The following is a 57,198-nucleotide window of genomic DNA, read 5'->3' as shown; positions in this document are numbered from 1 at the left end:
TCCATGCTCTCGCCCTTCAATGCGAAGAACAGGTCGCCGGGTTGCACGTCGCGGCTGTCGATCTCGACGCCGGACGCGAGGAAATCGGCGCTTGCGGTGCCCTTCACCGCCCGCGCGATGCCTTCGGCATCCCACAGGGCGAGAGGCGTCTCGTCGGTCGCTTCGACGGGCCATTCGAGGATGCGGGCGATGGCAGTCATTTCAATGCTCTCCCAAGGGGATAGAGGTCGCGCCAGACATTTCCCTGGCGACCGTTACGTCGTCGAACGGCAGCACCCGCGCATGCGCGCCACTGCCAACCACCTGCCCCTGTTCATGCCCCTTGCCAGCGACGAGAACCACGTCCCCGCCGCTGGCCTCGACGATCGCCGCGCCGATGGCATCGCGGCGATCTCCGATTTCCATTGCCCCTTCGGCGCACCCGGCGAGCACCATGGCTCGGATCGCGGCGGGATCTTCGCCGCGCGGGTTGTCGTCGGTGACGATCACTGAATCTGCGTTGCGGCAGGCGATCCTGCCCATCTCGGGCCGCTTGCCCTGGTCCCGGTCACCGCCCGCGCCGAACACGACGATCAGCCGGCCGGTGACATGCGGCCGCAGCGCGGCGATGGCGGCCTGCAGCGCGTCCGGCGTATGCGCGTAATCGACGTAGATCGGCGCACCCTTGGCCGAAACCGCCGCCCGCTCCAGCCGACCGCGCACCGTCTGCAGCCGCTTCATGGCATCGAAGGTCTGCGCCGGCGCACCGCCGGTCGCCAGCACGAGGCCGGCGGCGACCATCGCATTGGCGGCCTGGTAGGCGCCGATCAGCGGCAGGTCGATCTTGACCGTCATGCCCAGGTACTCGACCTGCAGCGTCTGGCCGAGCGCGGTGGCGGTGCGCGAGCGCAAACGCAGCTGCTTGCCCTGCTCACCGACAGTGAACAGGTTGAGCCCGCGCCGCTCGGCATGGGCGATCGCCTGGGCGGACCAGGCGTCGTCTGCCCAGACGACAGCCGTGCCATCGTCTGCGACCACCTCGTCGAACAGCCGCATCTTGGCTGCGAAGTAGTCGTCCATCGTCGCATGGTAATCGAGATGGTCGCGGCTGAGGTTGGTAAAGGCGGCAGCGGCCACGCGCGGGCCTTCGCTGCGGAACTGCGACAGTCCGTGGCTGGAAGCCTCGAATGCCACGTGGCTCACGCCTTCGCGCGCCAGACCGGTCATGTTGGACAGGAAGGTGACGATGTCGGGACTGGTGAGGCCGGTCGACACGCTCTCGTCGCTGGTGGTCACGCCCAGCGTGCCGATCGAGGCGGCGCGAAGGCCCGCCATGCGCCACAGCTGGCGGGTGAGCTCGACAGTGGAGGTCTTGCCGTTGGTGCCGGTCACCGCGACCAGCGTCTCGGGCACGGGCACGAAGAAGCCCTGCGCCAGCCTGGCGAACGCCCGGCGCGGCTCGGCATCGGCGAAGTGAACCGAGCCCTCGACCTTGGCCTCGGGTCGCGCGACGATGGCGACGGCACCCGCCTTGATAGCGGCCGCGATGAAGTCCTCGCCATTCACGCGCGCACCGGGAAATGCGCCGAACACCGTGCCCGGCGCGACCTTGCGGTGGTCGATCGCGAAGCCGGTGACGTTCGCCTCTCCCCCTTGGGAGAGCGTCAGTCCGGCTGCCTGGGCGAGGGCAGCAAGCTTCACTCCTTCGCCTCCCCGGGCACCAGCGGCTTCAGGTCGCTGATGTCGATGTCGCGGGTCTCGTCGGGCATGATGCCGAGCAGCGGCCCGATGCGGGGAACGACGCGGCTGATCACCGGCGCCGCGTTCCAGGCAGCGGTGCGCTGGAACGAGGTGGCGGCGGTGCCCTGCGGCTCGTCGATCATCGCGATCACGACATAGCGCGGGTGGTCCATCGGGAAGGCCGAGGCGAACGTGGCGATCAGCGAGTGGCGCTGGTAGCCGCCGGCGCCCGGCTTTTCGGCCGAGCCGGTTTTGCCGCCCACGCGGAAGCCGGGAGCGTCGGCCTTGCGGCCAGTGCCGAACGAAACGATCATGCGCAACAGCTGACGGATGCGCGCGCTTGTCGCCGCAGTGAACACCCGCTCGCCCCGCGGCACCCGGCCGGGCTCGAGCTTGGCGAGCGTCGCGGGGCGATAGATACCGCCGTTCACCAGCGCCGCGTAAGCCGAAGCGAGGTGGAGCGGCGTCACCGCGATACCGTGACCATACGACACGGTCATGGTGCGCAGGCGCGGCCACTGCCCCGACGGCCAGATCGGGAAGCCTCGCGCCGGCAGTTCGATGGTCGGGCGCGCGTTCATGTGCAGCGCTTCCATGGTCTTCTTCATGCGTGCGCCGCCCAGCTCGTCGGCGATCTGCGCAGTGACCACGTTGGACGAGTGCATCAGGGTCTCGGGCACGTTGAGCGAGGCGCCCATCGCGTGGCTGTCGCGGATGGTGAAGCCCGCGACGTGCAGCGGCGCGGCAGGCCAGCGACGGCCGAGATTGGTGATCGTCCCGGCATCGAGCGCGGCCGCCACCGTGATCGGCTTGAAGGTCGAGCCCAGTTCGTAGACCTGGTTGGTCACGCGGTTGAAGATGTTGGGCGTCGAGGCACGGTCGATCTTGTTGGGATCGAACGAGGGCAACGATGCCAGCGCCAGGACTTCGCCGGTGTCGACGTCGAGCACCACGCCCGCCGCGCCCTTCGCGGCCGAAAGCGCCATGCCGCGGCCGAGCTCGTCTTCCAGAGCACCTTGCACGCGCACGTCGATCGAGAGCGACATCGGCGCGGCGCGGCCCTCGTCGGACTTGAGGCGCTTGTCGAAGAACTCCTCCATGCCGACCTTGCCGTTGCCGTAGCTGTCGACGAAGCCGAGCACGTGCGCCGCGGTGGAGCCTTGCGGATAGAAGCGCGTCGTCTCCTGCGGGAACTCCAGCGCGGGCTCGCCCAGAGCGTGCACGCGGTTGGCGTCTTCGGGCAGGATCGACTTGCGCAAGTAGCCGGGCGTTCCGGTCTGCAACATGCGCGTCACCTTGCGCACGTCGAGGTCGGGGAAGATCGCGTGGAGCCGCGCCGCGACATCGGCCGGCTTGCCGATCAGCGGCGAGCCTTCGGTCATGGCCTTGGGATTGAACCAGAGCGAGTAGACGTGGAAGTCGCGCGCGAGCGGCGCGCCGTTGCGGTCGACGATGATCCCGCGCGACGGCATCAGCAGACTGGCGATGTCGAAGCGCTGCACGGTGCCGCCGGTCACGCCCAGGTATGTCAGGCGGATCAGCGCGCACGTCGCCAGCAGCGCGAAGCCGGCCAGCACCCACAGCGCGCGCCACTTGGCGACGACCAGCGCCTTCTGGCGCACGTTGGCGAGCTTGTGCCGCCCGGTCGACAGCGGCACCGCCGGCCGGATCGGATCGGGGTTCACGAACGCCAGGCGTGGCGCGGTCTGCGGCCGCACCACTCCGGGACGGACGGCGGCAAGGCCCTCCGGCGAGATCGCGCGTGTCGCCACTTACTGGACGCCGCCGGCGAGTTCGATACGCGCCAGCCGCTTGCGCAGGCTGCGGGCGTCACGGGCCAGCGCCTTGGCTTCGTCCTGCTCCCGGACGTCCGCTTCGGGCTTCCTGGCAGCCGCGTTCGCCTGCGCGGGGGCGATGCCGGTCACGGGCGAGACCATCGCCAGCAACCCGCCGGCTTGGCCGTCACCATCCTCCGGCGTGTCGGCACTGGCATAGCGGATCGGCTGCGGCGCGCCCGGCGCCGGCGCCTTGCCCAGGGCAGCCAGTTGGCGCTCGCCCTCGATGTACTGCTCGGCACGCGGCGCTTCGTACCCGAATTCGACATCGTTCAGCGTTTTCAACTGCTGCTGGTTGGAGCGCGTCTGGAACTCGGTCTCGAGGAAATCGAGGTCGCGCTGCAGATAGGCGATTCGCTTCTCCGATCCCGCCACCTGGCTCTTCACCGCATTGACCCGCAGCATCAACGCAAGGCTGAGCGCGCCGCAGATCAGCAGCACGGTCATCCAACCGATCGAATGGACGCGATCGCGAGTGAGATTCATGCGGTTTTCCTCCGGCGTGCAGGAGCAGGGGTACGCACGGCGCTGCGCAGGGTGGCGGAACGGGAACGGGGATTGGCGGCGACTTCGGCCTCGCTGGGCCGGATCGCCTTGGACACGTCGGCGAATGTCGGCACTTCGGCCGGCGCGCTCATCGGCAGGTGGCGTGAGGTCGAGGCGGTCGCCCCGCTGGCCTCGCGCAGGAACTGCTTCACGACGCGATCCTCGAGCGAGTGGAACGAGACCACCGCGAGACGCCCCTCGGCCTTGAGCAGCGCCTCGGCCGCGACCAGTCCGGCGTCGAGCTCGTCCAGTTCGCCGTTCACGTGGATGCGGATCGCCTGGAAGCTGCGCGTCGCCGGGTCCTTGGGCGCTGGCCCCTTGTTGACGTGAGGGCGATAGCCCAGCGCCTTCCTCACGACCCGGGCGAAGTCCTCGGTCGTCTCCAGTGGCCGTGCGGCGACGATCGCACGGGCGACACGGCGCGACTGGCGCTCCTCGCCATAGGTATAGAGCACGTCGGCGATGCGGCTCTCTTCGGCGGAGTTGAGGAAATCGGACGCGGACTCGCCCTCCTGGCTCATGCGCATGTCGAGCGGGCCGTTCGTGGAAAAGGCAAAGCCCCGCTCGGGCTGGTCCAACTGCATTGAGGACACGCCGATATCCATCGCAATGCCGTCGACCCGGGCTATCCCCAGCTCAGCAAGACTTTCCACCATTTCGGAAAAGCGGCGCGGGTGCAGGACGAGGCGGGGTGCCTCCTGGTGCAGCTCGGGCCAGCCTGCAGGATTGCCCCGCGCCGCCGCGATCGCATCGGGGTCGCGATCGAAGGCATGCACGGTGGCCCCGGCGTCGAGCAGGCGCCGGGTATAGCCGCCCGCCCCGAACGTGGCGTCGACGATCACCGCGCCCGGGGCGGGGCGCAGCGCGGCGACGACCTCTTCAAGGAGGACGGGGATGTGGGGAGCATCGGGGGCGCTCACTTGCCGGCCGCCTTTTTCAGCTCGGCCTTGGCCAGGCTGGCGCAGGAGACCTGGGCGCCCTTGAACTGGGGCTCGGTCATGGCGGCGAGCGCGTCGGGGGCGAAGACGAAGAAGTACTGGCCCGCGCCCTGGAAGTAGAGCTGGTCTTCCACTTCGGCCAGGATCGCCAGGTCCTCGGGCAGGACGAAGCGACCCGATCCGTCGAACGGAATTTCGTGATAATTGTAGAGGGTCATCGCCTTCATGTCGCGATCGAAGGGGAGGCCCGCCTGCATGGCGAACTGGCGCTCCTGCTCGATGATCTCCTCGAATTCTTGGGTGCGCGACAGGCCGTAGCCGACCAGGCAGTTCCAGCTTTCGTGCTTGGCGAGGCACAGGATCGGCTTGTCGCCGCTCGACGCCTTGACGGTGCCGCGAAACAGGTTGGGCAGCACGAAGCGGTTCTTGTCGCGTCGAAGCGAGAAGCCCTGCCCCCTGTAGATCAACGGCTGCCCCGCCATCAGATTCGACCAATTCCCCGAAAGTGCCCCGTCCCGAAAAACAGCCGCGCTCCGCCTCACCTGCGCATGGGCGCAAGCGGACGTTCCGCGACTTCGCGAGTCACGGAAGAGTTCGGGCTTTCCGATTGATGATTCTTCTATCTCACCCTCTCGGGGGCGAAAAGGGAAAAGTGGGGACGATCGGTACCAAACCTGTCGATTGTGAGTCAGGATGGCGCATGACGCTGGCTGCCGAGGCCAACACGTAGCCTGTCGACGCCGTTAAATCCAAAGCTTGGCAGAAGTTTGCAGGCCCAAGGGTCTGCAACGTGGATGGTCCCGCGCAATCCCCATGTGGTGTGACATCGATCACGCGCCGTCGCTGCTCGCCTTGCGAGAGCCGGTGCTAGAAGCCTTTACAAGCCTCTATTTTCCGCAGCCTTTGCAGCGCGTCAGCTGGCCGCGAGACTGATCAAGGCGCGAAAAGCGCCCACCCGTCCCGCATCTTCCCCATCGAACAGGGCCGCGTCGGCGATCACCACCGCGCGCCCCTTGCCAATGCGACAGTCGGCGAGGAGCTTCGTCGCCTCCGTCCGACACGCCCCAGCGGGCGACACCCGCAGTTGCCCGCGCAAGTTCACGGGAATCGAGGTGCCGCGAACCTGCTGGTAGCGCTCCTCGTTACGCTGCGTGTCGTCGAACTCCAGTGACAGCCCCCAATGATCCAGGATCGGTGAGAGCATCGCGACATCCTGCGGCCGGCGGGGGTCGCCCAGCGCAAAAGCCGAGTGCACCGTCAGCATAGGATCGGCGAACAGAAGCACGTGCCCCCCGGCACGCACCCAGGTATCGAGCGCGACATTCTCGTCGGGCGTCAACGGACGGGGCTGGATCAGCACCAGCAGCGCGTCTTGCGGCAGAGGCAGGCCTCGCCGGCCCGCCAGACTGTCGAGCGGGACCACCCTGCCCTGCTCCTCCACGGTGCGCATGGCCCAGTGCCGCGGCGCATCGTTCGCCAGCTGTCCCCGAAGATCCCCACTTTCGCCCCAGACCAAGGGCAGGCTGCTCGACAAACCGATAGTGCGTTGGGGAGCGGCACTCGGCTTCGGCCCGCAGGCGACCAGCCCGAGGCCAAGCGCAAGCGCCGCAAACCGGCGCTTACTGCGCGGCGGCTCCGGTCTGCTGTGCGGGAGAGGCGAGGACGCCCGGGGTGGGATCTGCCGCAGGAACCACGCCGATATCGGCCAGGGGCTCGCTCGCCGGCTTCTTGGGCTCCGCATCGGCTGCCACCACTTCCTCGACGGGCTCGCGCGTGTCGGTCAGGCGAGCACGGTCCATGATGATGTTCGCCAAGCCCACGATCAGCAGCATCGCGCACAGTCCGAACAGCCCCACTTGCAGGCGATGCATCGACTGCGCCCGCAGCTCACGCGCGGTGGGCGGCGCGAAGTGCTGCGGCGTCGTGATCGGCTCGACAATGCGAGGCGGAGCGTTACCTGCCATCGACGAGATGTTAGCTTATTGCGCCAGCCATGGGAAGACCGGCAGGCCCTTCGCCGCCAGCCACTCGCGGTTGTAAAGCGAGGACAGATAGCGGAACCCCGTATCGCACAGGATCGTCACGACACGCGCGTCCGGGCCGAGCTGCCGGCCCAGCGCCACGGCGCCCGCGACATTGATGCCGGAAGATAGGCCGAGGCACAGGCCTTCCTCTTGCAGCAGCCGGCCGACCCAGACGAGGCCCTCTTGGTCCGAGATGCGGAACTGCGCGTCGATCGGCGCCCCTTCGAGATTCGCGGTTATCCGGCCCTGCCCGATGCCCTCCGCGACCGAGGAGCCCTCGGCTTTCAGCTCGCCGCATGCGTAATAATTGTAGAGCGCGGCGCCGTGCGGGTCGGCCAGCGCGATGGTGATCGATTCGTCGAACGCCTTGAGGCCCATGCCGACGCCGGCGATGGTGCCGCCGGTGCCGGCCGCGCAGGTGAAGCCGCTGATGCGCCCGTCCATCTGCTCCCAGATCTCGGGCGCGGTGCTCTCTATATGAGCCTTGCGATTGGCGATGTTATCGAACTGGTTGGCCCAGATCGCGCCCTCCGTCTCCTCCGCCAGGCGGCGCGAGGTGTGCACGAAGTGGCCGGGATTGCTGAACGGAGCAGCGGGCACCAGCACCAGCTCGGCCCCGAGCGCGCGCAGCGTGTCCATCTTCTCGCGCGACTGGGTCTCGGGCATGACGATGACCGTCTTGTAGCCCAGCGCATTGGCGACCAGCGCGCAGCCGATGCCGGTGTTGCCCGCCGTGCCTTCGACAATCGTGCCGCCGGGCCGGAGCAGCCCCTTCTCCTCGGCGTCGCGCACGATCCACAGCGCGGCCCGGTCCTTCACCGAGGCGCCGGGATTGGCGAACTCGCACTTGCCCCAGATCTCGCACCCGGCCGCCTCGCTTGGCCCTTTAAGTAGGACCAGCGGTGTGTTGCCGATGAGGTCGAGGGTGGAGAGGCGAGGCTTGGGAGCGGTGCGAGCGGGCGCGGTCATGGGCGGTGAAGTAGGTACAAGCAGGACCCGGCGCAATCACCAACTCGAGATCCTCCCCTGCTAGGGGAGGGAGAGCGCCTGCGTTGCAGGTGACGGAGGGGTGTAACCGCCAGCGGGACACCCCTCCGTCAATCGCTTCGCGCCTGCCACCTCCCCTTGCAGGGAGTATCGGGCTGGATCAGTCTTCCTGCGCGATGGTGACCTTGCAGCCTTCGAGCACGCCGGTGATCGGCACCTGGCACGACAGGCGCGAGTATTCGTTGCGGTGCTCGGAGCTGTCGAGCAGGTCGTTTTCGTCCTCGCTCATCGGCGAGAGCTTGCCGAAGTATTCCGGATCGATGTGGACGTGGCAGGTGGCGCACGAGCAGCAACCGCCGCACAGCGCCAATAGCTCGTCAAAGCCGTTGTCGCGGATGACTTCCATCAGTGTGCGGCCTTCGCTCGCCTCGACGTTCGATTCTTCACCCGACTGATTCACGACGATAATCTGCGGCATGGTGCTGTTCCGTCCCTTCCGGATAGTGCGTTGTGATATACGTTGTATCACACCGGTGGCCTTTGCAAGCCTTCACCGGTGGCTGCTAGTGGGTGGCTCCGACTTTGACAAGGCAGGCGAATCGAATGGGCATATCTGCAGACGCCTTGCGCACCGGACTGGACGCGATTGCCGCCCGTGAGCCCGGCATGGCACGCGCGCTGGCGATCGCCGGTTACCCCGAGCCGCGCATCCGGGCCACGGGCTATGCGACGCTGCTGCGCACCATCGTCGGCCAGCAGGTAAGCGTCGCCTCCGCGGCCGCCGTGTGGGGCAAGCTGGAGGCGCTGCTGGGTGAGACGATGGCGCCCGAAGTGCTGCTCGCCGCTGAGTTCGATGCCTTGCGGGGGTGCGGCCTCTCGCGCCAGAAGCAGGGCTATGCCCGGTCCTTGTGCGAGCTGGTGGTGGCGGGCACGCTCGACCTCGACAACCTGCCCGGCGACGACGAGGACGCGATCGCGCAACTGGTGCAGATCAAGGGCATCGGGCGCTGGTCTGCGGAGATCTACCTCCTGTTCGCCGAAGGACGGCCCGACATCTGGCCCGCAGGCGACCTGGCCGTCCAGGCCGGCCTGCACAAGATCCTCGGCCTGGAGGCGCGGCCGAGCGAAAAGGAAGCGCGCGCACTGGCCGAACCCTGGCGGCCGCATCGCGGCGCCGTGGCGATCTTTACCTGGCACTGCTACAACAACGCGGCGCTGTAGGCGCTCGCGTCGCCCCGGGCTCGACCCGGGTCCGGTTTCGGCAGCGATGAACCTCGCCTTGAGACGCTGAGCGCACGAGCGGCATGCTGACAGCGTGCGACTTTGCGAAGCCGGTCCCCGGTCAAGCCGGGGACGACGATGAGGCTGGCGGTGCCTGAGAGGGACATGGCGCGAAACCCATGTCAAACCCTGAGCGTAACGACCAACCCAGCTCCGTCACCCGTCTCATCTCGCCCGATCCGCACACGGATCGCATCCGCCCGAGCACGATCGAGCACCGCCTCCGGCACCCCCGGCTCATGCGCGATCACGTCGGCAGCCCCGAGCCAGCGCATCTCCCGCAGAGTCAGGTCATCGGGATCGCCGCTGCGCAGGACGATCTCGACCGTTGCAGCACCGGGCCCCTCACCCTCGCCGCTCAGCCAGCCAGCGACCCGCTCCGCACTGCGCTCATCGAGCGGATCGAGCGCACCGCCCTGTCCCAGCGCCGCATCGAGCGCCCGCCGGCGATCACCCGCGTCCGGCCACCGTGCTCGCAAGGCGCCGCGCCCGGCAAACAGCATATCCGCCAAGGCGCCCAGCGATCGCGGCAGCAGCGCCTCCAGGCGCAGCCGAAGCTGCTTGGCGAGCCCGGCAGATGCGCCGCCGGTCCCGATCGCGATCAGCACCGGCGCGCGGTCGAGCACCGACGGCACTGTGAAGTCGCACAGCTGCGGCTTGTCCGTGACGTTGACCAGCAAGCCGGCGCACCGCGCCCGGATCGCATCGGCTTGCCCGCTCTGCTCGTCGTCGTGAGCGATGAACGCCAGGCGCGCGCCTTTGTCGATGCCGTCCTGCAAGTCGTCGACCACCTGCCCGCCTGCCCGCTCGACTAGGCGGCGCTTGGCCCCGGCCGCCTCGCCCGCTCCCAGCACGATCACCGGCTGACCGGCTATACGGTGGAACAGGGGAAGCGAGGCGATCATGGCGTTAGAGCCATTCGGGCACGCGTTCGGCGGCGAGGATCGTCGCCGGCTCGATCCGCTCGGCGACCACCGCCCACTTGTCGCCATCGACCATGACTTCGGGCACCAGAGCGCGGCTGTTGTAGGTGTTGGCCATCGTCGCGCCGTAAGCACCCGCGGTACGAAACACCGCCAGGTCGCCGGCACCCACCGCATCGGTGTCGCGGGCCATCGCAAAGGTGTCGGAGCTTTCGCAGATCGGGCCGACGATGTTGGCGGTCATCCGCTGCCCCGTGGGCCGGACCGCCGCGAAGTCGTGCCAGGCATCGTACATCGCCGGGCGCACCAGATCGTTCATCGCCGCATCGACGATCACGAAGGGATGCACCGCGCCGGCCTTGACCCGGATCACTTCGGTGACCAGCACGCCGCCGTTGCCGGTGATCACCCGGCCCGGCTCGAACATCAGCGTCGCGTCCCAATCGCGCGTGAGTTCGGCCACCATCGCCGCGTACTCGGCAGGCCCGGGCAGCGTCTCGCCGGCGCGGTATGGCACGCCCAGACCTCCGCCCAGGTCCATGTGGGTGACGGTCAGGCCCTGTCCTCGCAAAGCCCCCATCAACTCGCCCATCTTGGTGAAGGCCGCGCGGGAGGGTTCGAGGTCGGTGATCTGGCTGCCGATGTGACAGTCGAGCCCGCGCATCGCCAGGCCCGGCAAAGCCGAGAGCCGCGCGTAGATGCCGGCAGCCTGGTCATACGGAACGCCGAACTTGTTCTCGGACTTGCCGGTCGATATCTTGGCATGGGTGCGCGCATCGACATCGGGGTTCACCCGCAGCGTTGCCGCCGCCCGCTTGCCCCGCGCCGCGGCGATGGCGGAGAGCTCGACACCTTCCTCCTCGCTCTCCAGGTTGAACTGGCCGAGCCCTGCCTCCAGTGCCTCGTGCATCTCGCGCTGCGTCTTGCCGACGCCCGAGAACACGATGTGCTCGCCCGGCATCCCGGCGGCGAGCGCGCGGTGCATCTCGCCGGCCGAGACGACGTCGGCGCCGTAGCCCTCGCTCGCCAGCAGCTTGAGCACGGCCAGGTTCGGGTTGGACTTGACCGCGAAGGCGAGGTGCACGCGCGGCAGCACGCTCAGCGCCTCGCGGAAGACGCGGGCATGGCGCGTCAGCGTGGCCCGCGAATAGACGTAGACGGGGGTGCCGACCGCCGCCGCGATCGCGGCCAGCGGCACCTGCTCGGCGTGAAGCTCGCCGTTCGTGAGTTCGAAATGGTCCAAGGGTCTTCTACTTGTCTTCGGGAGGCGGAAGGTCGAACGGATCGTCCTCGCGTTTCTCCGAGCGGGTGCGCAGCTCGACGCTGCGCTCCGGGATCGCCAGCGTCGGCGTCTGCAGCAGCTCGGTGGGCAGCGGCTTCACCTCGCGGCCGTAGGGGGCGGGGGGCAGCTGCTGGCCTTCCTTGAGCGCAAGTCCCTGGCGTGAACCGCAGGCACAGAGCGCGATCAGGAGCCCGCAGGCCAAGGCGATACGCATCGTCGTCACTCCAGGCCCAGCGCTTCGCGCGCCAAGGCCACTTGCTTGCGGACCTGGTCCGGAGCCGTGCCGCCGTGCGACTTGCGCGCGGCGACCGAAGCCTCGACCGAGAGGGCGGAGAATACGCGCGCGTCGATGCGGCTGTCGATGGCCTTCAGGTCCTCCAGCGGCAATTGGTCGAGCGGCACTCCGCGCTGCTCGGCCAGCTTCACCGCGGCGCCGGTGATGTGGTGCGCCTCGCGGAACGGAATGTCGGCCTGGCGGACCAGCCAGTCGGCCAGGTCGGTGGCGGTCGCGAAGCCCAGCTCGGCAGCGGCGCGCATGCGATCGGTGCGGAACCGCGTCTCCGCGACCATGCCGGTCATCGCCGCGATCGACAGCGCCAGCAGGCTCGCCGCCTCGAACACCGGCGGCTTGTCGTCCTGCATGTCCTTGGAATAGGCGAGCGGCAGGCCCTTCATGGTCATCATCAACGAGACCAGGCAGCCGGTGATCCGCCCCGAGTGACCGCGCACCAATTCGGCGGCGTCGGGGTTCTTCTTCTGCGGCATGATCGAGCTGCCGGTCGACAGCGAATCGGGCAGCGCAACGAAGCCGAACGGCTGGCTCGCCCAGATGATGAACTCCTCGGCCAAGCGCGAGAGGTGCAGCGCGCACTGGCTGGCCGCCATCAGGTAATCGAGCGCGAAGTCGCGGTCCGACACCGAATCGAGGCTGTTCGCCGTCGGGCCATCGAAGCCGAGCGCCTGCGCGGTCATCTCGCGATCGATCGGGAACCCGGTGCCGGCCAGCGCCGCCGCCCCCAGCGGGCTCCTGTTCAGCCGCTTACGGGCATCGGCAAACCGCGAACGATCGCGCGCGATCATCTCGTAATAGGCCATCAGGTGGTGGCCGAGCGTCACCGGCTGTGCGGTCTGCAGGTGGGTGAAGCCGGGCATGATGCTGTCCGCGTGCTCGCCGGCGCGCGTGACAAGCGCCCTTTGCAGCGCCTCGAGCCCCGCCTGCGCCTCGTCCATGGCGTCGCGCACCCAGAGGCGGAAGTCGGTCGCGACCTGGTCGTTGCGGCTGCGCGCGGTGTGGAGGCGTCCCGCCGCCGGACCGATCAGTTCGGCCAGGCGGCTTTCGGTGGTCATGTGGATGTCTTCGAGGGCCCAGTCCTCGGGTACGCCGTTCACTTCGTACTCGGCCGCGACCTGGTCGAGGCCGCGCTCGATGGTGACCGCATCCTCGTCCGAGACGATGTGCATCGCGCCCAGCATCGCGACGTGCGCCTTGCTCGCGCGGATGTCCTGGCGCCACAATGCCTTGTCGAAGGGGATCGAGGCATTTATCTCGCGCATGATCGCCGAGGGCCCTTCCGCGAAGCGCCCGCCCCACATCTGGTTTCCGCCGGAAGCTTTCTCGGAGCTTGTGCCCTTGCTGTCGTCCCGCTCGTTCAAGCTCGTCGCCTTAAGTTGTGCTCTGCTGCTCGCGGGGTGCGATAGGCAAACCCCCGAGCAGGTGCAACCGGACGAGACTCCTTCGGAGCTGCCCAAGAGCGAAAAGCTGTCCGGCGTGCTCGATCGCTCGCACAAGGGCGAAGCGATGCCGGACATGACGCTCAAGGACGCGAGCGGCAAGACCTTGGCGCTGTCCTCGCTGCGGGGCCAGCCCACGCTGGTGAACCTGTGGGCCACCTGGTGCGCGCCCTGCGTGGTCGAACTGCCGACGCTGGATCGCCTGGTCGACATCAAGGAAGGCAAGCTGCGGGTCGTCACCGTCTCGCAGGACATGAGCGGCACCGATAAGGTCGCCGCCTTCATCAAGGAACGCGGCGGCGACAACCTGGAGGGCTGGATCGATCCCAAGGGCGATCTCGGCGCAAAGTACGGCGTGCAGACCTTGCCGACGACGATCCTCTACAACTCGCAAGGACAGGAAGTCTGGCGCTTCATGGGCGGCAAGATCTGGACCAACGTCGAGGCGCTCACCCTGGTGAACGAGGCGAAGTGAGCCCGAGATCCTCCCCTTGGCAGGGGAGGATCTGCCCTTGTCCTCCCCGGGCCGGGGAGGGGGACCGCCAGCGTAGCTGGTGGTGGGGACTAGCGTCCTCGAGCGAACCTCGCAGGGACCCGCCAGCACCCTCCACCGATGCCGAGACTCCCCTCCACCATGCTGCGCATGGTCCCCCTGCCCGTTCCGGGGAGGACAGCTCAGGCGGGCGCGAACTCGTGCATGCGTGAGCCGACCGGCGGATAGCCCTCCGGAGTCACGTCGGTCAGCCAGATCAGCCGTCCATGCGCCTGCTCGGGAGCGATGGCGAAACGATCACTCACGTCGCCGATCAGATCGAGGCCGCGTTCGCGCAGCTTCGCGGCAGCGGCGCGCGCATCGCGCACCTTGAAGACGAGATGGTAGATCCCCTTGATCTCCCGCGCGTGCGTGGCGACGGCCGAACCCTCGCTGCCGGTCAGTACCTCCAGCACGGTATCACCCATGTCGAACGCCGCGCCCTCGATCATCGCGCGCTCGCCCAGCTCAGGCCAGCCGAAGCGCGTACCGAAGATCGCCCGAGCCTCTCCCACCGACGGTGCCGAAAGCCCGATCGCCTGCAGTCCCTCGATGCCGAGCGGATTGTCCGCCGGATCGGCACGCCACTCCGGATCTCGCCGCGGATCGTTGGGCAGGTCCTGCGCCAGCACCTCGATCCGCATGCCGAGCGCCTGGTGGCGGGCGACGATGAAGTAGTGGTTCTCCATACCCGGATCGTAGTGCAGGTCGAACCGGGCCGCCCTGAGCCGTGCATCCGCTTGCGCCAGGCTGGCCACCTTCAGCGCGACCCCGATCCAGCGCATCGGCGCGGCCGAGCGGCGCAGCATGTTGCCGAGCGGCGAGGTCTGTTTCACCCCCTCGCCCGCCGGCGCGATGGGGATGATCATGGTTTCGCCCACCAGCATCAGACGCTCCTCGCGGTCGAGCCCCATGCCGGCCGTCTCAGGCGTCTCCAGCATCTCGAAGACCGTACGCGCACCGAACACGTCCTGGAAGAACGCGTCACACGCGGGCCGCTCGGCGTTGTCGGCCAAGGCCCAGCTGATGTGCGCGACGGGCATGGCGGTCATGGATCTATCCTCTGAGATTTGTACGAGTGAGCTTGAAATCCTCCCTCGTCGCCCCCGCGCAGGCGGGGGCCCCGCTTGCTTTTGTTGTCGCGGCACATGTCCATCGCAAGAAGCGTCGTCCCCGCCTGCGCGGGGACGACGAGGTGTTTGGATGCGGCGTCGTCCGCATCCAAAATCCGCAAATGCCTCAATACCGAAGCGGCGCGCCCGTCCCCATGAACCTCGCGAGGTTCATGTGCAGGCTGGCGATCGAGCGCTCCATGTAGGGATTGAGCTGCGCACCGCGGAAGCCGACGTTCTTCATGCCCTGCTGCACCGCGGCCATGTTGGCGAAGTCCTGCTGCAGGACCGGCGGCCAGTCGGCAAGCTCGGTGTACTCCCACTCGGTTTCGGGCGCCTGGCCTTCGGGGTAGAGCTCGTAGACCGCGGCCTCGAAGATGCACTTGTCCGGGTCGCCCTTGTAGGGGCGCGCCATGTAGCACAGCATGTTGTTGACCGCGTGGCCGATCTGAAAGTTGGGGAAGATCTGCCAGGCGGTGCCGGCCTGCGAGGTATGCTGCGGATCGACCGTGGGCCACACCACGCCGCGCGCCTCGTCCTCGGCGCGGGCCGTCTGGATCCAGTACCTGGAGACCTCGGCCGCCGGAGTGCCCTCGGGCAGCTCGTCCTTCAGGCGGTTCGCGACCGCGACCAGCGTCGTCGTGGTGTTGGTGTTGGCATTGGCCCAGGTGAAGTTCTGCATGTCCGCCGTGGTGATCCGCGGGTCCTCGCCCGCGCCGAGGCGCAGCTTGCCCGAGTCCTCTTCCTGGCCCTTGGGCGCGTCGTAGCCGATGTTGGAGTGCAGGCCCTGGTTGCGCGCCCAGCCACGGAACTGGCCGAATTCCATGAACTCCGGGTGGGTGGTGTTGACGTGGTAGGTTTCGGCGAAGGCCTCCATCGCCACCTTCCAGTTGCACTCGAACACCACCCATTTGCGCCAGCGCGGGCGCATGTTCTGTAGCTGGTAGGGATCCAGCATGGTCATCGCCGGCTCGAGATAGTCGTTCAGCGGCCCGGCCTGCGGATCGAGGTTGATCCAGATCCAGCCGCCCCAGCTTTCGACCTTGACCTGGCCGACATCGGCGAGGCCATCGCACAGCTTGCCCTGCCAGTCGTCCGGATGCTCGAGGTAGGTGTTCCTGCCTTCGAGATCGAAGGTCCAGCCGTGATAGCCGCAGATGAAGTTGGGCCGACGCCCCCGCGCGTTGCGCTTGCCGGGGGGCACGTCGGCCAGCTTGCGGCCGCGATGCGGACACACGTTGTGCAGCGCCTTGATGGTGTCGGGCGCGGTGCGCACGATGATCACCGAATCGTCGAGAATGTCGAAGGTGATGTAGCTGCCGACTTCGGCGATGTCCTCCATCCGCCCGGCCTGCAGCCAGACCTTGCGCCACAGGCGATCGCGCTCCGCCCGGGCGTACTCGGGCGAAACGTAAGCCTCGGCCGGAACGTTCACCGGCTCCATCAGGTCCTGCGCCGACGCGACGATCCTGGCCTCTTCACCCATCGGTCTTCCTCGAGCATGTTCCGCTTTGCGGCGGTTATCCCATTATTCGCACGCTCGCGCAAACCCGTCCGGTAACCGCCATGGCGATCGTGTACATAGCGCTTGGCCTCGGCCGTGAGATGCGCAAGTGTCCTTGCAAGCAAGCACAGGAGAGACATGCCATGAGCGATGATACGTCAGCCGCCATCCGAGAAACGCGCAAGGACTGGGTGGTCGAGCATCGTGAGATGTACCTTGAGTCGGGCGGCGCCAAGGGCCACATCATGGACATCACGCCGGTCGGCGGTCGTAACTTCGCCACGCATTGCATGATCAAGTACGTCGGCCGCAAAAGCGGCAAGGTGTTCATCACCCCGCTGTGCTATGCCGACATCGGCGGCGAAGTGGTGATCGTCGCCTCCAAGGGCGGCGCCGACGAGCACCCCGCCTGGTACCTCAACATTCGCGACATGGACCAGGTCGAGTTCCAGGTCGCCACCCAGGCCTTCCGCGGCACCTGGCGCGAGCCCGAGGGCGAGGAGCGGCAGAAGGTGTGGGACTTCGTGGTCGATTGCCACCCCTTCTACGCGAACTACCAGGCCTCGACCGAGCGGCAGATCCCCTTGGTCATGATGAAGGCGGTCGAGGAGATCCCGGTGTTCAAGGCAAGCGACGCCACGGGCACGCGGCAGTTCTGACGGCCGGCGTCGTCCCGGGCTTGACCCGGGACCGGTTTCGGCATGTCTTGAGCTAACTGGCTGGCAATTAAAGGTTCGTCACCGGCGGAACCGGTCCCGGGTCGAGCCCGGGACGACGCTAGCCGGCGCTCCAGTCCCGTGCCTTGTGCGGCAAGGTCGCGATGGCGACGCTGCTCGCGGCCATGCAGCCCAGCACCGCCCACAGGAACAGCGCATAGCTGCCGGTCCGGTCGAACACCGCCGAGGCGGCCAACGGGCCCGCAGCAGTACCGATCGACAGGGCCGCCAGCAGCCCGCCATAAAGCCCGCCGAAGTTCTTCAGCCCGAAATGCCGGCTGAGCAGATAGACGACCACGTCGATCTCGGCACCCAGCGTCAGGCCGACCAGCGTCGCCGCCAGCGCCAGCGCGACGTAAGAGTTGGCCGCCAGTAGCAGGATCAGGCAGGACCCCACCGGCAGCAGGAACACCACCGCACCCACCAGCGAGGCCGGAAACTTATCGAGCAGCGCGCCGGTGGTCAGCCGTCCGATCAGCGAGAACACGCCGATTAGGGACGCCAAGCCCGCGGCGGTCACCGCATCGGCGCCGCGATCGGTGATGATCGGGACGAAGTGCACGACCAGCGCCAGGATGGTGAAGGTGAACAGCAGGCAGGCGACGAACAGGCGCACGTAGATGGTCGAGAACACACCCTGGCGCAGCGTGGCGCCGGGTAGATCGCGCGGGCGGGGCTTTTCGCCCGCCACCTTGCGCGCGCCCTTCTCGCGATCGAAGGCGCTGCGAAAGAACACGAAGATGACTGGGAAGGCGATCAGCAGCCACAAGCCGCCTTGCGCCGCCAGCGCCAGGCGCCAGCCGAGCCGGCCGATCAGGTAGCTGCCCATCAAGGGGAACACCGTTGCCGCGATCGAGGCGCCGCACAGCGTCACCGCAAAGGCTAGCCCGCGCGAAACGGTGAAGCGCGAGGCGACCGCGCTGGTCCAGATCGTCGCCTGCACCGGCAGAACGCAGATCGAAAGCAGGCCCCACAGCAAGTACCAGTTGAGGTCGCTGCCCGTCGCCGTGCCGATCAGCGCGAAGGCGGCCGGCACCAGCACGATGCCGAGCAGGGCGAAGCCGCGAGGTCCGAAGCGGTCCACCGCCAGACCGATCAGGATGCCGAAGAACGCCTGCACGATCGTCGCCAGGCTGATGCCGGCGGTGGCCATCGCGCGCGACCAGCCAAATACCTCGGAGACCGGCACAACGTAGGGCCCGAAGCCATAGATGTGGATCACGCTCGTCGCGTAGCCGAAGGCCGCCGCGATCGGCAGCATCGGGTAGGCACGCCATTCAGCGCCCGCTGTCAGCGGCGTCGCTACCGCCAGTGCATCTTGCGCCGGAGCAGCCCCGACGCCGACGGCGTCGGGCGCTTCAATCGCCATAGCGGCTCAATCTCCGTAACGCAGGTCGATGTGCGTCTTCTCACCGTTGGGACCCATCGGCGAATCGTACTCCTCGATCACGCTGACCACCGGATTGTCATGGCTGGCGAAGAGGTTCTTCTCGTCCTCCTTGACGAAGGGCAGGCGCTCGGGATTGGAGATGATCCGTTGCGAGTTCTCGAAATCCTCGCGGCTGTTCCACCAGATCTCCATCAGGCAGTCGTAGCCCGGATCGATGACCTGCCCGGTCACCGGATTGGTCTCCGGCTTGAGGTAGCGGCGCACGTAGCGCGTCGCGTTCGGGATCGCCGGCTTGAGCGAGGCCTTCTTGGCCAGCTGCGAGTGCTGATTCTCGTAGTAGTCCATGAACTCGTCCATGGTCATGTCCGGACGCTTGCGGAAAAAACAGATCTGCTTGAACATCGCTCTCTATCCCAAACAATGGCGCAGAGGCGCGCCTACCTTCAATCCACTATCCTCGACCCTCGTCCCCGCGCAGGCGGGGGCGACGGGGTTAGTGTTCGATCAGGTCATGACTTGCGCAAAGCCAGGACGCTCCCCTCGGCATCGGCGGAGACGTAGACCGTACCGTCGGCGGCTGCGGCGATGCCGACGAACGTGTTCATCGGCCCGCACATATCGCCGACACCGCCCAGCTGCACCGTCGGCGCGCCACCCGGTCCGCCGATCGGCAAGTCGGAGGCCAGCGTCTCACGCGCACCGCCCGACAGATCGCAGGCGACCACGGCATTGGCGCCGGGATCGGCGATGTAGAGCGTGCCGCCCTGGATCGAGAGACCCTCGGGCCGGCCCAGCCCGTCGATCACCGTCTCCTTGCGCCCGCCCGACAGCTTGACCACGCGGCCCGCGCCGGCCTCGGCCACGAACACGGTGCCGTCTTCCCCAACCGCCACGCCCATCGGCCGGTCTAGACCGGAGGCCAGTTCGGTCACGTCGCTGCCCTGAACCTCGAGCACACGGCCCGTCGGCATCTCGGCGAAGACAACACGGCCGCCCTTGCCGGTGTCGACGCCCATGAGGCGATCGTATCCGCTCGCCAGCACTTGCGTCTCCTGTCCGGCCGGGTCCCACAACGCCACTTCGCCGTTGGCGGTGGTGACGACCCACTCGTCGACACCGGCCGAGGCGATGTCGCGGATCCAGCCGGGGTAGCCGGGGGTGAACAGCATGCCGGCCAATTGCAGGTGATCGCCCGGCGCCAGCAGGTAGGTAAAGCCGCCGTCCGCGACCATCAGGTGCCCGTTAGCACCGACAGCGAGCCCCAGTGGCCACTCCAGCCCGCCCTCGACCAGCGGCTTGGTCTTGCCCGGTTCCAGAACCTCGGTGATCGAGCCGTTGATGTGGCTGACGAAAGTGCGCTTGCCGACGAAGGCGACGTTGTCGAGCCCCGGGCCGATATCGGCCAGCACCGACTTCTCGCCGGTGCGTGGGTCGATCTTGAGCACCTGCCCCGAATAGACCTGGGTCGACACGATGTAGCCGTCCGGATGGAACTTCACCGAATCGGGCACGCCCAGGTCCTTGGCCACTACCTCGGGCTCGCCGCCGTCGAGGCCGATACGCCATATCTCGTTGGCGCCCTGGGCCGGGAAGTAGAGCTTGCCGTCGGGGCCGACCTCGAAGGCGTTGGCCAAGGGCACGCCTTCGTAGATCACCCGATGGTCGCTGCCATTGCGGTCCAGCTCCATGATCCGGCCGCCCATGCGCAGTTCGCCCGCGATCAGCTTGCCCTGGTGGTAGGTGATCGGGTTGGCCACCGGCATTTCGCCTTGCACCACGCGGTACTCGCCCGAGGGCGTCATCATCGAGACGCGGCCTTCGGTGATCTCGGTGCAATAGAGATTGCCGGCTTCGTCGAAGGCAAGGTCGTCAGGGCCGACGATCCCGCCGCTCGACGGGCTGATCGTCTCGATCGCGCCGGTGTCGACGTCGATCGCGCTCACTCGGCTGCCCGCGACTTGCGCCACCCAGATGCGGCCATCGGCATGGGTGCGGATGCCGTTGGCGCTCTGGAGGCGGCTTGCAGGCGTCAGGCGATGGAGCATCCAGCCTTCGCCCGGCTTTGCCGACACGCCTGCCTGATTACGGCCACTGGGTTGCAACATGTATACGCCTCTCCGCCGACTTGATGCCGATTCTTCGGCCGGGGTGGTACCGTGCATGCCGGCTCCTCGCAAAGCAACGCCCACGATGCAGGCATCGCCGTGCCGTCGCGCCCGCCCTCTCTGTCGAATTGCCATGCTGCTGCTGGACGCATATCGGGGTGTCGTTCGAATAAATGGGCGCTCGCCATTGCGCGTGCGCCGGTCGGAGGAGAGCCATGGCGATGAGGAACTTCAAGGGCCGCGTTGCCGTGATCACCGGCGCGGGCCGGGGCCTGGGTCGCGCCTATGCCCTGCTGCTGGGCTCGCTGGGTGCCAAAGTGGTGGTCAACGATCCGGGCGGTGCGGTCCGGGGCGACGGCCCGGACGCTAGCATCGCCCAGAGCGTCGTCGACGAGATCCTCGCCGCAGGTGGCGAAGCCATCGCCAACACCGATTCGGTCGCCACACCCGAAGGCGGACGCGCGATCGTCCAGGCGGCGCTCGACACCTGGGGCCGGATCGACGTGCTGATCCACAACGCCGGAAACGTGCGCTACGGCAAGATCCGCGACATCGGCTACGAGGATTTCCGCAGCGTCGTCGACGTGCACCTGATGGGCGCGTTCCACGTCGTCCAGGCCGCTTTCCCGCCCATGCAGGATGCCGGCTACGGCCGGATCGTGCTGACCTCCTCGATCGGCGGCATCTATGGCAACAAGGCCTGCGTGAACTACGGCATGGCCAAGTCGGGCATGATCGGCCTCGCCAACGTCGCCGCGCTCGAGGGGGAGGACTGCAACGTCAAGTGCAACGTCATCGTCCCCAGCGCCGTCACCCGCATGGCCGAGGGCATCGACACTTCGCAATACCCGCCGATGGAGCCCGGACTGGTCGCCCCGGCAGTGGCCTGGCTGGCACACGAGGACTGCAGCATCTCGGGCGAGATGATCGCGGCCATCGCCGGCCGTGTCGCCCGCATGTTCATCGCCGAGACACCGGGCGTGTACCAGCCTTCGTGGACGCTGGACGAGGTCGCCGAAGCCGCGCCCCGGTTCCTCGACAACGCCGAGATCCTCGATTTCGGATTGCACGGCCACGTCGATCACATCACCTACAGCTTCGGCATGGCGACACGTGGCCAGGCTCCACTAATGAACAACACTGTTGACAACTAACGCCGCGAGACTATCTCTCGCATCAAGGCCGCTGCCTGGGTTTGGCGCAGCCAGGAAAGAGTGGGATCGGACATGAACTGCCTGAAATCGATCGTACCCGCGCCCGAGGAAATCGACATCCCGGCGCTGAAGGCCAAGTACGCGGCCGAGCGTGACAAGCGCATGCCCTCCAAGGTCGGCGGCAACTATGCCGCGCCGGAGGATCATCTGGTCCACGACACCCGCGAGCATGATCCCTTCACCCCCGTCGTCCCGCGCGATGCCGTGGACGAGGATATCGAGGTCGCGATCCTGGGCGCGGGCTGGACCGGCGTTCTGGCGGGTTTCCACCTGACCCGGGCCGGCATCACCGACTTCCGCCATATAGAGCATGCCGGCGGCTTCGGCGGCACCTGGTACTGGAACCGCTACCCGGGCATCCAGTGCGACAACGACGCCTACTGCTACCTGCCGCTGCTTGAGGAAATGGGCACCCTGCCCTCCAAGAAGTTCGCCGACGGCAAGGAAATCTACGACTACATCCAGACAATCGTCGACAAGTTCGAGTTCCGCGACAAGGCGCTGCTCCACACCGAGATCACCGCGATCCAGTGGGATGAGAGCATCAAGCGCTATCGCATCGCCACCAATCGCGGCGACACGATCCGCGCCCAGCACGTCATCATGTGCGGCGGCACGCTTTCCACGCCCAAGTTCCCGTCGATGCCGGGCCTGCACAAGTTCAAGGGCAAGATGTTCCACACCAGCCGGTGGGACTTCGAGTACACCGGCGGCGAGTGGGGCAACCCGGTGCTGGACAAGCTGGCCGACAAGCGCGTCGCCATCCTGGGCACCGGCGCCACCTCGATCCAGGCGGTGCCGTACCTCGGCAAGTACGCCAAGCAGCTGTACGTGATCCAGCGCACGCCCTCCAGCGTGGACGAGCGGCCCAATCCGCCGACGGACCAGGAATGGGCGGCGTCGCTCAAGCCCGGCTGGCAGGCCGAGCGCCAGACCAACTTCCTGCGCGCCGCCAACGAGATCATTCCGCCGGGCGACAAGGATCTGATCTGCGACATCTGGACCGAGATCAACCGCAACCTCAACGCCGAGCTTGAGGAAGACGGCTGGCCGCAGATCGACTTCAACGAGTTCATGCAACGCCGCGAAGTCATGGACTTCCGCGTCATGGAACGCCTGCGCAAGCGGGTGGAATCCATCGTCGAGGATCCGGAGACGGCCGAGGCGCTCAAGCCCTACTACCGCTTCATGTGCAAGCGGCCGCTGTCGAACAACGACTACTATCCCACGTTCAACCGGCCCAACGTCAAGCTGATCGACGTGTCGAAGACCGCCGGGCTGGAAGCGATGACCGAGAACGGCTTCATCCAGGACGGCCAGGAGTACGAGATCGACTGCATGATCTTCGCCTCCGGCTTCGAAGTCACCAGCGACCTCAAGCGCCGCTGGGGGATCGAGCAGATCGAAGGCCGTGACGGCGTGTCGATCTACGATCACTGGGCCGATGGCCCGCTGACATTGAACGGGAACATGACGCATCATTTTCCGAACATGTACTTCACCGGCTACATCCAGGGCGGCCTGAACGGCAACACCACCGTCCAGTTCGGCGAACAGGCGCGCCACGCCGCATGGATCATCGCCCAGGCGCACAATCGCGGCATCAAGGCTGTCGAGCCGACGCGCGAAGGCATGGAAGCCTACGTGAAGGAGTTCCGCGAGAAGGAACTCGACCTCTCGATGGTGCTCAATGAATGCACCCCCAGCTACTTCACCAACGACGGCGACAAGGCTGCCAAGTGGTTCCTGTTCCGCGGCTGGGGTCCAGGCTGGGACGACTGGCAGCGCAAGATCGAAAGCTGGCGTCAGGCCGGCGACATGCCCGGCATGCGCCTGGACGCCTGATGCCGTGCTCTTCCGATCCGCTCTGGAACGGGCGGATCGGAAAGCTTGACATTTAGAACCGTTTAGGTTATATGCCGCAGCACTGGAGCCAGGTGAAAGCTTGGCTTTCGGTACACGGCGGGTGCGGGTGAGCGGTGCATCGCTCGACCAGCCCCGCACCATGCGGCCGGCGCCTAGAGACGGGCGCCTGCACCCCAGTTGCGAAGCCTTATCCCGCCTGGAGGCGACACACTGCACTTCCAGCCCGGAGCCGGCACAGTTCCCGCGAGCCTTGCCCGCCGGCGCTTCGCACCAACAAGGCCGAGTTGGCGGCACGCTTGCGTGTTCCTCCGCCAGCCGTTCGCACACCGGAACCCGAGCCAAGCCTGTCGCGCCAGGCCGCGCCGGCCGCACGTCCGTCGTGAGACTTTCCTTTTGGCGTAAATCCGCGTTCGCCGGCGGAGGTCGAGTTGTGCCCAACTCCTCCCCTTGCAGCTTCTTAGATCCTCCCCTGCAAGGGGAGGGGGACCGCTCACGCAGTGAGTGGTGGAGGGGTGTAACCCTCACGGTCGAGCACTCCGCCAGCGCTGACACCCCTCCGTCAGCCGCTTCGCGTCTGCCACCTCCCCTTGCAGGGGAGGATCTGGGCTGTCCTCCCCGATGCGGGGAGGGGGACCGCTCGCGCAGCGAGGGGTGGTGGGGACTCGCGTCCTCAGGCGCCCTTGCCGGCAAGGTCTGGAGGTGCCGAGACTCCCCTCCACCACGCTGCGCGCGGTCCCCCTCCCCGTGCCGGGGAGGACACCCCCTCCCCGTACCGAGAGTACCTAAACCGCCTGCCCGGCCGCGACGCCGCTGGCCCAGGCCCACTGGAAGTTGTAGCCCCCCAGCCATCCGGTGACGTCCACCGCCTCGCCGATGGCGTAGAGCCCCGGCACCTTGACCGCCTCCATCGTCTTGGACGAGAGCCCGCGCGTGTCGATCCCGCCGGCGGTCACCTCGGCCTTGGCGAACCCTTCGCTGCCGTCGGGGCGGAAGCGCCAGTCCGCCAGCCGGGCCTCTGCCGCCGCCAGCGCCTTGTCGCCCACGTTGCCGAGATCGCCCGCAAGGCCGACGCGCTCGGCCAACACGTCCGCCAGCCGCGACGGCAACGCCTCCTCCAGCACCCGCCGCAGCGAAGCCTTGGGCCGTGCCCGCTTGGCCGCGACCAGCCAGCCCGCATCCGCCTCGGGCACGAAGTCGATCCCGACCTCCTCCCCGTGCTGCCAGTAGCTGGAGACCTGCAGGATCGCCGGGCCCGACAGCCCGCGATGGGTGAACAGGGCCGCCTCGTCGAAACCGACCTTGCCCGAGCGCGCCCGCACCGGCGTGCTGACACCCGAAAGCTCGCGGAACAGCGCCTCCTCGGCCGGCAGCGTCAGCGGCACCAGCGCGGGCCGCGGCTGCACCACCTTGAGGCCGAACTGCCGCGCCAGGTCGTAGGCGAAGCCGGTCGCCCCCATCTTCGGGATCGAGGGTCCACCCGTGGCGATCACCAGCGCCGGCGCCTTCGCCTCCGCGCCTCCCGAATGCGAGACCGCGAACAGACCGTCGCCATGCGTCACGCCCGAGATCGGCGCCTCGCACCGCACCTCCACCGCGCCCTTCGCGCACTCCGCCAGCAGCATGGCGACGATCTGACGTGCCGAACCGTCGCAGAACAGCTGCCCCAGCGTCTTTTCGTGCCAGGCGATGTCGTACCGCTCCACCAGCGCCAGGAAGTCGAGCGCGGTGTACCGGCTGAGCGCAGAGCGGGCGAAGTGCGGATTCTGCGAGAGGTAGCGATCGGGCGCGGTGTGCAGGTTGGTGAAGTTGCACCGCCCTCCACCCGAGATCACGATCTTGCGCCCCACCTCCGGCGCATGATCGAGCAGCAGCACGCGCCGTCCCCGTTGCCCGGCGATGGCCGCGCACATGAGGCCAGCGGCACCGGCGCCCAGGATGATGGCGTCATGGGTTTGCGGAACGAAGGACATGCGCAGCGCTGTAGAGGCGAGTTCACCGCGCGTCATCGCGAACTTCGCGTGGGCGTTGTGCACTTGCGCGATGGGCGTCCGGACCGACAATCGGGGTAGACGCCGCCGCCGCGCCTGCCCAGAACACCGGCCAGAGAATTCGCCAGAGATTACGAGCGTGAGCATGCTCGCGCACCGGCACGCAGAGGATGATCGATGAGCTACTTCGCAGAGCTGGCACGCAACTGGAGGCCGCTCCTGGCGGCCACCATCGGCATGGGCAGCGGCATGTCCGTGGTGGGCGTGATCACCAGCACCATCGTGCCCACGCTGGTCGCGGACACCGGATGGTCCAAGGCCGACTTCGCGATGATCGGCAGTCTGGCCTTGCTGATGTCCTTCGTCTTCCCGTTCGTGGGGCGGCTTGCCGATACGATCGGCGTGCGCAAGACCGCGCTGATCGGCCAGGTCACCCTGCCGCTGATCTATCTCGCCTACAGCATGATGGGCGCGGACATGTGGGTCTATGCAGTCATCTTCTCGCTGCAGAGCCTCCTGTGCGTCACCACCACATCCACCGTCTACACACGCGCCGCCGTGCAGAACGTCGTCCAGGCGCGCGGGCTGGCCCTGGCGATCGTGGCCTCCGGACCGGCGCTGGCGGGCATCGTCATCGGACCGGTCCTCAACGCCTTTGTAGAGGCCAACGGGTGGCGCGCCGCTTACCAGGCGGTGGCCGTTGCCACCGCGATCGCCGGCCTGGTCACCTTCCTGCTGCTGCCGCCCGACCGAGCGAAAGCGGGCACGGCGACGAGCACATCCAGGCGCACGGCGCGCCAGGACTATCCGGTGATCTTCCGCACACCGGCGTTCTGGATCATGCTGCTCGCCATGCTGCTGTGCAACCTGCCGCAGACCATCATACTGGTTCAGCTCAAGTTCCTGCTCCTGGCCAACGGGATCACCGGGGAAGGCGCCGCCGTGATGTTGAGCGCCGTTTCGGTCGGCATGCTGGCGGGTCGCTTCGTGACCGGCGTCGCGCTCGACCGCTTCAACGTCTACCTGACCTCGTTCGTCGGCCTGGCGCTGCCATGCGTCGGCCTGTTCCTGCTCGCGTCCAGCTTCGACACGCCCGCCGTGATTACCCTCGCCGTGTTCTGCCTGGGCTTCGCGTTCGGGGCCGAAGGGGACATCATCGCCTACCTGGTGGCGCGCCATTTCGGCGTGGAGGTCTACAGTTCGACCTTGGGGCTGTTGACGGCCGCCATGTCGTTTTCCACCGCGGGCGGAGCGGTGCTGCTCAGCTATACGCTGGCGCGGACCGGCGGCTACGAGCTGTACCTGACGATCGTGGGCTTTGCCGTGCTCGTCGGCGCATCCTCGATCCTGCTCCTGCGCCGCGGCCACGAGCCGGATGCCGCGGCAAGGATGATCGAGGAAGGCATCCCGGTGCCCGGCGTCGTCGGGACGGGCCAGGCTTGAAGCCGGGCCTTACGGCTTTGCGTCAGCGCCCCTGCCACTCAGGCTTGCGCTTCTCGGCAAAGGCACGTGGACCTTCCTGAGCATCGTGCGAGCGATAAGCCAGGTCGTGCGCTGCACGGGCGGCCTGGAGCGCGGCGGAGCGGCCCATCTCGGTCGATAGCATGACCGTCTCGCGCGCCGCCTTGACCGACAACGGCGCGCCTTCGAGCACTTCGTGGGCCAGCGCGATTGCCGCATCCAGGGCACCGCCCGGCTCGGCCAGGCGGTTGACCAGGCCGATCTCGTAGGCACGCCGGGCGTCGATCGGCTTGCCGGTGAGGACGATCTCCATGAAGATCCGCTGCGGGATCATGTGGATCAGCGGCGCCGCCCAGGGCACGCCGCGGCCGACCTTGACCTCGGAAATGGCGAACTTGGCGTTGGTGCTGGCGACGCACAAGTCGCAGGCCTGGGCGATCATCCAGCCGCCCGCGAAGGCATGCCCGTTCACCGCGGCGATAGTCGGCTTGGTCAGTTCGATCGTGTCGTAGGGCACCGGGAACATGTCGCGCGGCGGGACGGCCATGCCGGTCTCGACCATCTCCTTGAGGTCACCACCGGCGCAGAAGGCCTGGTTGCCCGCACCGGTCAGGATGGCGATGCGCAGGGCCGGGTCGCTCTCGAAGCGCTCCCAGGCCGCGCGCAGGCCTTCGCGGACATCGTGGCCGAGCGCATTGCGGGTTTCCGGACGATCGATGGTGATGACGGCGATGCCATCGGGGCGGGCGTCGAACCGGACGGCGTCGGTCATGTCAGAAGCCTCTCTTCGCGATCTCGAAGGCGGTGCGGTCCAGTTCCGCGCGGAAGTCCGGATGGGCGATGGCGACGAGACGGCGGGCGCGCTCGGCCAGGGTCTGGCCCTTGAGCTCGGCGGCGCCGTACTCGGTGACGACCACGTCGACCTCGGTTCGCGCCGAGGTCACCGGCCCGGAGAGCTGGGGTACGATCTTGCTGATCGTCCCGCCCTTGGCCGTGGCGCTCAGCACCATCAGCGACGCGCCGCCCGGCGAGCGAGCCCCGGCGCGCACGAAGTCGACCTGACCTCCGGTGCCGCCCAGGTACGAGGCGCCGGACTGCTCGGCGTTGACCTGGCCGGTCAGGTCGACCTCCAGCGCGGAGTTGATCGTGACGAGGCGCGAGAGCTGGCCGAGCACGCCGGCATCGTGGGTGTAGCAGGTCGGCGTCATTCGGATCGCCGGGTTGTTCGCCGCCCAGTCGTAGAGCCGCCGCGTTCCGATCAGCGCGCCGTTGATCGAGACGCCGCGGTCGATCTCCTTGCGCGCGTTCGTCAGCACGCCGGCTTCGGCTAGGTCTACCAGACCATCACCCAGCATGCCGGAGTGCACGCCCAGGTCCCGGCGGTCGAGCAGCAGGCGCAGGATCGCATCGGGCACCGCACCGACGCCGGTCTGGATGACCGAGCCGTCGCCGATGTACTCGGCGCAGAAGCGTGCAATCGCCTCGTCGGTGGGGCCGATGCTGGCGGGCGCGACCTCGACCGGCATGCGGCTGACCTGCACGGCGACGTCGATGGCGGAAGCCGGGATCAGCTCGCCGGGCACGTAGGGGACTTGCTCGTTGACCTCGGCGATGACCACGCGCGCCTTGTCGACCGCTGCCCGCACGTAGTCGCTGATCAGGCCGCACGAGTGGTTGCCCTGCGCATCGGCGGGGCTCACCTGGATCATCGCAACGTCGCACGGCATCGCGCCCCGGGCGATCAGCGGCGCGATCTGGCTGACGTGTATCGGGATGATGTCGAGGAGGCCCCTGCCATCTCGATCGGCCTTGGTCATCGTCCGCAGCGCGCCGATCGCGCCCATCGAGGACAAGCGAAAGGCGCCTGCCGTCTCCGGCGTGAACAGGCCGGAAAAGCTGGTGGCGATGAATGCCCCGAGTTCACCGATGGCAGCGCCTTGTTCGATCAGGGCCTCGACCAGCGTCGTGGGCTCGCCACAAGCCTGGCCGAGGACGATCCGGTCGCCGCGACGCAGGTATCGCGATAGATCGAGCTGTTCGGGCGTCATGGCGCCGAACGCCTCAAGCCCTGCCCACCTGCCTCAATACGCGCTCGGCCCGCGCCAGATAGGGCCGGTCGAGCATGCCGCCCTTCCACCCGATTGCGCCGACGCCGGGATTGGCGGCGAACACGTCGACGATCTCCTGCGCCTCGGCGATCTCCGCCTCGCTGGGGGTGAAGGCGGCGTTGATCACCGGCACTTGCGCCGGGTGGATCGCCATCATGCCGCGATAGCCGTCGCGCCGTACCTTCTCGGCGCGCTCGCGCAGGGCATCGAGGTCCTTGAAGTCGGCGCTGATGGTCTCGATCGCGGTCACTCCGGCGGTCGCCGCGCCCATCAGGCAGAAGCTGCGCGCCAGTTCGTAAGTGAAGGCGTAGGAGCCGTCCGGGTTGCGGTTGGACGAGGCGCCGATCGAGTCCGCCAGATCCTCCGCGCCCCAGGTCAGCGCCACCACCCGCGGCGCGCCCTTGTAGTCGCCGCAATGGAACATGCCCTCGGCCGTCTCGGTGACGAGCACGATCACCGGGGTTGAGCCCTGCGCGATGCCGTTGGCGACTTCCAGCGCCTCCAGGTACTTGTCCAGCGTTTCCACATCCTGCCGGCCATAGACCTTGGGCAGCATGATCCCGCCGGGGCGCGCCGGCATCACCGCCGCGAGATCGGCCAGGGTGTGCGGCCCGTCGAGCGGGTTGATCCGCACCCACAAGCGATGGCGCTGCTCGGGGTGCGCCTTGATGAAGTCATGCACCATCGGGCGCGCGGCCGCCTTGCTTTCGAGCGCTACGGCGTCTTCCAGGTCGATGAGGACGATGTCGGCCTCGCCCTCGGTCGCCTTGGTCATCTTCTTCTCGCTGTCGCCCGGTGCGAACAGCCAGGAGCGGGCGGCGATCGGTTCGTGGTGCATCGGCATCGTATCTCCCTTGCGGCTGTCTGGTCGAGTAACCGCAGCCGACTTACAATCTCATCCTACCCTTCGTCATCCCCGCGTTCGCGGGAATGACGGGGAACGGCCAGCAGCGCTTAACGGGGTTGCGGTCAATAACTCTTGGGCAGTTCGAGCACGCGTTCGGCGATGTAGTTCATGATCTGGTGCGGGCTGACGGGGGCGATCCGCGGGATCAGCACTTCGCGCAAGTAGCGCTCTACGTGGTACTCCTGCGCATAGCCCATGCCGCCCATCGACATGACCGCGGTCTGGCAGGCCTCGTAACCGGCCTCTGCCGCAAGGTACTTGGCGGTGTTCGCCTCGACCGCGCAGTCCTTGCCCTGATCGAACAGGGTCGCCGCCTTGAACACCATCAGGCTTGCCGCCTCCAGCTGCATCCAGGCCCTGGCGAGCGGATGCTGGATGCCCTGGTTCTGCCCGATTGGACGGCCGAACACGATCCGCTCGCGCGCATAGCGGCTCGCCTTCTGGATCGCCACGCGGCCCAGCCCCGTCGCTTCGGCGCCCAGCAGCACGCGCTCGGGATTGAGGCCCTGGAGCAGGATCTTGAAGCCCTGCCCCTCCTCGCCGATGCGGTCCTCCTCGGGGATGAACAAGTCGGAGATGAACAGCATGTTCGATCCCACCGCATGCCGGCCCATCTTCGGGATCAGGCGATGCTCGATCGCGTCCCGGTCAAGCTTGCAGTAGAACAGCGTCAGCCCTTCGGTCTTGCGCTTCACCCCTTCCAGCGGGGTGGTGCGCGCGATCAGCAGCATGCGATCGGCGACGTGCGCATTGGTGATCCAGATCTTCTCGCCGTTGACCTTGTAGCCGCCGTCCACCTTCTGCGCCCGAGTCTTGAGGCTGGTGGTATCGAGGCCGGTGTTCGGCTCGGTCACCGCAAAGCACATCTTTTCCTCGCCCGAAAGGATGGGCGGGATCATCCGCCGCTGCTGCGCCTCCGTGCCGAACAGGTGCACCGGCTCCAGGCCGAAGACCGGTCCGTGGATCGCGGAGGCCGCCGTCATGCCGCCGCCGCTCTCGGCCACGGCCTGCATCATCACCGCGGCTTCCGTGATCCCCAGTCCTGCGCCGCCCACGGCCTCCGGCATGGCGATGCCGAGCCAGCCCGCTTGTGCCATGGACATGTGGAATTCGGTCGGGAACTCGCCCGAACGGTCCTTTTCCAGCCAATAGTCGTCGTCGAACTGCGAGCAGTGCCTGAGCACCGCTTCACGGATGTTCTGCTGGTCCTCGGTCAGGGCGAAATCCACGGCGGTTCCTCTCCGAAAGGCGGGATTATGGCCGTCCGCCTAGCAACCGCCGTTCGCGCGTACAACTCATGATCGTGCACATATCGGTCTGCAGTTCTGAAATACGCATGGACGATGCGACGATGCACCGCTACCGCCAGAGCAGGACAAGGCGGGAGTTGAGGATGGACGCAGCGGCACCGAGTGCAGGCGGACCGCTTGCAGGCGTTCGCGTGATCGATCTGACCAGCGTCGTGTTCGGACCTTACGCGACGCAGATCATGGCGGACATGGGCGCCGACGTGATCAAGGTCGAACCGCCGGATGGCGACAATACCCGCTGGATCACGACCGGCCCCGAAGCCGGCATGGGCGGCATCTACGTCAACGTGAACCGCGGCAAGAAGAGCGTCATGCTCGATCTGCGCCGGGAGGAAGACAAGGCGGCGTTGCGGGTGCTGATCGCCACGGCGGACGTCTTCATCCACTCGATGCGCGGCAAGGCGATCGCCCGGCTCGGCTTCGACTACGAGGCGGTGCGCGCGATCAGGCCCGACATCGTCTATACCAATTGCTACGGCTACTCCCGGCGCGGCCCCGAGGCCGACAAGCCCGCTTACGACGATACCATCCAGGCCGAATGCGGCATCCCCTACGTTCAGGGCCTGATGAACGGCGAGCCGGGCTACGTGGCCACGATCATGGCGGACAAGGTCGCGGGCCTCCACGCGCTCTATGCGACGATGATGGCGCTGTTCCATCGCGAGCGCACCGGTGGCCGCGGGAAAGGGGAAGGCCAGGAGGTCGAGGTCACCATGTTCGAGGCGATGGCCTCTTTCATGCTGGTCGAGCACGCCAATGGCGCGATGTTCTCGCCGCCGACCACACCGGCGCACTATCACCGCGCCGTCGAGAAGAACCGGCGACCCTACAGGACCAAGGACGGCTACGTCGCCGCGCTCGTCTACAACGACAAGCACTGGAACGCCTTCGTCCAGGCGGTCCGGCCCGACTGGGCGAGCGACGAGTTCGCCACCCTTGCCCAGCGCGCCACGCAGATCGGGCGGGTCTACGGCCTGCTCGGCGAGACGTTCCTCACCCGCACCACGCAGGAGTGGATGGACACGCTGACCGCGCTGCACATTCCCTGCTCGCCGCTGCGGACCACCGACGAGCTGTTCGACAACGCGCAACTGAACGCGATCGGCTTCTTCGAGGTGATCGAAACCCAGCAAGGGCCGACCCGCCTCCCCGGCGTGCCGACATGGTTCTCGCGCACGCCCGGCCGCGTCCAGGGGCCGGCACCGCGCCTTGGTGCCGACAACGACGCGGTGCTCGGCAGCCCCGCCACGGACCGCCTCGGCGATGCCTGAGCGGCAGAGCGTGCGAAGCGTCCTCTGGAATGAACAGTGCTGTTGATTTGCATTTGGCAGCCGGTGCGCAACTGGCTAACAGCGAGTCCACGGCAAGCCTCGGGAGGGTAATCCGTCCCGCGTGTGTTTTCGCGAGGGCCCGGCAGCGGACCTTCGGCGCAGTTTGGCAAGAGACCGGATCGAGATCGGAAGGAAGGCATCACCATGTACGACAATGAGCCTCAGGCGCAGAGCCCGACCACGAACACCGGGATGATCCCTGTGTACAAGCGGATGCTCGACTTGTTCGAGGCCGAGGGCATCAACACGCTGTTCGGCATTCCCGATCCCAACTTCGTCCACTTGTTCCTCGAAGCAGAGACCCGCGGCTGGACCGTGGTTTCCTCGCACCACGAAGCCTCGTCCGCCCACATGGCCGCCGCCGCCGCGCGCATCACCGGCAAGCCGGCCGTGTGTATCGCGACGCTCGGGCCCGGCCTCGCCAATGCCATGCCCGGCGTGCAGTGCGCCAAGGTCGAGAACGATCCGATCATCATCATCGCCGGCCAGCGCGCCCGCGTGACCGAGCGCCGCGTGCGCCGCGGCCGCATCCAGTTCGTGCGCCAGGAGCCGCTGATCGAGGACTCGGTCAAGTTCTCCAGCTCGATCGAGTATGGCGACCAGGTGGACGAGATCATCCGCGAGGCGATGCGCGTCACGATGTCCGGCACTCCCGGTCCGGCCTATATCGAGCTGCCGCAGCACGTGATCCTGGAGGACGTTCCGAACACGCCGATCCTGCCGCCCAGCCGCTACCGCCTGGTGAACGCGGGCGCCGATGGCGATCGCATTGCGGAGGCCGCCAAGATCATCATGGCAGCCAAGAACCCCATCCTGCTGGTCGGCCACGGCGTCCACACGTCGAAGTCGGGCGCGGCGGTCAAGGAACTCGCCGACCTGATGCAGTGCCCGGTAATCCAGACCTCGGGCGGCACCAGCTTTATCGAGGGCCTGGAAGACCGCACCTTCCCTTACGGCTTCTCGGAAGCGTCGATCGACGCGGTTGTCGAGAGCGACTGCTGTGTCGCGCTCGCCACCGAACTCGGCGAGCCGTCGCACTATGGCCGCTGGCGCCACTGGGTCGACAACGAGGCGAACCGCAAGTGGATCTACGTCCAGCAGGATGCCACCGCGATCGGCGTGAACCGCCCGATCGACGTGCCGCTGGTCGGCGACGTTCGCGGCGTCGTCCCACAACTCAGCCGTGCGCTGAAGGAACTCGGCAGCCGCCAGGCGACCGAGAAGCTCTCCGCCTATATCCAGCAGGACGCGCAGCAGCTGGCCGAACTGGCAGAAGAGGCCGCCGGCAAGCCGGACGGCAGCGAAAGCCTGATGCACACCAGCCAGTTCGTCACCGAGGCGACCAAGGCGTTCCCCGCCGACGGCATCATGATCCGCGACGGCGGCGCAACGGTGGTGTTCCAGTGGACCTATTCGCAGTGCAAGCCACACGACGTGATCTGGAACCAGAACTACGGCCATATCGGCACCGGCCTGCCCTACGCCACCGGTGCCATGTTGGCCGACCGTGCAGCCACCGGCGTGTCGCGCCCCGGCATGCTGCTGACCTCGGACAGCTCGTTCCTGTTCCACATCGGCGAGCTCGAAGTCGCCGTGCGTGAGAACCTGAACCTCGTCTGCGTTGTCGGCGTCGACTTCCAGTGGGGCCTCGAAGTGGGCGTCTACAAGCGCACCTTCGGCCACGGCACCAAGGAAACCGGCACCCACTGGTCGGACAAGGTCCGCTTCGACAAGATCGGCGAAGGCTTCGGCGCCGCCGGCGAGTTCGTGACCAAGGCGGCAGACCTGGGCCCGGCCATCGACCGCGCCTACGCCCGCGGCGGTGTGACCGTGATCCACGTGCCGATCGACCCCAAGGCGAACTCGGAGGAAATGCCCAACTACTCCGAATTCCGCACCTGGTACGCCGAAGGCACGCAGTAAGGCGGGAAGGGCAGTCTTAGCATTTACCGTCGCCCCGGGCTTGACCCGGGGCCCCGCTTTCTTCGGCACCCTTGCAAGAAGAAGCGGGATCCCGGGTCTAGCCCGGGATGACGGCAAAAGCTTCGGGTAAACAAGCCTGAGCCTTCGCGAAGTGAGCGTGGATTGAAGAGGCGCCTAGCTCCTTGCCGTGGCAGGACATGCGCCGAGGAGAGAGCAATGCGCAACTACACCCAGTTCTACATTGACGGCGCCTGGGTCGAGCCGACTTCGCCCAACACCGCCGAGGTCATCAACCCGGCGACCGAGGAAGTCTCGGGCACCATCTCGCTCGGCAGCCTGGCCGACGTCGACAAGGCGGTCGCCGCCGCTCGTCGCGCCTTTGCCAGTTATGGCGAGAGCACTGTTGCCGAACGTCTCGAGCTGCTCGAGGCGATCCAGGCCGAGTACCTCAAGCGCGAGGAAGAGCTCGGCATGGCGATCCTCGAGGAAATGGGTGCGCCGCGGGCACTGGCGACCGGCTTCCACACCCTGCTCGGCAAGGGGCACCTGGGTACCGCCATCGAGGTCCTGCGCGAGTTCAAGTTCGAGGAACAGCGCGGCCCCACGCTGATCCGCAAGGAGCCGATCGGCGTCTGCGGCCTGATCACGCCGTGGAACTGGCCGATGAACCAGACCTGCGTGAAGATCTTCCCGGCCCTAGCCGCGGGCTGCACGATGATCCTCAAGCCCCCACAACTCGCGCCCTACTCCGCGCAGATCCTGGCCGAGATCATCCATGATGCCGGCACCCCTGCGGGCGTGTTCAACATGATCCAGGGCAAGGGCAGCGAGATCGGCGCCGCCTTGTCCAAGCACGAAGACGTCGACATGATCTCGTTCACCGGCTCGGAAGCCGTGGGCGTGCAGATCCAGAAGGATGCGGCCGACACCGTCAAGCGCGTCGGCCTGGAGCTGGGCGGCAAGAGCGCCTGGATCGTGCTCGACGACGCCTCGCTACCGGCCAACGTCGCCGGTGCGACGGCGGGCATGATGGGCAACTCGGGCCAGACCTGCTCGGCCGGTTCGCGGCTGCTGGTGCCCTCCTCGCGCCTCGACGAGGTGAAAAAGATCGCTGCCGAGGCGGCGGACGGCGTGACGGTGGGCGACCCCAACGGCAACTTCGCGATGGGCCCGGTCGTCTCCAAGAGCCAGTACAACGACATCCAGCGCTACATCCAGATCGGCCTCGACGAGGGCGCCGAACTGATCGCCGGTGGCCTCGGCCGTCCCGAGGGCCTGGACAAGGGCTGGTACGTCAAGCCGACCGTGTTCGTGACCACCAACGACAAGGTGATCGCGCGCGAGGAGATCTTCGGCCCGGTGCTGGTGATCATCGGCTACGACGATGTCGAAGATGCGATCGCCATCGCCAACGATAGCAACTTCGGCCTCGGCGGCTACGTCAGCGGTGAGGATGCGGAACTCGCCCGCAACGTTGCGCGCAAGCTGCGCACCGGCGCGATCTGGGTCAACGGCGGCTTCGACTTCCACGCGCCGTTCGGCGGCTACAAGCGCTCGGGCAATGGCCGCGAGTGGGGCGAGTACGGCTTCCACGAGTATCTGGAGGTCAAGTCGATCATCGGCTGACCCGACCAGACCCGAACAGGAAATGAAAGGGCCCGGGCACCTCAGGTGTCCGGGCCCTTTCGTCTTGCGACGCTAACTTGATCGAACGTCCGGAGGCGGGTTTGCCGCCCTCGCCCCGATCGTCTTGCACGAGGCCGCCTTGTCGCTGCCGCGCCCGCTCCTACCTAAGCGGCGCAACAAGCCGAGGACCGCAAGCACATGGCAGAGACCTACACGCCACCCGAAGTCTGGACCTGGGACAAGGCGAACGGCGGACAGTTCGCCAACATCAATCGCCCGATCTCGGGCGCGACGCACGAGAGCGAGCTGCCGCGTGGCTCTCATCCCTTCCAGCTGCACTCCCTGGGCACGCCCAACGGCCAGAAGGTCACCATCATGTTCGAGGAGCTGCTCGCCGCCGGACACCCGGCCGAGTACGATGCCTGGATGATCGAGATCGGCAAGGGCGACCAGTTCGGCTCGGGATTCGTGGGCATCAACCCGAACTCGAAGATCCCGGCCCTGCTTGACCTGAGTGGCGACAAGCCGATCCGCGTGTTTGAATCCGGCGCCATCCTGCTGCACCTTGCCGAGAAGTTCGGCGCTTTCATTCCCACCGATCCCGAAGGCCGGGCCGAGTGCCTGTCCTGGCTGATGTGGCAGATGTCGACCGGACCGATGATCGGCGGCGGGTTCGGGCATTTCTACGCCTATGCGCCCGAGAAATTCGAGTACGCGATCAATCGCTACACCATGGAAACCAAGCGGATCATCGACGTCGCCGACAAGCGGCTTGCACAAGTGCCGTATCTGGCCGGTGAGGCATACACGATCGCCGACATCGCCGCCTATGGCTGGCTGGGCAATATCGCGCGCGGCGAGGCCTACGGCACGGCTCACAAGTTCCTGGACTTCGGCAGCTACAAGAACGTCGTTCGCTGGGCCGACGAACTGTTCGCCCGCACCCCGGTCAAACGCGGAATCAAGGTCAACCGCAACGGCGAGGGACTGGTGCGCGAGCGGCACTCGGCGGCGGACATCGACTCGGTGATGTGAAGGCGAAGGAACGGCTTCGTTGCTGCACGCCTCATCACCGTCTTCTCCCTGGTACTCACCGGCGGCCGAACGTTCGATGCCGCCATTTCTCTGGCGTTCGCAAAAGCCCCTCGAAGCGGCGATGGGCCTTTTCATGGAGGAGGTTAGCAGCTAAGCGCCACGCACCGCGCGATGGGGCGTCGCCAAGTGGTAAGGCACCGGTTTTTGGTACCGGCATTCGCAGGTTCGAATCCTGCCGCCCCAGCCATCGCCAAGGCAATCTCGCTGGTCTCACCAGTTTAGAGGCCGGTTTAGCGCTCAGCCAGACGCGCTCGGCCGGCTTCCGCGACCGGCCTTTTCGAGAACGCACTCTCAGCGCGAATCAGGCAGCGGAGGATACCGGGCCGGCACCGAGGACAGCGTCAGCCGATGCGCGGACGATCGCGTTGCCAGGGCAGGAGCAGGAACAGCAGGCTGCCCAGCCCGACCGCGCCCGCCACGAAGAACAGGTATGGCGAGAAGCTGCCCGACCTCGCCAGCGACCAGCTGATCCCGATCGCGCCCAGCGCCGAGGCGAGGAACGATGTGCAATAAAGCAGGCTGAGCGTCGTCGCGTAGATGCGCACCTTGAAGTAGCGGGCGACCAGGAACGAGATCAGGTCGCTCTCCGCACCGATCGACAGCCCGACCAGGAACATCGCCGCGCCGATGACCGTCAGACTGTCGAGCGTGCTGCCGAGCAAGGCGAAGCCGATCGCCGGCAGGATCATCGACAGCGCGGTCACCGGCGGCGTGGGGTAGCGGTCCAGCGCCAGTCCGCAGGCGATGCGCCCGACGATGGTGCCAAAGGCGTATAGCGGGACGATGTTGGCAGCCGCCTGCGCCGAGATGCCGTTGTCGACCAGCATGAGGTTCATCTGGCTCGAATGCAGCGGAGTCTGCAGCAGGCACAGGAACATGCCGAGCACGACGATCCAGAACACGCCGCTGCTCAGGATCGCGCGGTAATCCTGGCGCGCCGTCGCGGTGGCGGGATTGTCAACCGCCGGTTCTTCGATCGGCGCGGCCGCCCCTGGACGCAGGCGCTCCTGCCCGCGCGGGATGAGCGCCAGTGCGCTGAGCCCTCCCGCCAGCGTCAGCACGCCGAGTGCAAGGTAGGCACTGCGCCAACCGAAGCGCTCGATCCACGCGTTGAGCAGCGGCACCAGCACGATCGCCAAGGCGGCGGGAAAGCAGTTGATCACCGTCAGTGCAAGGCCGGTCGCGCGCTCGAAGCGTTCGGCGACCAGGCGCGTGTAGACCAATGGACTGGTGAGGCTCGCCACCGCGAGGACCAGCGTGAAGACGGTCGCATACCAGGCGAAGTCGCCATTCTGCATGGCATAGGCGACGAAGCACAACGGCACCAGCAAGGTCCCGAGCAGGGCGACGCGCCTGACCCCGATCCGATCGGTCAGCCGCCCGACCACCGGCAGCACCAGCAAGGTGGACAGTGTGGCTATTCCGATCAAGGCGAACTGCGCGCGAGACCACCCGAACTCGCGGATCAGGTGCGGGGCGAAGGCGGAGTTGGTATAGGCAAAGAGCGGCAGGCTCGTGCCCGAGCCGAGGCTCGCCGCCAGCAACACGCGCCAGTTGCCGCGCATCTCACCCCAGTAGCTCACATCGCATCCCCCGTTGCGCCGCTTCGATTGCACGACGTCCGGCCCGTTGTCCGTGAAGAGCGGTGCGATGTCGAGTGCGCGCGCGTCCGATCAGCGCGCATCGCTGGCCGGTCCTTGGAGATGATCAGCGCGACTGTGTCCTGGCGCCGTTGAAATACCCCCTCTCGAGACGTCCCCGCACATGCGATACTTGCGGGTGAAAGCACGTGTCGTTTCGACAGCGACGCCGGCACTCGCTAGCCAAACGCCCAACCTTCGCGAATCGCACCATACGGGGAGCTGCCGAGAATGAAGATCGACAACACCATCGCCGCTATCGTCACCGGAGGTGCTTCGGGTCTGGGCCGCGCCAGCGCCAAGGCGCTTGCCGACGCCGGCGTGAAGGTCGCCGTGTTCGACATCAGCGAAGAGGCGGGCGAGGCCTTCGCGGCCGAGATCGGCGGCGTGTTCTGCAACGTCAACATCATGGACGAGGAAAGCGTCGAGGCCGGCTTCGCCAAGGCGCGGGCCGCGCATGGCCAGGAGCGTCTCGTGGTGCACTGCGCGGTGGTCGCGGGCGGCGGCAAGACGGTGTCGTTCGACAAGAAGACCGGCGCCTACAAGCGCACCCCGACCGAGCAGATCGCCAAGTCGGCAGAAGGTATCTTCACCGCCAGCTACCGCGTCGCCTCGATCGCCGCGCTGGGCATGGCGAACGCCGAGCCGCTGAACGAGGATGGCGAGCGCGGGGCGATCATCTTCACCTCGTCGGCAGCATCGCAGGACGGGCAGATCGGACAGGTGGCCTACGGCGGCGGCAAGGGCGCGGTGAACGCGATGGTCCTGCCGATGGCGCGCGACCTCATGGATCTGGGCATCCGCGTCAACGCGATCCTGCCCGGCACTTTCGCCACCCCACCGATGCTGCGCGTCAAGGAGCATGCGCCCGAAGTGTTCGAGGGTCTCGGCAAGGCCGTCCCCTTCCCCAAGCGCCTCGGCAATCCGGATGAGTTCGCCAGCCTGGTGCTGGAGCTCGCACGCAACACCTACCTGAACGGCCAGCTGATCCGCCTCGACGGGGCGATCCGCATGCCGCCCAAGTAAGCCCGGCACGACACATCCAAGCCAAGGGGGGCCGTGCCGGAAGGTGCGGCCCTTCGTCTTCGTGGCCATCCCCAATGCTTGAGCCTTGCGAAACATTAACCTTGTCGCGCTAGGCTCCGATGCAGCCAGGCCGGATCCGATGCGGCACCGGATTGAAACTCTGGGCCGTGCGCGATCGGGAGAGTTCGGTGGGCTTGTTGCGTGTGCTCCTGGCGATAGCCGTGCTGGTCAGCCACACCGGCATGCGGTGGCGCCTCCTGCTCGTCGATGGCCCGGTCGCGGTGCAGATCTTCTACATCGTCTCCGGTTTCTACATGGGCTTGGTGCTGAACGAGCGATACGATCGCCCGGCGCTCAACCGCGTGTTCTATGTCAACCGCCTGGCGCGCATCTATCCGGTCTACCTGGTATTTCTGGCGCTCTACGTCGTGGCCTTCGCAGCCGCGCAACTGGCAAGCGGCAACTCACCGCTATCGCCGTACCTGCAGGACAGCGTGAGCCTGACGGCCAAGCTGCTGTTCGGCCTCCTGAACCTGACGGTGGTCGGCCAGGACATAGCCTTCTACCTGGCGCCCAGCCAAGGCCACCTGGTCTTCTCGACCACGCCGTTCGCGCAAGGCGGACACGAAGTGTTCCGCTTCATGGCCATCCCGATGGCGTGGTCGCTGGCGCTGGAACTATACTTCTATGCGCTCGCCCCCTTCATCGCGCGGCGGCCGGTACGCCAGATCGCCACAATCATGGGGCTCTCCCTTGTCGCGAGGATCGCGGCCGCGCTGCTGGGCATCAGCGCCGACCCGTTCAGCTACCGTTTCTTTCCCTTCGAACTCGCGCTCTTCCTGGCCGGCGTGCTGGGGTACAAGGTTTGGGCCGCGAAGCCGGAGTTGTGGCGCACGCAGGAAGCACGGATCCTGGCACTGGCCGCAGTGGCTGCGATCGTGTTCTATCCGGTCCTGCTCGGCTCATGGTCGGAACTGGCCTTTTTCACGCCGGCCCGCGTGGGCACGCTGACGCTCGCCGCCTGTGCCTTGCCCGCGATCCATGAATGGAGCCGGACGCGGGGATGGGACCGCAGGATCGCGGAGCTCTCGTTCCCTCTCTATCTTGGCCATCTGCTGATCATCGGCCTGGTGCCGCGGACGGGCATGTTCGCGGCCCATCCGGCGCTCTACGCGATGGTCATCATCGCCATCAGCCTGCTGGTGGCCTGGCTCGTCGTCCGCTTCGTAGAGCGCGGCATAGAGGCATGGCGGCGTCAGTTGGCGGCACGAGCCGGTGCAAGCGATTCAGAGCAGGTGCCCCGCGCGCAGCTGGCCTGACCGCCCATCGCCGCCGGGCGCTACTGAGTCTAGGCCTCAGGTCACGGAGAAGCCGGCATCGACGTTGAGCACCTGGTTGGTCACCCGGTGCGCCGCCGGGGTGGCGAAGTAGAGCACGGCCGAACCGATATCGCGCGGGGTGCACATGCCGAGCGGCGGGCGGCGGTTGCCCGGACCGACCGGCGGCGGTCCTTCCGCGCCGATCGCGCCGGGCGTCGCGACGCCGCCGGGCAGCACGGTGTTGACGGTGATCGCATGCTCGGCGAGCTCGAACGCCGCCGTCATCGTCAGCGTGGCTAGGCCGCCCTTGGAGGCCAGATACGCCGAAAGCCCCTGCACGATCTGGCCTTCCAGCCCGCAGGAGGCGCAATTGACGATGCGCCCGCCCTCACCCTTGGCTATCATCGCGCGCCCGACTTCGCGGATCAGCAGGTAGGGCGCGAGGGCGTTTACCGCGTGGAGCCGCTCCCAGTGCGCCGCGGTGCCCTCTAGCAGCAGTTCGCGGTGCTGCAGCCCGGCATTGTTGACCAGCACCCAAGGCGCGCCATGGCGGTCGACGACCTGGGCCACCGCGGCGGTGATGGAGGCCTCGTCGGCGAGATCGGCGACGACGAAGTCCGCGGCCGCCCCGCGCTGGACCTGGTCGCGCGCGCCGGCCTCGTCCCGATCGAGGATCACGACCGTCGCGCCCGCTTCGGCGAGCACTTCGCAGATCCCCGCGCCGATGCCCATGGCGCCGCCCGTCACCAGCGCGACGCGCCCACTCAAGTCGAACAAGCCCATCGAACGCGCGCTCCCTAACGATCGGGCGTTCGCCGCCCCGTCAGGATGACATGCGCCGTACCGGGGGCGCCGGCAAGCAGCCGCCCGCCCTCAGGCGGTCTGATCGTCACCGATCGCCTGGGCGAGGATCACCATGAACCGCCTGTCCGCATCCATCCAGGTGTGGCGCGGCTCCCAGCCGCCCGCGAGGAGGAGCGTCGTGCCGCTGCGCTCGTCGTACTTGTGGCTGTTTTCGGTGTGGATCGTCTCGCCTCGCTCCAGCGCGAAGCTGCGACCGGCGACCTCGAAGGCGATGTCGCGCCGGGCCTCCAGGTGCATCTCGATCCGGGCGCGAGCTTCGTTCCACACGGCTCGGTGTTGCAGCGCCTCGACGGGAATGGACCCATCCAGCTCGCGATTGATCCGGTGCGCCAGGTTGAGGTTGAACTCGGCCGTGACGCCCTGCGCATCGTCATAGGCGGCGGTGAGCACGGCTTCGTCCTTGATCCGGTCCATGCCGATCAGCAGCAGGCTGCCGGCGCCCAGCGTGGCGCGCATGGTGCGCAGCAGGTCGGTCGCGGCCGCCGGCTCCATGTTGCCGATGGTGGAGCCGGGAAAGAAGCCCAGGCGCGGCTGCAGCGACAAGGCGGCGGGCAGCCGCGCCGGTTCGCCGAAGTCCGCCTCGACCGGATGGATCGGCAAGTCGGGATAGCGCGCCACGAGCGGGGCGCAGCTCTCGCGCAGGAAGTCGCCCGAGATGTCGATCGGCACATAGCCGGCAGGCGCGATGCAATCGAGCAGCAGCGGCGTCTTGGTGGCGCTGCCGGCGCCGAACTCGACGACCACCCGGCCCGGCCCGACCGCCCTGGCGATCTCGCCGCAGTGCTCGGCCAGGATGCTCACTTCCGTGCGGGTCGGATAGTATTCGGGCAGGACGGTGATCTGCTCGAACAGCTCGCTGCCGCGATGATCGTAGAACCAACGCGCGGGGATCGCCTTGCGCGCCTGCGACAGGCCCGCCAGCACGTCCTGGCGGAACTGGGCGTGGAACGTATCGGAGGCGGCCTGGGGCTCCTCCCTGATCAGCGCTGCGGTGGCCATCGTCACAGATCCTTGGCGAGGCGCAAGCCGGTGAACTGCCAGCGCTGATGGGGGTAGAAGAAGTTGCGATAGCTCGCCCGCGAGTGGCCGCGCGGGGTGGCGCAGCTGGCGCCGCGCAGCACGAACTGGCCGCTCATGAACTTGCCGTTGTATTCGCCCACGGCGCCTTCGGCCGGGCGGAAGCGCGGGTACGGCAGGTAGGCGGAGCGGGTCCACTGCCACACGTCGCCGAACAAGCCGGCCGAGCCGTGCGGCCGGACAGCGCCTGCCTGGTCGAGCTGGTTGCCCGCGCTGGCATCGTGGCCCTGGCCGATCACCTCCCACTCGAACTCCGTGGGCAGCCGCATCCCGGCCCAGGCGGCGAAGGCATCGGCCTCGTAGTAGGAGATGTGCGTGACCGGCGCCTCGGGATCGCGCTGCCGCCAGCCTGCCAGCGTGAAGCTTTCGCCCTCTCGCCAGTAAAGCGGTGCCGTGACGCCCTCGCGCTGCACCCAGGACCAGCCATCGGACAACCACAACGCGGCGGTGCGATAGCCGCCATCGGCGATGAAGGCGTCCCAATCTCGGTTGGTCACGAGATGGTCGGCGAGCGCAAAAGGCTCGATCAGCGCGCGATGCGAAGGGCCTTCGTTATCGAAAGCGAAGCCCTCGCCCTCGTGCCCGATCCGGGCGATGCCGCCGGGATGCTCGATCCAGCCTCTTGCCGTTTCTTCACGCGCTGTCGCTGTCCCAAACCCGACATAAGCAGGGCCGAGCGGATTGTTCCACAGCGCATGCTGGATGTCGGTGAGCAGAAGCTCCTGATGCTGTTGCTCGTGCTGGATGCCCAGTTCGATCAGTGGCGCCAGGTCGGGGCGCGCGAGCAAGGGCGCCATCGCAGCATCCACATGCGCACGCCAGGCGAGCACTTCATCAAGGCTCGGGCGCGAAAGCAGGCCGCGCGCGGCGCGGGCATGGCGGGCGCCCTCCGCCTCGTAATAGCTGTTGAACAGGAACGGCCAGCGCTCGTCGAAACGGGTGTATCCCGCCAGGTGATCGCGCAGCAGGAAGGTTTCGAAGAACCATGTGGTGTGCGCCAGGTGCCACTTGGCCGGCGAGGCATCCGCCATCGACTGGATCGTGGCGTCGGCATCGCTCAAGGTCGCGACCAAAGCCTCGCTCAAGAGCCGGGTGGCTCGAAAACGTTCTGCCTGAGATAATCCCCGGCCCGCTCCGCTCAGAGTGGTCGCAGCCTCCATGCGCGGTTCAACGTACGATAAGCGCATCGGCTCCCGCAAGGCGGGCGTTGCCCTTGGGGGAAGATCGTCGAACCGGTCACGGGGCGCGAGCGCCAGGCCGGGCGAACCGCGGGGAATGGGGGAGCGGTGAAGCTACGGACCCATTCGGCGCCAGTTGCAGACCAAGCCGGAACACACGCGCCCCGATCAAGGGGTCACTTGTGGCTGGTACACATTCGCATCGTATCACCTCTTCATTGGCGAGAGGGGAACACGAGCCTGGCGTGGTCGCCTGAGACGTCGCGCGCTTTAGCCTTTGGTGACGCGGGGCAAGCTGCTTCCCATTCAAAAGCCGCGGGTCGGACGGATGACTTCACGAGAGCGTCCGACCAGCTCTCTCGGGAACACCTCAACCTTATGAGTAGAGATTGCGGATGTCACGAAAGGTTTGCTGCTGGAGATGGTAGTTGGGATTTCGCCGGTGGCGAGGTCGGGCAAGATGCAAGTGAAGGTCTATAAAGGGAACACGGTCCTCGCCCTCTCCCCTTCAGGGGAGAGGATAGCGCAGCTTGCTCCGTCAGGAGCTAGCGAAGCTTGGAGAGGAATTTTCGACGCCCGAGAGAGCACACCCCCCTCTCCAACTCCGGCTAACCAGAGAAGCTGGTAAGCCTCCATATCCTCTCCCCGTCCGGGGAGAGGGCAAGTGGGACGCGAAGCCTCGCGCCCCGCCTGCGATCACCAGATCCGCACGCGCTGCTCGGGCGGCAGGTAGAGCTTGTCGCCCGGCTTCACGTCGAACGCCTTGTACCACTCGTCGAAGTTCCGGACGATGCCGTTGATCCGGTACTGGTCGGGCGAGTGCGGGTCGACGATCAGGTACTGGCGCCCCTGCGCCTCGCGGATCTTCGAGCGCCAGACTTGCGCCCAGCCCAGGAAGAAGCGCTGGTCGCCGGTCATGCCGGCGATCACCTTGTCCGGCTTGCCGTTCAGCGAGAGCTTGTAGGCGCGGTAGGCGAGGCTCAGGCCGCCCAGATCGCCGATGTTCTCGCCCATGGTCAGCTTGCCGTTCACGCAGGTCTTGCCCTCGTCATAGGGGCACAGCGCGTCGTACTGCGCGGCGAGCTTGTCCTGCAGCTTCTTGAAGTTGGCCTGGTCCTGCGCCGTCCACCAGTCGCGCAAGTTGCCGGTGCCGTCGTACTTCGATCCCTGATCGTCGAAGCCATGGCCCATCTCGTGGCCGATGACGCCGCCGATCGCACCGTAGTTGACGGCCGGGTCGGCCGAGAGGTTGAAGAACGGCGGCTGCAGGATCGCGGCCGGGAACACGATCTCGTTCAGCGGCGGATTATAGTAGGCATTGATCGTCTGGGGCAGCATCAGCCACTCCTTGCGATCGACCGGCTTGCCCAGGCGGCGCATCTGGTCCTGCTGGTGCCAGGCTTCGGCGTTGATCGCGTTGCCCAGCGCGTCATTGGGCGAGATCGCCAGGCCCTCGTACGTCTTCCACTCGTCGGGCGCGCCGATCTTGGTGGTGAACGCGTCGAGCTTGGCCTCCGCCTCCTTGCGGGTGGCCGGGCCCATCCAGGCGAGGTCCTGCAGGTTTGCCGCCATCGCCTTGCGCAGATTGCCCACGAGGCGTTCCATCGCGGCCTTCTGCGCCGGCGGGTAGTACTTGGCCGCATAGATCCGGCCGAGCAGCTCGCCGATCTGACCCTCGACCGCGGAGATGCCACGCTTCCAGCGCGGGCGCTGCTCGGGCTGGCCGCTCAGGACCTTGCCGTAGAACGCGAAGTTGGCCTCGTCGATGTCGCTGGGAAGCACGGCGGCATGACCGGCGACGAAGCGCGTCGCCAGCCAGGCCTGCCAGGTCTTGATCGGCGCGGTGTTCACCAGCTTCACGGTCGCCGGCACGCCGCCGCCGAACAGCGCCTGCGCCTTGGCCGCATCGATGCCGGCGCTCTTGAGCTCGTCGGCCGTGGGCGGCATCTGCGAGACGACGACGTACTGCGGCGACACGCCCAGTGCCTGGAAGAACGCGTTCATCTCGCCGGGAGCGGCAAGCGCCTCGGCTTCCTGGCGCGAGAGCTTGTTGTAAGTGAGTTCGGGGTTGCGCTGCGCCGCGCGGTCCCACTTAGCCTGCGCCAGCTGCGTCTCCAGCGCCACGATCGCCTTGGCGGTGCCGGGTGCGTCGGCATAGCCGAGCTTGCCCAGCAGGAACGTCGTGTACTCAAGGTACTTGGCGCGGATCTCCTGCGACTTGGCGTCGTCCTTCAGGTAATAGTCCCGGTCCGGCAGGCCGAGCTCGCCCTGGCTGAGGTACAACGCGTAGATGCCGCTCTGCTTCTCGTCCGGATCCATGCTGGCGTTGATCGGCGAGGCATAGCCGGGCTGGCCGAACAGGCTCATCAGCTTGGTTGGCGTGTTCGCCGCCTGGATCTTGGCGAGATAGGGCTTGAGCGGCGCCATGCCCTTGGCGTCGATCGCGGCGGTGTCGGTGAAGGCCTTGTAGGCGTTGGCCAGCCGCTGCTCGGCGCTGCCCGGTGCCTGCCTGGTCGCGGAAAGGCCATCGAGGATCTCGCGCAGGCGGGCGATCGACAGGTTGTTGAGGATGTCGAACGAGCCGAAGCGCGCCCGGTCGGCCGGGATCTCGGTCTGCCTCAGCCACTTGCCGTTGACGAACTGGTTGAAGTCGTCACCCGGCTTGACGGTCGGATCGAAATACTTGGTCTGGACGCCGAACGCGCCCCAGTCGGTTTCGGGTTGGGTGGCTGCCGGGTCGGGCTGGGCCGAGGCCGCGGTCTGCGTCTGGGCATTGGCGGAGATCGCCACTGCGGCGAGCGAGGCGGCGGCAAGAAGGGTGGTGAAGCGAAGAGGCAAGAGGCCAAGTCCTTTCCGGATCTGAAGCTGCGCATGAGTAGGCCAGCGAATGCCGGACGGCCCCGCGCGATGGCTTTGGAGATAGGCGGATTTGCTGGACGATCCAGTCCCTTGTTCGGGTGTCGTCAGCCGTTGGTCGATCAAGGCTCGCCAGATCCTCCCCTGCAAGGGGAGGGCCTGGTCGTCACCCGTGGGGCGTGATGTGGGGCGCGTCGAACTGCAGCGCGGCGAGGCGCGCGTAGAGCCCGCCGGCGGCGCTCAGCCGTTCGTGCGTGCCCTCTTCCACGATCCGGCCCTCGTCCATGACGACGATGCGATCCGCCTGACGCACGGTGGCGAGGCGATGCGCGATGACCAAGGTCGTGCGATCGGCCATCAGCCGGTCGAGCGCGTCCTGCACCAGCCGCTCGCTTTCCGCGTCGAGCGCGCTGGTGGCCTCGTCGAGGAGCAGGATCGGCGCGTCGCGCAGGATGGCGCGGGCGATCGCCAGGCGCTGGCGCTGGCCGCCCGAGAGGCGCGCGCCGCCTTCGCCCAGGAAGGTGTCGAGCCCTTGCGGCAGCTCGCGCAGGAAGGTCTCGGCATTGGCGGCGCGGGCGGCTTCCCAGATTTGCTCGTCGCTCGCGTCCCAGCGGCCGTAGCGCAAGTTGTCGCGTGCGTCCGCCGCGAACAGTACGCCTTCCTGCGGCACCAGCGCGATGCGACGGCGCACTTCCTCCGGGTCCGCGGAGGTGAGCGGCACGCCGTCGATCTTGATCACGCCGGTCTGCGGATCGTAGAACCGCTCGGCCAACAGGAACAGCGTCGACTTGCCTGCCCCCGAAGGGCCGACGATCGCCACCGTCTCGCCCGGCTCGACCGTCAGCGAGAACTCGCGCACCGACGCCTGCTGCGGACGGGAGGGGTAGCGGAAGGTCACTCGCTCGAAGGCGATCTGCCCACGCGGCGGGCTGGGCAGCGCCAGCGGGCGGGTAGGCGCGGCGATCAGCGGCCGCTCACCAAGCAGTTCGGCGAGGCGGCTGGCCGCGCCCGCGCCGCGCACGAGGTCGCCGTAGACCTCGGTCAGCGAGCCGAAGGCGCCCGCAACGATGCCGCCGGTCACCACGAAGGCGGCGATGGTGCCGCCCGATATCACGCCGTTGGCGACGTCGATCGCCCCGCGCCACATCAACAGCGTGATCGAGCCGAAGATCAGGAACATGATGACCGCCGTCATCACCGCGCGGATCATGATGCGACGCTTGGCGACCTCGAACGTGCGCTCCACCGCCGCGCCGAAGCGGCCCGCCTCGCGCTTTTCCTGGTTGAAGGCCTGCACGACCCGCAGCGCGCCCAGCACTTCGGCGACCAGCGCGCCGATGTCGGCCACGCGGTCCTGGCTGGTGCGCGAGACGGTGCGCAGCTTGCGCCCGAAAAAGGCGATCGGCAGGATCACCACGGGGATGGCGATCACCAGCCCGAGCGTCAGTTGCGGCGCCAATGCAAAGAGGTAGATCACGCCGCCCACAGCCATGATCGCGTTTCTCAGCGCCACCGAGACGGTCGAGCCGACCACCTGCTCGACGATCGCGGTGTCCGCAGTCATGCGCGAGGCGATCTCCTTGGGGCTGTTCTCCTCGAAGAAGCTGGGCGAGAGGCGCAGCAGGTTGCCTTGCACGGCCAGCCGCACGTCGGCGACGACGCGCTCGCCCAGCCAGGAGACGCTGTAGAAGCGCACCGCGGTGCCGATCGCCAGCACCGTGACGATCAGCAGCAGGTATTCGAACCAGCGGCCGATGTCGGCCGGATTGCCGCCGTTGCCGAAGCCGCGGTCGATCACCAGGCGAAAACCCGCGGGAATCGCCAGGGTCGCGCTGGCGGTGACGATCAGCGCCAGGCCCGCGGTGACCAGCCGCCCGGGATAATTCAGCAGCTGCCGCCAGATCATGACGAGCGGCGACAGGCTGCGCCGCCGCGGCGCCTCCGCTGCGATGTCCGGGGTCTGTGCGAGCGGTGCCGGACCGGCTGCTGGTTCCATGGCGCGCCGCTTACTCCTTCGTCCGGACAAGGGAAAGAGGGCGATGCCGGTCAATGCGCGCGCGTGGGCTTGCGGCGCATACCCTTGCCCCTCCTCGTCACCCTGAAACGAGCCCGGGGCGACGGGCTGCAGAGGAGCGAGAGTCCCCCGCGCAAGCCGAACCTAGCCAATTGCCGCATTGCACAACAACTCGATGTACACCAAATAGGGTGCAATGGAACGGGCGCGGCAGGCGAACTCCGCGGCCCGAGGAGATCGGCGACGTGCTCTACAATGCCTATGAACTTCAGCGCACCATGCTCAGCGGCGCCGCGGCGTGGGCCTCGATCGGAGCGGAAGTTCTGTCCAACCCGAGGCTGCCGGTAGGCTACTTCGGCCTGGGTCCGGTTCTCGCTTCCGCGCTCGACGTTTTCGCACATGCAGCGGCCCCGCGCGGCAAGCCTGAGTTCGGCATCAAGGCGGTTACCGTCGATGGCCAGACCTTCGGCGTCACCGAGTCGATCATCGAGCGTCGCCCCTTCGGCAACTTGCTGCGCTTCGAGCGTGACGAGCTGCCGGCCGACGCGCCCAACCTGTTGATCGTGGCGCCGATGAGCGGCCACTACGCCACCCTGCTGCGCGGCACCGTGGCCCGCATGGCGCAGTCCTCGCGCGTGTTCATCACCGACTGGGCCGACGCCAAGATGGTGCCGCTGTCCGAAGGCACCTTCGACCTCGATGACTACATCGACTACCTGATCGCTTTCCTCGAACGCATCGGACCCGGCACCCATGTGCTGGCGGTCTGCCAGCCGTCCGTGCCCGCCATCGCCGCGACCGCGGTCATGTCGGCGCGCGAGCATCCGTGTCGTCCGGCAACGCTGACGATGATGGGCGGTCCGGTCGACACGCGCGAGGCGCCCACCAGCGTCAACGACGTGGCGATGCAGCAGCCGCTGTCATGGTTCGAGAACAACGTCATCGCCACTGTGCCGATGACCTATCCGGGTGCGGGCCGTAAGGTCTATCCCGGCTTCCTGCAGCTCGCCGGCTTCATGTCGATGAACCTGCACACCCACCTGATGAGCCATTGGGCGATGTTCCAGCACCTCGTACGCGGGGACGAGGACAGCGCCGACTCCACCAAGGCCTTCTACGACGAGTATCGCTCCGTCTGCGACATGGACGCGGAGTTCTACCTACAGACCATCGAGCACGTGTTCCAGGAACACTCGCTGCCCAAGGGCGAGTTCGTCCACCATGGCGAGCGAATCGACCTAGGCGCCATCCGCGACACCGCGATCCTGGCGATCGAGGGCGAGAAGGACGATATTTCCGGCATCGGCCAGACCCGCGCCTCGCTGCACCTGGCGGCCAACCTGCCCGATGCGCGCAAGAGGTACTACCTCGCCAAGGACGTCGGTCACTACGGCATCTTCAACGGCAGCAAGTGGCGCAACCGCATCGCGCCGGTGGTCGAGGAATGGATCGCCGCCCACCAGAAGCCCGCGCTCAAGATCGTCGCCTGATCGCATGCTCCGACTCTTTGGACGCACAATGCCTGCTTATGCCGCTCGCACCGCGTGGGTCGTACTGGCGAGGTTAAGCGGAAACCGCTAGAACCATGGCCATGGATCCGGTGTTGGGCAGGCGTGATGTCCTGAAAGGTACGATGGCGATCGGCGCGGGGCTTGCAGCTTCGGGCTGGGCCGTGCCCGGGCTTGCGCAAGGTCTGCCAGGACCTTTGCAGTCGCCCGGAGTTCAACCGGCTGGAGCCCCGTTGCCGCCTGGCGCAGCGGTTCCCGGCATGGCGCCGGTCAGCCCGGCCGCGGCGTTGCCGACATCGCCCGTGGGTACGCCCGAGTACAACCGCCGCATCCTCGCCAACGCCAAGCGGCAGGTGGAACGCCTCGGTTCCAAGCTTTGGCGCACCGACGTGGTGGGCATGGCGGATTTCTCGCGCCCGTCCTGGGAGCCGCGGATGCACTTCGCCAACTTGGAGAACGGGACCGTCCGCTCGTTCCTGCTGGCGCACGGCAAGGGCTCCGACCTCGATCACACCGGTTGGCTGCAGACCTTCTCCAGCCAGTACGGCTCTCTGGCGACCTCGCGCGGGGCCTATCTCACCTGCGAGTGGTACACCGGCAAGTACGGCACCTCGATCCGCCTGGTCGGGCTGGACCCGGACAACCGCACCGCGCTGGAGCGGATGATCGTGATGCACTCGGCCTGGTACGTCGACCCCGGCATGATCGCCAAGTGGGGCAAGATCGGCCGCAGCGACGGATGCTTCGCGATGAGCCAGACGGACTTCAACGAAGCGCTCTGGCACTTGTCGGGCGGCCGGCTGCTGTTCGCCGACAGGATCGTCTAAGCTCGACGTGCAGGATGAAGGCTTCCGGCCCCACCAGGCATCGACTTCGCGTGCCTGCAATGTTACGCAATCGTCATGGCGACATTGAGCGGGGCCAAGCTGGCCGAACCCACCGATGCGCGGCAGGTCCGCTCGCGCAAGGCACTCCACGCGGCACTGCTGGAGCTGCTGGAGGAAAAGCCCTTCGACCAGCTGACCATTCGCGAGATCAGCGCGCGGGCCGGCACCGGCTACGCCACCTTCTTCCGCCACTACGTGACCAAGGAAGCCCTGCTGGGCGATGTCGCGTCGGAGGAGATCGCCGGGCTGCTGGCGATGACGCTGCCGATCCTCCATCAGGCGGACAGCTACCACTCGACCCTCGCCTTGTGCAGCTACGTCGCCGAGCATAGCGCCTTGTGGTCCGCCCTGCTCGCCGGCGGGGCCGCGGCGATCGTGCGCAACGAGTTCATCCGCCAGGCGCGCCTCCTGCCACATGCCGGACAGCACCAAGAGCGCTGGCTGCCGGCAGATCTGGGCGTGGTGCACGGCACCGGCGCGATGATCGACCTGCTGGCCTGGTGGCTGACCATCGGGACGGATCTTTCGGCCGAGCAGATCGCCACCATCCTGCACCGCCTCGTCATCGCGCCCCTGGTCGAGGACAGCGAACCCCGCAAGACTGCGGCAACCGCGTAAGGCGGGGCACTCGGCGCCGGCGAGGACATGGCACTCGCGGACGCACCGCCCTATATGTCCGCGATGCTGCATGCGCCCTACCCTAACGAGGACGACGTCCTGCTGGCCGATGCCGACTGGCCGACCTTCGGCTGGTCCGACGACATCCGCCCGGCCCTGGCGCAGGCCATGGCGGCCGGACGACCGGCTGCACTGGCGACGCTGTTCGAAGTGGGCGGCAGCGCGCCGCGCGGTCCGGGCGCGCAGATGCTGTTCGTCGGCAATGCGGCGACTGGCTATTTCTCGGGCGATTGCATCGAAGGCGACGTCGCTGGTCATGCGCGCCAAGTGCTGGCCGATGGCGTGCCGCGGCGGCTGCACTATGGCATGGGCAGCCCCTGGATCGACATCCGCCTGCGCTGCGGCGGCGCGCTCCACGTCATGGTCGAGCGTATCGAGCCCGGCAGCCCGGCGGCGCAAGCGCTGATCTCGCATGCGCGCGCGCGGACTGTCTGCATCTGGCAGAGCGACGGGCGCGAGCAGCGGGTGCTGGCCGGCGACGGGCCGCTGCTCGATACCAACGAAGATCCGCTGACGATCCGCCGCCGCCATGATCCGCCGCGTCGGTTGATCGTCACCGGCGGCGACCCGGGCGCGTTGGCGCTGGCGCGGCTGGGCAACGACGCGCAGTTCGAGACGATCCTGGTGCGCCCGCTCGGCCCGGAGACCCCGCCGCCCTTCCCCGTTGCGCAATACTTGCGCGAGCCCGTGAGCGAAGCGCTGGAGCGGTTGGGCGTGGACCGCTGGACGGCCTACGTCGGCGCGACCCACGAGGACGAGCACGATCTCGGCGGCTGCCTTGCCGCGCTGCGGGGCGGAGCCAGGTACGTCGCGATGATCGGCGCGCGATCCCGCGCTCCGGCGAGACTGTCCGCACTGGAGGCAGCCGGCGCCACGCCGGCCGAGCTTGCGCGGCTGCAACTCTCCCCCGGGGTGCCGGGGCTGGGCAAGGCGCCGTGGGAAGTCGCGACCGGAATCCTGGCTGCGGTCATGCAGGCGCTCAACCCGGCGCGCGAACGGGCATGACCCACGCCGCGGTGGTGCTGGCCGCCGGCTCCGCGCGGCGCTTCGGGAGCGACAAGCTCTCGGCCGATTTCCGCGGCGAGCCGCTGCTGTTCCACGCGATCAGGACAGCGCGCCAGGCGCCGGTCGATCGCGTGATCGTCGTTGCCCGACCCGGCCTGGCTTGCGGCACCTGGCCCGATGCGCCGACGACCGATATCGTCCGCGTGGCGAGCGAGGCCTTGTCGGATTCGCTCAAGGCCGGGCTGGCAGCGGCCGGCGATGTCGATACGCTCACCGTCTTTCTGGGCGACATGCCCCTCGTGCCGCCGCAGCTGGCCGCTCGCCTCGCAGCCTTGCTCGACGGTCACTACGCCGCCATGCCGCGCCAGGGCGGCAGGCCTGGCCATCCGGTCGTGCTGAGCCGCCGCGCCTTGGTCGACATCGCCAGCCTGGAGGGCGACGCGGGCGCGGGCAAGCTGCTGCGTTCGCGCAACGACGTGGCCTTCCACGACTGCGACGATGCCGGTATCCACGCCGATGTCGACCGGCCTGCCGATCTCGAGCGGCTGTCGATCACGCGCTGAAGGTTGCCCCCGGCCAGCGAGAGCTGTTGCGCAGTACCTGTTCGGGCGTGGTCGAGGCGTGCTATGACGCGGCCGAACAGTGGCATCGCCAGATCGGCACACCCCCCGCCAGCCCGCATGGGCCGATGCTGCTCCACGACGACAGGTCCATGACCGACACGAAGCACGAGGCACACCGATGAGCGATCTTGATATCCGCCCCCTGATCGAAGGCCGCAACTTCGGCGCGCGCCTGCGCGGCATTACCTTCGATCAGACCCAGGATCCCGAGATCCGCACGCAGGTGAACGCACTGTTCGATCGGCACGGCATGATCGTGTTCGAGGATGTCGAGCCCTCAGGCCGCATGCATGTCGCGCTCTCCGACATCTTCGGCCCGATGAAGGACCATCCCAGCAAGGCGGTTCCCCGTGTCGACCAGGACGCCATGCCCGGCGTCATCGACATGACCGCCAAGCCCAACCCGGAAGGGCGGATCTCGGTGGGCGGCAAGGAGCTGGTCAGCTGGCTGCCGTGGCACTTCGACCATGCCTACAACAACGAACTGAACCGCGCCGGCGTGCTGCGCGCGCTCGACATTCCGCCCGAGGGTGGCCTGACCGGGTTCGTCGACGGTATAGAACTCTACCAGGCGCTTTCGCCCGAACTGCGCTCAGCGATCGAAGGCAGGAACGTGCTCTATCGCATGAACGTCTATATGGAGGACTTCCACTTCGGCGCGCCCGACGATTACAAGTGCCTGGCGGAAAACCCCTACTCCAAGCCGGTGATGGACGAGGCGATCGGTGTGCCCCGCGCGGTCCACCCCGCGGTGTGGACGCGCGAGACGGGCGAGAAGGTGCTCCACGTCTCGCCATGGATGGCCGAGGGGATCGAGGGCGACGAGACGCCCGAAGGCCACGCCCTGCTCGACGCCGTCAGCAAGGAGATCTTCGCGCTCTCCAAGAGCCTGGGCTACTGGCACCAGTGGAAGCCCACCGACATGCTGATCTGGGACAACTGGCGCGCGCTCCATGCCGTCAGCGGGCACGATCCGCAGTACGGCCGGCGCATGCAGCGCACCACCATCAAGGGCGACTACGGCCTCGGCTACTTCGAGGGCGGGGCATCGAGCGACAACAAAGTGCTCGAGCGCACGTACTGAGAGTGAGCGGCGCCAGATGATCCTCGTCGTCGCCACCGTTCGCCTCCACCCCGGCAAGGGTCCGGACTACGAGGCGGCGGTGGCGCGGATCATGCCGCAAGTGCGCGCGGCCAATCCCGACATCGTGTTCTACCACGCTGCCCGCTGCCGCGAGGAGTCCGACACCTATCGCGTGGTGGAAGCTTATGCCGACCAGGCGGCCATGGATCGCCATGTCGGCAGCGTGCCGTTGCAAACCTCGCTGGCCGGGCTGATGCCGCTGGTGGCGGACATCGAGATCAAGCTCCACGATAGCGTGGCCTAGTTCCACACTTCATGCATCATTGCCGTTCGTGTCGAGCGAAGTCGAGACACGCACACGCAGCGCCAGCGTGTCTCGACTTCGCTCGACACGAACGGAGGTCATCAGTTAAGCGAAGACGAAGCTGACCTAGCGATCTCACGCCCGCCCCGTCGTATTCGCCAGGAACGAGGGGTCGATCCCCTCCGCTCGCCAGGTCGCGGCCCAGCGGCCTTCCGCCGGCGTGTCGAACAGCACTTCGCGATGGCCGCCCGCCGCGTACCAGCCGTGCTGGCGCATCTCGCCTTCCAGCTGACCGCCGCCCCAGCCGGCGTAGCCCAGCGCGATCAGCCAGTCCTTGGGCCCACGCCCTTCGGCGATGGCGCGCAGCACGTCGAGCGAGGCCGACAGGGCGCAGAGCGGCTCCACCGCGATGGTGTCCTGCCCGCCCCAGTCGGTCGAATGGAGCACGAAGCCGCGGCCGGGCTCGACCGGGCCGCCGTGGTGCACCTCGCGATCGGGGGCATCACCGGGATCGATGCCGACTTCCTCCAGCAGTTCGCGAAAGCGCACGCCGTCGCGCAAGTGGCCGATGCCGATGCCCAACGCGCCGTGCTCGTCGTGGACGCACATGACGTTGACCGAGCGTTCGAACCGGGGATCGAACATGCCGGGCATGGCCAGCAGGATGCGGCCGGAGAGGTACTGTTCCTGTGTCACGGCCACGAATGTAGCCGCTTGGCGGCGTGCGGCAAGCGTGGGCAGCAGTCGAATGGTCGAGCACTCCGCGCATCTTGGCGCGCCGACGCCCGCGAGCTAGGACCGCGCAGCCCCTTCCGACGGAGACCCGCCGCCCGTGACCCTGCTGTTCGACCTGCCGCCCGCCCCCGCCGTCCCGCTGCTGGGAGAGGACGCGCTGTTCCCGGTCCGCCGCGTGTTCTGCGTCGGGCGCAACTACGAGGCGCATGCGCGCGAGATGGGCGACACGTCGGTTCGCGAGACGCCGATCTGGTTCACCAAGGCGCCGAGCGCGGTGTGCCTGGCGGGCGGCACGATCCCCTATCCGCCCGGAACCGAGAACTGCCATTACGAGATGGAGCTGGTGGTGGGGATAGGCGCGCCGGGCTTCCGGGTGTCGGCAGAGGAGGCGCAAGCGTTGGTGCTGGGCTATGCCTGCGGGCTCGACCTGACGCGGCGCGACCTGCAGAATGCCGCCAAGGCCAAGGGCTATCCGTGGGACACCGGCAAGGACTTCGAGAACGCAGCCGTCATCGGACCGATCACGCGCGCGGGTGCGTTCGGAGCAGTCGGCGCGCAGCGGATCGCGTTGCGGCAGAACGGCGCGGTGAAGCAGGAGGCGGCGCTGTCGGACATGATCTGGAGCGTGGGCGAGCTGATCGCCGACTTGTCGAGCCTGTACCACGTGGCGCCCGGGGACCTGATCTACACCGGCACCCCGGCGGGCGTGGGGCCGATCGTGGCAGGCGATGTGCTGGAAGGCGAGATCGCCGGGCTGGCCGGGATCAGAGTGGAGATAGGCGAAGCGGAGTAGGGGAACCTGCGATCCTCCCCTTAGTGTCCTCCCCGGCACGGGGAGGGGGACCGCGCGAAGCGTGGTGGAGGGGAGTCTCGGCATGGCGCGAGGTGGCTGGCGGGTTCCTGCAGAGGTTGCTTGAGGACGCGAATCCCCACCACCACCAGCTTC

General features: G+C 67.3%; 51 protein-coding genes and 1 tRNA gene (1 of these 52 only partly in view). 21 read left to right on the top strand and 31 right to left on the bottom strand.

What is annotated here, in order from left to right; all coding sequences use genetic code 11:
• The 10 genes from HNO88_RS08735 to HNO88_RS08690 all read right to left on the bottom strand — a co-directional run.
• Positions 1-200 carry the beginning of a UDP-N-acetylmuramoyl-tripeptide--D-alanyl-D-alanine ligase gene (locus tag HNO88_RS08735; protein ID WP_184244163.1) on the bottom strand. It extends 1,270 nt beyond the left edge of the window, so 200 of the gene's 1,470 nt are visible here — the first part of the coding sequence; it begins with the start codon at positions 198-200; its stop codon lies beyond the left edge, outside the window.
• 1 nt (position 201) lies between these two features.
• Complete coding sequence (locus HNO88_RS08730) at positions 202-1,680, bottom strand: UDP-N-acetylmuramoyl-L-alanyl-D-glutamate--2,6-diaminopimelate ligase (protein WP_184244161.1); 1,479 nt, start codon at positions 1,678-1,680, stop codon at positions 202-204.
• Positions 1,677-3,404 carry a peptidoglycan D,D-transpeptidase FtsI family protein gene (locus HNO88_RS08725; protein ID WP_376768765.1) on the bottom strand — a complete coding sequence of 576 codons (1,728 nt, stop codon included), beginning with the start codon at positions 3,402-3,404 and terminating at the stop codon, positions 1,677-1,679. Before HNO88_RS08725 ends, HNO88_RS08730 begins: the two co-directional genes overlap by 4 nt.
• An 87-nt stretch (positions 3,405-3,491) precedes the next feature.
• Entirely contained in the window at positions 3,492-4,040 is a 549-nt protein-coding gene (locus HNO88_RS08720) for a hypothetical protein (RefSeq protein WP_184244159.1), read from the bottom strand.
• Positions 4,037-5,020, bottom strand: a complete 984-nt coding sequence (gene rsmH / locus HNO88_RS08715) for a 16S rRNA (cytosine(1402)-N(4))-methyltransferase RsmH (RefSeq protein WP_184244157.1) — start codon at positions 5,018-5,020, stop codon at positions 4,037-4,039. The genes HNO88_RS08720 and rsmH overlap by 4 nt, the downstream gene beginning before the upstream one ends.
• Positions 5,017-5,520: a division/cell wall cluster transcriptional repressor MraZ gene (locus HNO88_RS08710; protein WP_184244155.1), complete on the bottom strand. Its 504-nt coding sequence runs from the start codon at positions 5,518-5,520 to the stop codon at positions 5,017-5,019. Before HNO88_RS08710 ends, rsmH begins: the two co-directional genes overlap by 4 nt.
• A 431-nt stretch (positions 5,521-5,951) precedes the next feature.
• Positions 5,952-6,488, bottom strand: coding sequence for a DUF4350 domain-containing protein (locus tag HNO88_RS08705; protein WP_184244153.1), 537 nt, complete (start codon positions 6,486-6,488; stop codon positions 5,952-5,954).
• Positions 6,489-6,657: 169 nt separating this feature from the next.
• Entirely contained in the window at positions 6,658-7,002 is a 345-nt protein-coding gene (locus HNO88_RS08700) for a hypothetical protein (RefSeq protein ID WP_221419905.1), read from the bottom strand.
• A 15-nt stretch (positions 7,003-7,017) separates the two neighbouring features.
• Entirely contained in the window at positions 7,018-8,031 is a 1,014-nt protein-coding gene (locus HNO88_RS08695; RefSeq protein WP_184244151.1) for a cysteine synthase A, read from the bottom strand.
• A gap of 178 nt (positions 8,032-8,209) precedes the next feature.
• The gene (locus HNO88_RS08690; protein WP_184244149.1) at positions 8,210-8,527 is read right to left on the bottom strand and encodes a 2Fe-2S iron-sulfur cluster-binding protein; all 318 of its coding nucleotides are present in this window, start codon (positions 8,525-8,527) and stop codon (positions 8,210-8,212) included.
• A gap of 125 nt (positions 8,528-8,652) precedes the next feature.
• Here HNO88_RS08690 and HNO88_RS08685 point away from each other — a divergent pair, with 125 nt between their 5' ends.
• Positions 8,653-9,270: a DNA-3-methyladenine glycosylase family protein gene (locus HNO88_RS08685; protein WP_184244147.1), complete on the top strand. Its 618-nt coding sequence runs from the start codon at positions 8,653-8,655 to the stop codon at positions 9,268-9,270.
• Positions 9,271-9,452: 182 nt separating this feature from the next.
• On the opposite strand, the gene HNO88_RS08680 is transcribed toward HNO88_RS08685, so the two are convergent.
• From HNO88_RS08680 to argH, 4 genes are read right to left on the bottom strand one after another with little or no spacing between them, the layout of a single operon-like run.
• Entirely contained in the window at positions 9,453-10,235 is a 783-nt protein-coding gene (locus tag HNO88_RS08680) for a precorrin-2 dehydrogenase/sirohydrochlorin ferrochelatase family protein (protein WP_184244145.1), read from the bottom strand.
• 4 nt (positions 10,236-10,239) lie between these two features.
• Complete coding sequence (lysA, locus tag HNO88_RS08675) at positions 10,240-11,496, bottom strand: diaminopimelate decarboxylase (protein WP_184244143.1); 1,257 nt, start codon at positions 11,494-11,496, stop codon at positions 10,240-10,242.
• Positions 11,497-11,503: 7 nt separating this feature from the next.
• Positions 11,504-11,749, bottom strand: coding sequence for a hypothetical protein (locus HNO88_RS08670; protein ID WP_184244141.1), 246 nt, complete (start codon positions 11,747-11,749; stop codon positions 11,504-11,506).
• Between the two features lie 5 nt (positions 11,750-11,754).
• Complete coding sequence (argH, locus tag HNO88_RS08665; protein WP_184244139.1) at positions 11,755-13,128, bottom strand: argininosuccinate lyase; 1,374 nt, start codon at positions 13,126-13,128, stop codon at positions 11,755-11,757.
• 121 nt (positions 13,129-13,249) lie between these two features.
• On the opposite strand from argH, the gene HNO88_RS08660 reads away from it, so the two are divergent.
• A complete protein-coding gene (locus tag HNO88_RS08660) occupies positions 13,250-13,741 on the top strand; it encodes a TlpA family protein disulfide reductase (RefSeq protein WP_312857026.1) in 492 nt (163 codons plus the stop codon).
• A gap of 200 nt (positions 13,742-13,941) precedes the next feature.
• Here HNO88_RS08660 and HNO88_RS08655 read toward each other — a convergent pair whose 3' ends face one another.
• Positions 13,942-14,850: a VOC family protein gene (locus HNO88_RS08655; RefSeq protein WP_246381413.1), complete on the bottom strand. Its 909-nt coding sequence runs from the start codon at positions 14,848-14,850 to the stop codon at positions 13,942-13,944.
• Between the two features lie 187 nt (positions 14,851-15,037).
• Positions 15,038-16,396 carry an aromatic ring-hydroxylating oxygenase subunit alpha gene (locus HNO88_RS08650; protein ID WP_184244135.1) on the bottom strand — a complete coding sequence of 453 codons (1,359 nt, stop codon included), beginning with the start codon at positions 16,394-16,396 and terminating at the stop codon, positions 15,038-15,040.
• A 161-nt stretch (positions 16,397-16,557) separates the two neighbouring features.
• On the opposite strand from HNO88_RS08650, the gene HNO88_RS08645 reads away from it, so the two are divergent.
• Positions 16,558-17,073, top strand: coding sequence for a nitroreductase/quinone reductase family protein (locus HNO88_RS08645; protein ID WP_184244133.1), 516 nt, complete (start codon positions 16,558-16,560; stop codon positions 17,071-17,073).
• Between the two features lie 118 nt (positions 17,074-17,191).
• Here HNO88_RS08645 and HNO88_RS08640 read toward each other — a convergent pair whose 3' ends face one another.
• From HNO88_RS08640 to HNO88_RS08630, 3 genes are all read right to left on the bottom strand, one after another.
• Positions 17,192-18,499: an MFS transporter gene (locus HNO88_RS08640; protein WP_184244131.1), complete on the bottom strand. Its 1,308-nt coding sequence runs from the start codon at positions 18,497-18,499 to the stop codon at positions 17,192-17,194.
• A gap of 6 nt (positions 18,500-18,505) precedes the next feature.
• Positions 18,506-18,922 carry an EthD domain-containing protein gene (locus tag HNO88_RS08635; RefSeq protein WP_184244129.1) on the bottom strand — a complete coding sequence of 139 codons (417 nt, stop codon included), beginning with the start codon at positions 18,920-18,922 and terminating at the stop codon, positions 18,506-18,508.
• A gap of 107 nt (positions 18,923-19,029) precedes the next feature.
• Positions 19,030-20,625 (bottom strand): Vgb family protein, encoded by a 1,596-nt coding sequence (locus HNO88_RS08630; protein ID WP_184244127.1) that lies wholly within the window; start codon positions 20,623-20,625, stop codon positions 19,030-19,032.
• A gap of 221 nt (positions 20,626-20,846) precedes the next feature.
• Here HNO88_RS08630 and HNO88_RS08625 point away from each other — a divergent pair, with 221 nt between their 5' ends.
• Both HNO88_RS08625 and HNO88_RS08620 read left to right on the top strand, forming a co-directional pair.
• A complete protein-coding gene (locus HNO88_RS08625) occupies positions 20,847-21,779 on the top strand; it encodes an SDR family NAD(P)-dependent oxidoreductase (RefSeq protein WP_376768764.1) in 933 nt (310 codons plus the stop codon).
• Positions 21,780-21,851: 72 nt separating this feature from the next.
• Positions 21,852-23,684 carry a flavin-containing monooxygenase gene (locus HNO88_RS08620; protein WP_184244123.1) on the top strand — a complete coding sequence of 611 codons (1,833 nt, stop codon included), beginning with the start codon at positions 21,852-21,854 and terminating at the stop codon, positions 23,682-23,684.
• 803 nt (positions 23,685-24,487) lie between these two features.
• On the opposite strand, the gene HNO88_RS08615 is transcribed toward HNO88_RS08620, so the two are convergent.
• Positions 24,488-25,675 carry a BaiN/RdsA family NAD(P)/FAD-dependent oxidoreductase gene (locus tag HNO88_RS08615; RefSeq protein ID WP_184244394.1) on the bottom strand — a complete coding sequence of 396 codons (1,188 nt, stop codon included), beginning with the start codon at positions 25,673-25,675 and terminating at the stop codon, positions 24,488-24,490.
• Between the two features lie 195 nt (positions 25,676-25,870).
• On the opposite strand from HNO88_RS08615, the gene HNO88_RS08610 reads away from it, so the two are divergent.
• Complete coding sequence (locus HNO88_RS08610) at positions 25,871-27,136, top strand: MFS transporter (RefSeq protein ID WP_184244121.1); 1,266 nt, start codon at positions 25,871-25,873, stop codon at positions 27,134-27,136.
• Positions 27,137-27,158: 22 nt separating this feature from the next.
• Here HNO88_RS08610 and HNO88_RS08605 read toward each other — a convergent pair whose 3' ends face one another.
• The 4 genes from HNO88_RS08605 to HNO88_RS08590 form a co-directional block, all read right to left on the bottom strand.
• The gene (locus HNO88_RS08605) at positions 27,159-27,926 is read right to left on the bottom strand and encodes an enoyl-CoA hydratase-related protein (protein WP_184244119.1); all 768 of its coding nucleotides are present in this window, start codon (positions 27,924-27,926) and stop codon (positions 27,159-27,161) included.
• Position 27,927: 1 nt separating this feature from the next.
• Positions 27,928-29,202 (bottom strand): acetyl-CoA hydrolase/transferase family protein, encoded by a 1,275-nt coding sequence (locus HNO88_RS08600; RefSeq protein WP_184244117.1) that lies wholly within the window; start codon positions 29,200-29,202, stop codon positions 27,928-27,930.
• A 13-nt stretch (positions 29,203-29,215) separates the two neighbouring features.
• Positions 29,216-30,100 (bottom strand): HpcH/HpaI aldolase/citrate lyase family protein, encoded by an 885-nt coding sequence (locus HNO88_RS08595; protein WP_376768763.1) that lies wholly within the window; start codon positions 30,098-30,100, stop codon positions 29,216-29,218.
• 131 nt (positions 30,101-30,231) lie between these two features.
• The gene (locus HNO88_RS08590) at positions 30,232-31,398 is read right to left on the bottom strand and encodes an acyl-CoA dehydrogenase family protein (protein WP_184244114.1); all 1,167 of its coding nucleotides are present in this window, start codon (positions 31,396-31,398) and stop codon (positions 30,232-30,234) included.
• A gap of 164 nt (positions 31,399-31,562) precedes the next feature.
• Between HNO88_RS08590 and HNO88_RS08585 the strand changes: the two genes are divergently transcribed.
• The 5 genes from HNO88_RS08585 (at position 31,563) to HNO88_RS08565 (ending at position 37,641) form a co-directional block, all read left to right on the top strand.
• The gene (locus tag HNO88_RS08585; protein WP_184244112.1) at positions 31,563-32,750 is read left to right on the top strand and encodes a CaiB/BaiF CoA transferase family protein; all 1,188 of its coding nucleotides are present in this window, start codon (positions 31,563-31,565) and stop codon (positions 32,748-32,750) included.
• A 204-nt stretch (positions 32,751-32,954) separates the two neighbouring features.
• A complete protein-coding gene (locus HNO88_RS08580) occupies positions 32,955-34,733 on the top strand; it encodes a thiamine pyrophosphate-binding protein (protein ID WP_184244110.1) in 1,779 nt (592 codons plus the stop codon).
• A gap of 216 nt (positions 34,734-34,949) precedes the next feature.
• Positions 34,950-36,359: an aldehyde dehydrogenase family protein gene (locus HNO88_RS08575; RefSeq protein WP_184244108.1), complete on the top strand. Its 1,410-nt coding sequence runs from the start codon at positions 34,950-34,952 to the stop codon at positions 36,357-36,359.
• 198 nt (positions 36,360-36,557) lie between these two features.
• Positions 36,558-37,394 (top strand): glutathione-dependent disulfide-bond oxidoreductase, encoded by an 837-nt coding sequence (gene yghU, locus HNO88_RS08570; RefSeq protein ID WP_184244106.1) that lies wholly within the window; start codon positions 36,558-36,560, stop codon positions 37,392-37,394.
• Positions 37,395-37,566: 172 nt separating this feature from the next.
• A tRNA-Gln gene (locus HNO88_RS08565) sits at positions 37,567-37,641 on the top strand.
• Positions 37,642-37,795: 154 nt separating this feature from the next.
• Here HNO88_RS08565 and HNO88_RS08560 read toward each other — a convergent pair.
• Positions 37,796-39,037, bottom strand: coding sequence for an MFS transporter (locus tag HNO88_RS08560; RefSeq protein WP_184244104.1), 1,242 nt, complete (start codon positions 39,035-39,037; stop codon positions 37,796-37,798).
• Positions 39,038-39,325: 288 nt separating this feature from the next.
• On the opposite strand from HNO88_RS08560, the gene HNO88_RS08555 reads away from it, so the two are divergent.
• A complete protein-coding gene (locus HNO88_RS08555; protein WP_184244102.1) occupies positions 39,326-40,120 on the top strand; it encodes an SDR family oxidoreductase in 795 nt (264 codons plus the stop codon).
• A gap of 188 nt (positions 40,121-40,308) precedes the next feature.
• Positions 40,309-41,439 (top strand): acyltransferase family protein, encoded by a 1,131-nt coding sequence (locus HNO88_RS08550; protein ID WP_184244100.1) that lies wholly within the window; start codon positions 40,309-40,311, stop codon positions 41,437-41,439.
• Between the two features lie 36 nt (positions 41,440-41,475).
• Here the strand turns inward: HNO88_RS08550 and HNO88_RS08545 are convergent, their stop codons facing one another.
• The 5 genes from HNO88_RS08545 to HNO88_RS08525 all read right to left on the bottom strand — a co-directional run bounded on the left by HNO88_RS08545 (position 41,476) and on the right by HNO88_RS08525 (position 49,410).
• Positions 41,476-42,222 (bottom strand): SDR family NAD(P)-dependent oxidoreductase, encoded by a 747-nt coding sequence (locus HNO88_RS08545; RefSeq protein WP_184244098.1) that lies wholly within the window; start codon positions 42,220-42,222, stop codon positions 41,476-41,478.
• 90 nt (positions 42,223-42,312) lie between these two features.
• On the bottom strand, positions 42,313-43,302 hold the full coding sequence (gene egtD, locus HNO88_RS08540) for an L-histidine N(alpha)-methyltransferase (RefSeq protein ID WP_184244096.1): 990 nt from the start codon (positions 43,300-43,302) through the stop codon (positions 42,313-42,315).
• A gap of 2 nt (positions 43,303-43,304) precedes the next feature.
• Positions 43,305-44,540 (bottom strand): ergothioneine biosynthesis protein EgtB, encoded by a 1,236-nt coding sequence (gene egtB, locus HNO88_RS08535; RefSeq protein ID WP_184244094.1) that lies wholly within the window; start codon positions 44,538-44,540, stop codon positions 43,305-43,307.
• Positions 44,541-45,254: 714 nt separating this feature from the next.
• On the bottom strand, positions 45,255-47,396 hold the full coding sequence (locus HNO88_RS08530; RefSeq protein WP_184244092.1) for a M13 family metallopeptidase: 2,142 nt from the start codon (positions 47,394-47,396) through the stop codon (positions 45,255-45,257).
• Between the two features lie 184 nt (positions 47,397-47,580).
• Positions 47,581-49,410 carry an ABC transporter transmembrane domain-containing protein gene (locus HNO88_RS08525; protein WP_184244090.1) on the bottom strand — a complete coding sequence of 610 codons (1,830 nt, stop codon included), beginning with the start codon at positions 49,408-49,410 and terminating at the stop codon, positions 47,581-47,583.
• A 263-nt stretch (positions 49,411-49,673) separates the two neighbouring features.
• Here HNO88_RS08525 and HNO88_RS08520 point away from each other — a divergent pair, with 263 nt between their 5' ends.
• From HNO88_RS08520 to HNO88_RS08490, 7 genes are all read left to right on the top strand, one after another.
• Positions 49,674-50,918, top strand: coding sequence for a polyhydroxyalkanoate depolymerase (locus tag HNO88_RS08520; RefSeq protein ID WP_184244088.1), 1,245 nt, complete (start codon positions 49,674-49,676; stop codon positions 50,916-50,918).
• Between the two features lie 110 nt (positions 50,919-51,028).
• Complete coding sequence (locus tag HNO88_RS08515) at positions 51,029-51,763, top strand: murein L,D-transpeptidase catalytic domain-containing protein (RefSeq protein ID WP_312857036.1); 735 nt, start codon at positions 51,029-51,031, stop codon at positions 51,761-51,763.
• 75 nt (positions 51,764-51,838) lie between these two features.
• Complete coding sequence (locus HNO88_RS08510) at positions 51,839-52,441, top strand: TetR/AcrR family transcriptional regulator (RefSeq protein WP_184244086.1); 603 nt, start codon at positions 51,839-51,841, stop codon at positions 52,439-52,441.
• Between the two features lie 27 nt (positions 52,442-52,468).
• Positions 52,469-53,506 carry an XdhC family protein gene (locus HNO88_RS08505; protein ID WP_246381407.1) on the top strand — a complete coding sequence of 346 codons (1,038 nt, stop codon included), beginning with the start codon at positions 52,469-52,471 and terminating at the stop codon, positions 53,504-53,506.
• Positions 53,503-54,069, top strand: a complete 567-nt coding sequence (locus HNO88_RS08500) for a nucleotidyltransferase family protein (RefSeq protein ID WP_184244084.1) — start codon at positions 53,503-53,505, stop codon at positions 54,067-54,069. The genes HNO88_RS08505 and HNO88_RS08500 overlap by 4 nt, the downstream gene beginning before the upstream one ends.
• A gap of 178 nt (positions 54,070-54,247) precedes the next feature.
• Positions 54,248-55,213: a TauD/TfdA dioxygenase family protein gene (locus tag HNO88_RS08495; RefSeq protein ID WP_184244082.1), complete on the top strand. Its 966-nt coding sequence runs from the start codon at positions 54,248-54,250 to the stop codon at positions 55,211-55,213.
• Positions 55,214-55,229: 16 nt separating this feature from the next.
• Complete coding sequence (locus tag HNO88_RS08490) at positions 55,230-55,517, top strand: putative quinol monooxygenase (protein ID WP_184244080.1); 288 nt, start codon at positions 55,230-55,232, stop codon at positions 55,515-55,517.
• 135 nt (positions 55,518-55,652) lie between these two features.
• Here HNO88_RS08490 and HNO88_RS08485 read toward each other — a convergent pair whose 3' ends face one another.
• Positions 55,653-56,213 (bottom strand): YqgE/AlgH family protein, encoded by a 561-nt coding sequence (locus HNO88_RS08485; protein ID WP_184244389.1) that lies wholly within the window; start codon positions 56,211-56,213, stop codon positions 55,653-55,655.
• Between the two features lie 136 nt (positions 56,214-56,349).
• On the opposite strand from HNO88_RS08485, the gene HNO88_RS08480 reads away from it, so the two are divergent.
• On the top strand, positions 56,350-57,045 hold the full coding sequence (locus HNO88_RS08480; protein ID WP_184244078.1) for a fumarylacetoacetate hydrolase family protein: 696 nt from the start codon (positions 56,350-56,352) through the stop codon (positions 57,043-57,045).
• Positions 57,046-57,198 lie beyond the last annotated feature (153 nt).

The organism is Novosphingobium chloroacetimidivorans, from assembly GCF_014204535.1.
Lineage (GTDB): Bacteria > Pseudomonadota > Alphaproteobacteria > Sphingomonadales > Sphingomonadaceae > Novosphingobium > Novosphingobium chloroacetimidivorans.
Note: the sequence above shows the minus strand (reverse complement) of the source record. Positions and strands in the feature narration are given on the sequence as shown.

Bases quoted from the DNA above. Each gene is read 5' to 3' on its own strand.
- HNO88_RS08720 (WP_184244159.1), bottom strand. From the start codon at position 4,040: ATGAATCTCACTCGCGATCGCGTCCATTCGATCGGTTGGATGACCGTG.
- HNO88_RS08710 (WP_184244155.1), bottom strand. From the start codon at position 5,520: ATGGCGGGGCAGCCGTTGATCTACAGGGGGCAGGGCTTCTCGCTTCGA.
- HNO88_RS08705 (WP_184244153.1), bottom strand. From the start codon at position 6,488: ATGCGCACCGTGGAGGAGCAGGGCAGGGTGGTCCCGCTCGACAGTCTG.
- HNO88_RS08700 (WP_221419905.1), bottom strand. From the start codon at position 7,002: ATGGCAGGTAACGCTCCGCCTCGCATTGTCGAGCCGATCACGACGCCG.
- HNO88_RS08695 (WP_184244151.1), bottom strand. From the start codon at position 8,031: ATGACCGCGCCCGCTCGCACCGCTCCCAAGCCTCGCCTCTCCACCCTC.
- HNO88_RS08690 (WP_184244149.1), bottom strand. From the start codon at position 8,527: ATGCCGCAGATTATCGTCGTGAATCAGTCGGGTGAAGAATCGAACGTC.
- HNO88_RS08685 (WP_184244147.1), top strand. From the start codon at position 8,653: ATGGGCATATCTGCAGACGCCTTGCGCACCGGACTGGACGCGATTGCC.
- HNO88_RS08680 (WP_184244145.1), bottom strand. From the start codon at position 10,235: ATGATCGCCTCGCTTCCCCTGTTCCACCGTATAGCCGGTCAGCCGGTG.
- HNO88_RS08670 (WP_184244141.1), bottom strand. From the start codon at position 11,749: ATGCGTATCGCCTTGGCCTGCGGGCTCCTGATCGCGCTCTGTGCCTGC.
- argH (WP_184244139.1), bottom strand. From the start codon at position 13,128: ATGTGGGGCGGGCGCTTCGCGGAAGGGCCCTCGGCGATCATGCGCGAG.
- HNO88_RS08655 (WP_246381413.1), bottom strand. From the start codon at position 14,850: ATGACCGCCATGCCCGTCGCGCACATCAGCTGGGCCTTGGCCGACAAC.
- HNO88_RS08650 (WP_184244135.1), bottom strand. From the start codon at position 16,396: ATGGGTGAAGAGGCCAGGATCGTCGCGTCGGCGCAGGACCTGATGGAG.
- HNO88_RS08645 (WP_184244133.1), top strand. From the start codon at position 16,558: ATGAGCGATGATACGTCAGCCGCCATCCGAGAAACGCGCAAGGACTGG.
- HNO88_RS08640 (WP_184244131.1), bottom strand. From the start codon at position 18,499: ATGGCGATTGAAGCGCCCGACGCCGTCGGCGTCGGGGCTGCTCCGGCG.
- HNO88_RS08635 (WP_184244129.1), bottom strand. From the start codon at position 18,922: ATGTTCAAGCAGATCTGTTTTTTCCGCAAGCGTCCGGACATGACCATG.
- HNO88_RS08630 (WP_184244127.1), bottom strand. From the start codon at position 20,625: ATGTTGCAACCCAGTGGCCGTAATCAGGCAGGCGTGTCGGCAAAGCCG.
- HNO88_RS08625 (WP_376768764.1), top strand. From the start codon at position 20,847: ATGAGGAACTTCAAGGGCCGCGTTGCCGTGATCACCGGCGCGGGCCGG.
- HNO88_RS08620 (WP_184244123.1), top strand. From the start codon at position 21,852: ATGAACTGCCTGAAATCGATCGTACCCGCGCCCGAGGAAATCGACATC.
- HNO88_RS08615 (WP_184244394.1), bottom strand. From the start codon at position 25,675: ATGTCCTTCGTTCCGCAAACCCATGACGCCATCATCCTGGGCGCCGGT.
- HNO88_RS08610 (WP_184244121.1), top strand. From the start codon at position 25,871: ATGAGCTACTTCGCAGAGCTGGCACGCAACTGGAGGCCGCTCCTGGCG.
- HNO88_RS08605 (WP_184244119.1), bottom strand. From the start codon at position 27,926: ATGACCGACGCCGTCCGGTTCGACGCCCGCCCCGATGGCATCGCCGTC.
- HNO88_RS08600 (WP_184244117.1), bottom strand. From the start codon at position 29,202: ATGACGCCCGAACAGCTCGATCTATCGCGATACCTGCGTCGCGGCGAC.
- HNO88_RS08595 (WP_376768763.1), bottom strand. From the start codon at position 30,100: ATGCACCACGAACCGATCGCCGCCCGCTCCTGGCTGTTCGCACCGGGC.
- HNO88_RS08585 (WP_184244112.1), top strand. From the start codon at position 31,563: ATGGACGCAGCGGCACCGAGTGCAGGCGGACCGCTTGCAGGCGTTCGC.
- HNO88_RS08580 (WP_184244110.1), top strand. From the start codon at position 32,955: ATGTACGACAATGAGCCTCAGGCGCAGAGCCCGACCACGAACACCGGG.
- HNO88_RS08575 (WP_184244108.1), top strand. From the start codon at position 34,950: ATGCGCAACTACACCCAGTTCTACATTGACGGCGCCTGGGTCGAGCCG.
- yghU (WP_184244106.1), top strand. From the start codon at position 36,558: ATGGCAGAGACCTACACGCCACCCGAAGTCTGGACCTGGGACAAGGCG.
- HNO88_RS08555 (WP_184244102.1), top strand. From the start codon at position 39,326: ATGAAGATCGACAACACCATCGCCGCTATCGTCACCGGAGGTGCTTCG.
- HNO88_RS08545 (WP_184244098.1), bottom strand. From the start codon at position 42,222: ATGGGCTTGTTCGACTTGAGTGGGCGCGTCGCGCTGGTGACGGGCGGC.
- egtD (WP_184244096.1), bottom strand. From the start codon at position 43,302: ATGGCCACCGCAGCGCTGATCAGGGAGGAGCCCCAGGCCGCCTCCGAT.
- egtB (WP_184244094.1), bottom strand. From the start codon at position 44,540: ATGGAGGCTGCGACCACTCTGAGCGGAGCGGGCCGGGGATTATCTCAG.
- HNO88_RS08525 (WP_184244090.1), bottom strand. From the start codon at position 49,410: ATGGAACCAGCAGCCGGTCCGGCACCGCTCGCACAGACCCCGGACATC.
- HNO88_RS08510 (WP_184244086.1), top strand. From the start codon at position 51,839: ATGGCGACATTGAGCGGGGCCAAGCTGGCCGAACCCACCGATGCGCGG.
- HNO88_RS08505 (WP_246381407.1), top strand. From the start codon at position 52,469: ATGGCACTCGCGGACGCACCGCCCTATATGTCCGCGATGCTGCATGCG.
- HNO88_RS08500 (WP_184244084.1), top strand. From the start codon at position 53,503: ATGACCCACGCCGCGGTGGTGCTGGCCGCCGGCTCCGCGCGGCGCTTC.
- HNO88_RS08495 (WP_184244082.1), top strand. From the start codon at position 54,248: ATGAGCGATCTTGATATCCGCCCCCTGATCGAAGGCCGCAACTTCGGC.
- HNO88_RS08490 (WP_184244080.1), top strand. From the start codon at position 55,230: ATGATCCTCGTCGTCGCCACCGTTCGCCTCCACCCCGGCAAGGGTCCG.